Origin of the sequence: Sulfitobacter sp. R86518 (genome assembly GCF_042466275.1) — a bacterium.
Classification (GTDB): domain Bacteria; phylum Pseudomonadota; class Alphaproteobacteria; order Rhodobacterales; family Rhodobacteraceae; genus Sulfitobacter; species Sulfitobacter pontiacus.
Genome location: NZ_JAXHCA010000006.1, coordinates 115,344 through 171,010, shown reverse-complemented (window position 1 = coordinate 171,010; position 55,667 = coordinate 115,344). Strand labels below are relative to the sequence as shown.

Annotated in this window: 54 protein-coding genes and 1 pseudogene (2 of these 55 cut by a window edge); 22 read left to right on the top strand and 33 right to left on the bottom strand. The window is 60.7% G+C overall.

Annotated elements, in window-relative coordinates; genetic code table 11:
- Positions 1-324 carry the 5' end (the start) of a surface lipoprotein assembly modifier gene (locus tag SJY36_RS16865; RefSeq protein WP_386176658.1) on the bottom strand. 951 nt of this gene lie to the left of the window's left edge, so the window shows 324 of its 1,275 coding nt (coding positions 1-324); the start codon lies at positions 322-324; the stop codon falls past the left edge of the window.
- Positions 325-407: 83 nt separating this feature from the next.
- Positions 408-1,112 carry a hypothetical protein gene (locus tag SJY36_RS16860; RefSeq protein WP_386176657.1) on the bottom strand — a complete coding sequence of 235 codons (705 nt, stop codon included), beginning with the start codon at positions 1,110-1,112 and terminating at the stop codon, positions 408-410.
- A gap of 171 nt (positions 1,113-1,283) precedes the next feature.
- Between SJY36_RS16860 and SJY36_RS16855 the strand changes: the two genes are divergently transcribed.
- The gene (locus SJY36_RS16855; RefSeq protein ID WP_386176656.1) at positions 1,284-3,452 is read left to right on the top strand and encodes a sensor histidine kinase; all 2,169 of its coding nucleotides are present in this window, start codon (positions 1,284-1,286) and stop codon (positions 3,450-3,452) included.
- Positions 3,449-4,090: a LuxR C-terminal-related transcriptional regulator gene (locus SJY36_RS16850; protein WP_386176655.1), complete on the top strand. Its 642-nt coding sequence runs from the start codon at positions 3,449-3,451 to the stop codon at positions 4,088-4,090. Before SJY36_RS16855 ends, SJY36_RS16850 begins: the two co-directional genes overlap by 4 nt.
- 101 nt (positions 4,091-4,191) lie before the next feature.
- Here SJY36_RS16850 and SJY36_RS16845 read toward each other — a convergent pair whose 3' ends face one another.
- From SJY36_RS16845 to SJY36_RS16810, 8 genes are all read right to left on the bottom strand, one after another.
- On the bottom strand, positions 4,192-5,286 hold the full coding sequence (locus SJY36_RS16845) for a C45 family autoproteolytic acyltransferase/hydolase (protein ID WP_386176654.1): 1,095 nt from the start codon (positions 5,284-5,286) through the stop codon (positions 4,192-4,194).
- 1 nt (position 5,287) lies between these two features.
- Positions 5,288-6,361, bottom strand: coding sequence for an alpha/beta hydrolase family esterase (locus tag SJY36_RS16840; RefSeq protein ID WP_386176653.1), 1,074 nt, complete (start codon positions 6,359-6,361; stop codon positions 5,288-5,290).
- Positions 6,362-6,391: 30 nt separating this feature from the next.
- Positions 6,392-6,808 (bottom strand): CopG family transcriptional regulator, encoded by a 417-nt coding sequence (locus SJY36_RS16835; protein ID WP_237280113.1) that lies wholly within the window; start codon positions 6,806-6,808, stop codon positions 6,392-6,394.
- A gap of 78 nt (positions 6,809-6,886) precedes the next feature.
- Positions 6,887-8,308: a UdgX family uracil-DNA binding protein gene (locus tag SJY36_RS16830; protein WP_386176652.1), complete on the bottom strand. Its 1,422-nt coding sequence runs from the start codon at positions 8,306-8,308 to the stop codon at positions 6,887-6,889.
- Positions 8,308-9,543 (bottom strand): putative DNA modification/repair radical SAM protein, encoded by a 1,236-nt coding sequence (locus SJY36_RS16825; RefSeq protein WP_386176651.1) that lies wholly within the window; start codon positions 9,541-9,543, stop codon positions 8,308-8,310. The genes SJY36_RS16830 and SJY36_RS16825 overlap by 1 nt, the downstream gene beginning before the upstream one ends.
- Before the next feature lie 110 nt (positions 9,544-9,653).
- Complete coding sequence (locus SJY36_RS16820; RefSeq protein WP_037966957.1) at positions 9,654-10,028, bottom strand: response regulator; 375 nt, start codon at positions 10,026-10,028, stop codon at positions 9,654-9,656.
- Positions 10,025-11,125 carry an HWE histidine kinase domain-containing protein gene (locus SJY36_RS16815; RefSeq protein ID WP_386176650.1) on the bottom strand — a complete coding sequence of 367 codons (1,101 nt, stop codon included), beginning with the start codon at positions 11,123-11,125 and terminating at the stop codon, positions 10,025-10,027. The genes SJY36_RS16820 and SJY36_RS16815 overlap by 4 nt, the downstream gene beginning before the upstream one ends.
- Before the next feature lie 77 nt (positions 11,126-11,202).
- On the bottom strand, positions 11,203-11,817 hold the full coding sequence (locus tag SJY36_RS16810) for a hypothetical protein (RefSeq protein ID WP_386176649.1): 615 nt from the start codon (positions 11,815-11,817) through the stop codon (positions 11,203-11,205).
- 50 nt (positions 11,818-11,867) lie between these two features.
- Between SJY36_RS16810 and SJY36_RS16805 the strand changes: the two genes are divergently transcribed.
- The gene (locus tag SJY36_RS16805) at positions 11,868-12,800 is read left to right on the top strand and encodes an IS5 family transposase (protein WP_386172423.1); all 933 of its coding nucleotides are present in this window, start codon (positions 11,868-11,870) and stop codon (positions 12,798-12,800) included.
- Here the strand turns inward: SJY36_RS16805 and SJY36_RS16800 are convergent.
- From SJY36_RS16800 to SJY36_RS16780, 5 genes are all read right to left on the bottom strand, one after another.
- On the bottom strand, positions 12,781-13,254 hold the full coding sequence (locus SJY36_RS16800) for a Stealth CR1 domain-containing protein (RefSeq protein ID WP_386176648.1): 474 nt from the start codon (positions 13,252-13,254) through the stop codon (positions 12,781-12,783). The two genes, SJY36_RS16805 and SJY36_RS16800, sit on opposite strands and share 20 nt — an antisense overlap.
- Positions 13,255-13,434: 180 nt before the next feature.
- Positions 13,435-14,223: a heme ABC transporter ATP-binding protein gene (locus SJY36_RS16795; protein ID WP_386176647.1), complete on the bottom strand. Its 789-nt coding sequence runs from the start codon at positions 14,221-14,223 to the stop codon at positions 13,435-13,437.
- Positions 14,223-15,287: a FecCD family ABC transporter permease gene (locus SJY36_RS16790; protein ID WP_386176646.1), complete on the bottom strand. Its 1,065-nt coding sequence runs from the start codon at positions 15,285-15,287 to the stop codon at positions 14,223-14,225. The genes SJY36_RS16795 and SJY36_RS16790 overlap by 1 nt, the downstream gene beginning before the upstream one ends.
- Positions 15,288-15,291: 4 nt before the next feature.
- Entirely contained in the window at positions 15,292-16,152 is an 861-nt protein-coding gene (locus SJY36_RS16785; protein ID WP_386176645.1) for a hemin ABC transporter substrate-binding protein, read from the bottom strand.
- Entirely contained in the window at positions 16,149-17,204 is a 1,056-nt protein-coding gene (locus tag SJY36_RS16780; RefSeq protein WP_386176644.1) for a hemin-degrading factor, read from the bottom strand. Before SJY36_RS16780 ends, SJY36_RS16785 begins: the two co-directional genes overlap by 4 nt.
- Positions 17,205-17,421: 217 nt before the next feature.
- On the opposite strand from SJY36_RS16780, the gene SJY36_RS16775 reads away from it, so the two are divergent.
- On the top strand, positions 17,422-19,449 hold the full coding sequence (locus tag SJY36_RS16775) for a TonB-dependent receptor domain-containing protein (RefSeq protein WP_386176643.1): 2,028 nt from the start codon (positions 17,422-17,424) through the stop codon (positions 19,447-19,449).
- Positions 19,450-19,500: 51 nt separating this feature from the next.
- Here the strand turns inward: SJY36_RS16775 and SJY36_RS16770 are convergent, their stop codons facing one another.
- The 7 genes from SJY36_RS16770 to SJY36_RS16740 form a co-directional block, all read right to left on the bottom strand.
- On the bottom strand, positions 19,501-19,941 hold the full coding sequence (locus tag SJY36_RS16770; protein WP_386176642.1) for a c-type cytochrome: 441 nt from the start codon (positions 19,939-19,941) through the stop codon (positions 19,501-19,503).
- Between the two features lie 54 nt (positions 19,942-19,995).
- The gene (locus SJY36_RS16765) at positions 19,996-20,736 is read right to left on the bottom strand and encodes a copper-binding protein (RefSeq protein WP_386176641.1); all 741 of its coding nucleotides are present in this window, start codon (positions 20,734-20,736) and stop codon (positions 19,996-19,998) included.
- A gap of 48 nt (positions 20,737-20,784) precedes the next feature.
- Positions 20,785-22,143 carry a multicopper oxidase family protein gene (locus SJY36_RS16760; protein ID WP_386176640.1) on the bottom strand — a complete coding sequence of 453 codons (1,359 nt, stop codon included), beginning with the start codon at positions 22,141-22,143 and terminating at the stop codon, positions 20,785-20,787.
- Between the two features lie 11 nt (positions 22,144-22,154).
- Positions 22,155-23,618: a TolC family protein gene (locus SJY36_RS16755; protein ID WP_386176639.1), complete on the bottom strand. Its 1,464-nt coding sequence runs from the start codon at positions 23,616-23,618 to the stop codon at positions 22,155-22,157.
- Positions 23,618-23,860 (bottom strand): hypothetical protein, encoded by a 243-nt coding sequence (locus SJY36_RS16750; RefSeq protein WP_386176638.1) that lies wholly within the window; start codon positions 23,858-23,860, stop codon positions 23,618-23,620. The genes SJY36_RS16755 and SJY36_RS16750 overlap by 1 nt, the downstream gene beginning before the upstream one ends.
- 83 nt (positions 23,861-23,943) lie before the next feature.
- On the bottom strand, positions 23,944-24,351 hold the full coding sequence (locus SJY36_RS16745) for a hypothetical protein (protein WP_386176637.1): 408 nt from the start codon (positions 24,349-24,351) through the stop codon (positions 23,944-23,946).
- Between the two features lie 91 nt (positions 24,352-24,442).
- Positions 24,443-24,901: a winged helix-turn-helix transcriptional regulator gene (locus SJY36_RS16740; protein ID WP_386176636.1), complete on the bottom strand. Its 459-nt coding sequence runs from the start codon at positions 24,899-24,901 to the stop codon at positions 24,443-24,445.
- 161 nt (positions 24,902-25,062) lie between these two features.
- Between SJY36_RS16740 and SJY36_RS16735 the strand changes: the two genes are divergently transcribed.
- Positions 25,063-26,475, top strand: a complete 1,413-nt coding sequence (locus SJY36_RS16735) for an MATE family efflux transporter (RefSeq protein WP_386176635.1) — start codon at positions 25,063-25,065, stop codon at positions 26,473-26,475.
- On the opposite strand, the gene SJY36_RS16730 is transcribed toward SJY36_RS16735, so the two are convergent.
- Entirely contained in the window at positions 26,472-27,356 is an 885-nt protein-coding gene (locus tag SJY36_RS16730) for a LysR family transcriptional regulator (protein ID WP_005848677.1), read from the bottom strand. The two genes, SJY36_RS16735 and SJY36_RS16730, sit on opposite strands and share 4 nt — an antisense overlap.
- Before the next feature lie 133 nt (positions 27,357-27,489).
- On the opposite strand from SJY36_RS16730, the gene SJY36_RS16725 reads away from it, so the two are divergent.
- The 9 genes from SJY36_RS16725 (at position 27,490) to SJY36_RS16685 (ending at position 36,793) form a co-directional block, all read left to right on the top strand.
- Positions 27,490-28,437: a Bug family tripartite tricarboxylate transporter substrate binding protein gene (locus SJY36_RS16725; protein WP_386176634.1), complete on the top strand. Its 948-nt coding sequence runs from the start codon at positions 27,490-27,492 to the stop codon at positions 28,435-28,437.
- 14 nt (positions 28,438-28,451) lie between these two features.
- Positions 28,452-28,943 (top strand): tripartite tricarboxylate transporter TctB family protein, encoded by a 492-nt coding sequence (locus SJY36_RS16720; protein ID WP_386176633.1) that lies wholly within the window; start codon positions 28,452-28,454, stop codon positions 28,941-28,943.
- Positions 28,944-30,461 (top strand): tripartite tricarboxylate transporter permease, encoded by a 1,518-nt coding sequence (locus SJY36_RS16715; RefSeq protein ID WP_386176632.1) that lies wholly within the window; start codon positions 28,944-28,946, stop codon positions 30,459-30,461.
- Complete coding sequence (locus SJY36_RS16710; RefSeq protein WP_386176631.1) at positions 30,445-32,034, top strand: gamma-glutamyltransferase family protein; 1,590 nt, start codon at positions 30,445-30,447, stop codon at positions 32,032-32,034. The genes SJY36_RS16715 and SJY36_RS16710 overlap by 17 nt, the downstream gene beginning before the upstream one ends.
- Positions 32,035-32,132: 98 nt before the next feature.
- Positions 32,133-33,110: a bile acid:sodium symporter family protein gene (locus tag SJY36_RS16705; protein ID WP_386176630.1), complete on the top strand. Its 978-nt coding sequence runs from the start codon at positions 32,133-32,135 to the stop codon at positions 33,108-33,110.
- Positions 33,111-33,317: 207 nt separating this feature from the next.
- Entirely contained in the window at positions 33,318-34,586 is a 1,269-nt protein-coding gene (locus SJY36_RS16700) for a hypothetical protein (RefSeq protein WP_386176629.1), read from the top strand.
- Positions 34,587-34,673: 87 nt separating this feature from the next.
- On the top strand, positions 34,674-34,910 hold the full coding sequence (locus SJY36_RS16695) for a type II toxin-antitoxin system Phd/YefM family antitoxin (RefSeq protein ID WP_005848692.1): 237 nt from the start codon (positions 34,674-34,676) through the stop codon (positions 34,908-34,910).
- On the top strand, positions 34,907-35,305 hold the full coding sequence (locus SJY36_RS16690) for a type II toxin-antitoxin system death-on-curing family toxin (RefSeq protein WP_386176628.1): 399 nt from the start codon (positions 34,907-34,909) through the stop codon (positions 35,303-35,305). The genes SJY36_RS16695 and SJY36_RS16690 overlap by 4 nt, the downstream gene beginning before the upstream one ends.
- A gap of 102 nt (positions 35,306-35,407) precedes the next feature.
- The gene (locus SJY36_RS16685) at positions 35,408-36,793 is read left to right on the top strand and encodes a cytochrome P450 (protein ID WP_386176627.1); all 1,386 of its coding nucleotides are present in this window, start codon (positions 35,408-35,410) and stop codon (positions 36,791-36,793) included.
- Here SJY36_RS16685 and SJY36_RS16680 read toward each other — a convergent pair.
- The gene (locus SJY36_RS16680; protein ID WP_386176626.1) at positions 36,775-38,166 is read right to left on the bottom strand and encodes a sensor histidine kinase; all 1,392 of its coding nucleotides are present in this window, start codon (positions 38,164-38,166) and stop codon (positions 36,775-36,777) included. The two genes, SJY36_RS16685 and SJY36_RS16680, sit on opposite strands and share 19 nt — an antisense overlap.
- A gap of 175 nt (positions 38,167-38,341) precedes the next feature.
- Between SJY36_RS16680 and SJY36_RS16675 the strand changes: the two genes are divergently transcribed.
- Positions 38,342-39,070: an acyl-homoserine-lactone synthase gene (locus SJY36_RS16675; protein ID WP_386176625.1), complete on the top strand. Its 729-nt coding sequence runs from the start codon at positions 38,342-38,344 to the stop codon at positions 39,068-39,070.
- Here SJY36_RS16675 and SJY36_RS16670 read toward each other — a convergent pair.
- The gene (locus SJY36_RS16670; protein WP_386176624.1) at positions 39,037-39,654 is read right to left on the bottom strand and encodes a TetR/AcrR family transcriptional regulator; all 618 of its coding nucleotides are present in this window, start codon (positions 39,652-39,654) and stop codon (positions 39,037-39,039) included. The two genes, SJY36_RS16675 and SJY36_RS16670, sit on opposite strands and share 34 nt — an antisense overlap.
- Positions 39,655-39,767: 113 nt before the next feature.
- On the opposite strand from SJY36_RS16670, the gene SJY36_RS16665 reads away from it, so the two are divergent.
- A complete protein-coding gene (locus SJY36_RS16665; RefSeq protein WP_386176623.1) occupies positions 39,768-40,844 on the top strand; it encodes an efflux RND transporter periplasmic adaptor subunit in 1,077 nt (358 codons plus the stop codon).
- A gap of 3 nt (positions 40,845-40,847) precedes the next feature.
- Entirely contained in the window at positions 40,848-43,907 is a 3,060-nt protein-coding gene (locus tag SJY36_RS16660; RefSeq protein ID WP_386176622.1) for an efflux RND transporter permease subunit, read from the top strand.
- Between the two features lie 9 nt (positions 43,908-43,916).
- On the opposite strand, the gene SJY36_RS16655 is transcribed toward SJY36_RS16660, so the two are convergent.
- Positions 43,917-44,573 carry a TetR/AcrR family transcriptional regulator gene (locus SJY36_RS16655; protein WP_386176621.1) on the bottom strand — a complete coding sequence of 219 codons (657 nt, stop codon included), beginning with the start codon at positions 44,571-44,573 and terminating at the stop codon, positions 43,917-43,919.
- Positions 44,574-44,907: 334 nt separating this feature from the next.
- Here SJY36_RS16655 and SJY36_RS16650 point away from each other — a divergent pair, with 334 nt between their 5' ends.
- The 3 genes from SJY36_RS16650 (at position 44,908) to SJY36_RS16640 (ending at position 47,997) form a co-directional block, all read left to right on the top strand.
- Positions 44,908-46,059, top strand: a complete 1,152-nt coding sequence (locus SJY36_RS16650) for a C4-dicarboxylate TRAP transporter substrate-binding protein (RefSeq protein ID WP_037966997.1) — start codon at positions 44,908-44,910, stop codon at positions 46,057-46,059.
- Positions 46,060-46,141: 82 nt separating this feature from the next.
- Positions 46,142-46,690, top strand: coding sequence for a TRAP transporter small permease (locus tag SJY36_RS16645; protein ID WP_009824216.1), 549 nt, complete (start codon positions 46,142-46,144; stop codon positions 46,688-46,690).
- On the top strand, positions 46,687-47,997 hold the full coding sequence (locus tag SJY36_RS16640) for a TRAP transporter large permease (RefSeq protein WP_386176620.1): 1,311 nt from the start codon (positions 46,687-46,689) through the stop codon (positions 47,995-47,997). Before SJY36_RS16645 ends, SJY36_RS16640 begins: the two co-directional genes overlap by 4 nt.
- Positions 47,998-48,037: 40 nt before the next feature.
- Here SJY36_RS16640 and SJY36_RS16635 read toward each other — a convergent pair whose 3' ends face one another.
- From SJY36_RS16635 to nthA, 3 genes are read right to left on the bottom strand one after another with little or no spacing between them, the layout of a single operon-like run.
- Entirely contained in the window at positions 48,038-48,364 is a 327-nt protein-coding gene (locus SJY36_RS16635) for a nitrile hydratase accessory protein (RefSeq protein ID WP_037966998.1), read from the bottom strand.
- Positions 48,361-49,023, bottom strand: coding sequence for a nitrile hydratase subunit beta (gene nthB, locus SJY36_RS16630; protein WP_386176619.1), 663 nt, complete (start codon positions 49,021-49,023; stop codon positions 48,361-48,363). The genes SJY36_RS16635 and nthB overlap by 4 nt, the downstream gene beginning before the upstream one ends.
- On the bottom strand, positions 49,020-49,646 hold the full coding sequence (nthA, locus tag SJY36_RS16625; protein ID WP_037967000.1) for a nitrile hydratase subunit alpha: 627 nt from the start codon (positions 49,644-49,646) through the stop codon (positions 49,020-49,022). Before nthA ends, nthB begins: the two co-directional genes overlap by 4 nt.
- 197 nt (positions 49,647-49,843) lie before the next feature.
- On the opposite strand from nthA, the gene SJY36_RS16620 reads away from it, so the two are divergent.
- The gene (locus SJY36_RS16620) at positions 49,844-50,905 is read left to right on the top strand and encodes a histidine kinase dimerization/phospho-acceptor domain-containing protein (RefSeq protein ID WP_386176618.1); all 1,062 of its coding nucleotides are present in this window, start codon (positions 49,844-49,846) and stop codon (positions 50,903-50,905) included.
- Between the two features lie 9 nt (positions 50,906-50,914).
- On the opposite strand, the gene SJY36_RS16615 is transcribed toward SJY36_RS16620, so the two are convergent.
- Entirely contained in the window at positions 50,915-51,790 is an 876-nt protein-coding gene (locus tag SJY36_RS16615) for a LysR substrate-binding domain-containing protein (RefSeq protein ID WP_386176617.1), read from the bottom strand.
- Entirely contained in the window at positions 51,790-52,818 is a 1,029-nt protein-coding gene (locus SJY36_RS16610; protein ID WP_051577626.1) for a YeiH family protein, read from the bottom strand. The genes SJY36_RS16615 and SJY36_RS16610 overlap by 1 nt, the downstream gene beginning before the upstream one ends.
- A gap of 213 nt (positions 52,819-53,031) precedes the next feature.
- Here SJY36_RS16610 and SJY36_RS16605 point away from each other — a divergent pair, with 213 nt between their 5' ends.
- The gene (locus SJY36_RS16605; protein WP_037967003.1) at positions 53,032-53,667 is read left to right on the top strand and encodes a TetR/AcrR family transcriptional regulator; all 636 of its coding nucleotides are present in this window, start codon (positions 53,032-53,034) and stop codon (positions 53,665-53,667) included.
- Between the two features lie 10 nt (positions 53,668-53,677).
- Here the strand turns inward: SJY36_RS16605 and SJY36_RS16600 are convergent.
- A pseudogene (locus tag SJY36_RS16600) lies at positions 53,678-55,316 on the bottom strand (FAD-binding dehydrogenase).
- A gap of 29 nt (positions 55,317-55,345) precedes the next feature.
- A protein-coding gene (locus SJY36_RS16595) for a bile acid:sodium symporter family protein (RefSeq protein WP_386176616.1) crosses the window boundary here: on the bottom strand, positions 55,346-55,667 show its 3' end. Its footprint extends 545 nt past the window's final position; 322 of the gene's 867 nt are visible here — the last part of the coding sequence; its start codon lies off the right edge, out of view; its stop codon occupies positions 55,346-55,348.

The following is a 55,667-nucleotide window of genomic DNA, read 5'->3' as shown; positions in this document are numbered from 1 at the left end:
ATATCGCGCCCGTTCGATCTGGTCGCTTTTCACCAATGCGTTCGCCAGTTCAAGCCGGAACGTGGGATCGTCTGGCCGCAAGATCACAAGCCGCGCCAGCGGGGCAACGGCTTGGTGTGAGTTTCCGGAACGGTTGTAGGCGACCCCTAGGATCCACAACCGGCGCAGGGTCTCTGTTTCGGTCTTGGGTGAATAGTCTTCGACAAATGGAATAACCTCTGCGGCTTTTCCCTTGAGGATGCTGTGTTCCGCATCATCAAGGGAAAAGGCCGCTAATGGCGAGGCCAGTAAGATTAAAAATAGATTGTATAAAATTCGCCGCATCAAAGACCTCGGCTACCGCGGGGAAAGCGGGTTTTTGCGGCCGGCAATTGACCGCATCCAAGAAACCCGCTTATCCGTCGCTTCTATTTCTTGTTGGCGTAGAATGTGCCACCGATGCCCGCGTCGAAAATCTGCGGCGAGGGATTGTCCACATCATTGATGCCCCCAGATACCGGGCCAAGCATCAATTCTGCACCCGGTCCCATGAAGTTTCCGCCGAACTGCAAGGTGGCGTCCCCTTCATTCTCGCCATTGCTCAGCCGACCGGACATATGGAACAGCATCGCGCCGGTGTTTTGCTCGGGGACATTGACGCCCGCGACGACCTGCGCCGGAATGGTGGTGCGGCTGAGCGAGGCTGGCAAGCCTTGATCGACCGTCAGCTCCCCTTCCAGTTTGACGGAGTTCGAGGTGCCCGCCTCTGTCGCGACGATGTTGGAGGCCGTTCCGGTGAACGGATTGCTGGTCTGTCCGTCGGTCCAATCCACATCGACTGCCAGATCGCCAATGATTTCAGCGCTATTCGCATCGATATCGGTCCCGAAAATCTGGGCCGATCCGCTGTTCACGCCGACCTTCATCTGACCCTCATAGCTGGCTTTCAGCGACGTGGGCATATCCGAAGTAGGTGCCTTTTGACTGACAGCGTTAAAGGCTGTTTCAAAATCCTGCCCGCCGCCAGCGACCCCGCCAGCAAGCCCGCCGGTGGAGCTGCTTCCATTGCACCCAGACAAGACCGTTGCCACCCCAAGGCTTGCAATAACCATACTAAGACGTGCGTGTTTCATGAAATTCCCCTTGCTTGATTTAAAAAATTCTTCTTCACTTTTTAGATACCTACTTCATGAAATCGTCTCCCCCCCGTTCAGGGGGTGTCCTTGGACAAGAGTATTTTGAGAAGATGTGCCGTATAGAATGATTAAATTTGCAATTATAAATTCCGCTGTGTGGTCCATATTATGACACGTCCACATGTCGCCCCAGGAGCCGTTTTCGCGCTTTGCGTCGTGCTCTATCTGGCCGCCGCCGCTGCCCTGACATGGGTGGCGACGGCCCAGCCGTGGCTCGGGCTCAGGCTTGGCGTGGCGGGGCAAAGCGTTGTCGTCACTGACATCGCGCAGGGCAGCGCCGTAAGCCGCGATATGATCGGCAAGCGGCTTCTGAGCGTTTCAGCGGAAAATCAGCCTGCTATCCCGGTGACGCCACGGGACCTGATAGAAGAGCCCGACGGGATCGGTGACAATGACAATCTGCGTCGCTTCTTTGACCGTCAGGATCGCTTGCATGACGCGTTGCGAAGCGGCGCCGTCACCCTGACTTTCGATCAAGCCGACGGCCCTGAAAGCGTGACGGTCACGGCACAGGAAAGCCGTCCGGTTTCGGATCTGCCGATGAAATTCTGGACGCAAATCTTTGTTGCGTTCGTGGGCATGTTTATTGGGACTTGGGTCGTCTGCCTACGGCCTCATGAACAGGCCGGGTGGTGGTTTCTGCTGTCCGGGATCGGGTTGGCCTTGGCATCGTCAAGCGCCGCGATCTACAGCGCGCGCGAGCTTGCGCTTAGTCTGACGGCCTATGCGGTGGCCTGCCGGGTAAACCCCGCTGGGTCGCTGCTGTTCGGGATCGGCATGGTGACATTGTTCCTCTCGTACCCGCGGCGCATCGTTCCGAAACCCGTGCTCTGGCTGCCGACACTTCTGATCGGCGCCTGTATCCTCTTGGTGCTTGGCCCCGGCTGGCCGGACAAGCTGAACAATGCCCCGGATTTGATCGCGATCATCATGGTCGCCCTGTTGCTGGTCATTGCCGCCCAAGCCGCCGCCAATCGCCGCGACCCGGCCGCGCGGGCGATGCTGGGCTGGCTTGGCGTATCGGTCGCAGTTGGTGCGGGTGGCTTTGTGCTGACGTCCATCCTGCCGACGCTTATGGGGTTGGCCCCGGTGATCGAACAAAGCACGGCGTTTTTGTTTTTCCTGATTATCTACGCCGGGATTGCCTTGGCGGTGGCGCGCTACCGGCTGTTTGACCTGGCGAATTGGTCCTACGGTATCTTGTTCTACGGCCTTGGGGTGGCTTTGCTTCTGGGGCTTGATGCCGCGCTCATCTACGGGCTTTCGCTGGGGCGCGCCCCTGCCTTTGGCATCGCGCTCGCGGCGATCTGCATGGTGTACCTGCCCTTGCGCGACAAGGTCTGGGTGCTGCTCAAGCGCAACCGCGAGATCCCGGCGGAAGAGCTCTATCGCAGGGTGACCCAGATCGCCCATGCAAGAGGCCCCGAAGACAAACAACGGTTGCTGCTTAAATTCTGGGCCGATATCTTCAATCCGTTGCGCATCAAGGATCAACCGGCGTCTACCACGATCACCGCACTGCAAGACGATGGCCGTATCCTGACCCTCGCGTCTATCGGCAATCTGCCAGCACTGTCGCTTGAGCTGGCCGGGCAAGGATCGCGCCTTTTCTCGTCGCGCGATCTGGCGCGTGCCGATGCGATCCTGTCGTTGCTTGATGCGAGCCTGTCCCAGCACGAGACCTATCTTCAGGCCGTCAGCGCAGAGCGGCTGCGCATCAATCGCGACATGCATGACAACATAGGGGTGCTGCTGCTCAGCGCCCTGCACACCGGCCCTCGGGAACGCAAAGACCTTCTTATCCGCCAGACCCTCGCCGATCTACGAGAGTTGATTTCAAACCCGGATCAGACTGATTGGGAACTCCGCGATCTGCTCGCCGATCTGCGTGCCGAAATCATCACCCATTTCGAGGCCGCCCATATCACCGTCACGTGGCAGGCCGACGAGATCACCAAAGGCCGTATATCCCATCGGTTGGCGCATGCGCTGCGCGCCTTCCTGCGAGAGGGGACCAGCAATATTCTACGCCACTCTGGCGCGACAGAGGCGAAGGTCCGGATTGATCTGCAAAGCGATGGGTTGCAGCTTACGCTGCGCGATAACGGCTCGGGCTTTGACAGCAGCGTCGCGTCGCTTGGCAATGGTTTCAGAAACCTGAGAAACCGCTTCACCCAGTTGCAAGGTGCCTTCAGCTACAGCACCGGTGCCAAGGGCACCACCTTGACCGCGTTTCTACCTCTTTTCAGCACTCAGAAAGAGGCCGCAGCAGAATGAAGCGTATCCTGATTGTCGAAGATATCGTCGAAACCCTGCGTTGGCTGGTCGAGATCGTACGATCAGCATATCCGGCGGCCACAATATGCACGGCCAACTCGGTACGGACGGCGCTGTCAAAACTGGATGGCCAGATAGATCTCGCCCTGATTGATCTGGGTCTGCCTGATGGGTCGGGTCTCGAAGTCCTGCGCGGCCTGAACAAGGCCAGCCCCTCTGCAATCAAGGTCGTAACCACGGTAATGGGCGACGACGCGAGCATTGTTTCCTCGCTCTCCGCCGGGGCGGACGGGTATTTGCTGAAAGAGACAGAGGCGGCAGTGCTCTCTCGCCAGCTGACACAGCTTTCTATGGGGTTACCGGCGATATCACCCTCTGTCGCCCGCCGCATCATGGAACACTTCCGCCTCACCGGGCCAGTCGCCAGCCTGGACGGACGCCTGACGGAGAGGGAGACCGAAGTGCTCACGCTCATCTCCAAAGGTCTGCGCAACGCCGAGGTCGCCTCCGCATTGAACATCGCGGAAACGACGGTCGCTGGATATATCAAGATCGTCTATCGCAAGCTTGGCATCTCCTCACGGGCGGAAGCCGCCTGGCACGCGAACCGCTTGGGGCTTGGTTTGAAACCGGAATAGCGCCTGTGCTTGGCAATCCGGTTTCAACGAAGACGTGTCTGCCGCTGGCGCGTTGTAGGGTCTGTTCCGCGTAATATAGCAAGGCGTTTCGCTTCGACGCCCTACGCCACATCAACACCCGCTGGCACAAACCTGCGCCAGTCGACCCCGCGGCCCGCTGCGTAGTCCAGACCGATTTGCACCCAATCAATGTCACCCCCTGCGGCCGCCGACGACGGGGCGCTGCCATAGACAACCTCTCGGGTGCCCTCCTCGAATGCATCGATCGACTGCGACCAGACCGCATCGTCCCAATGCAGCGTCATCGTCCGGCGTTTGGGTTCGTATTCGGCGGTGAAAAGCGTACCAAACCCCTCGGCGTAGCGGTCTTGCTTGAGCGGCGCTTGGGTGAACTGGCCTGCCAGCGCTGACGGCGTGACCCCTTCGGATAAGACACTCAAAAGGTGGTTTGACCGTTCAAATGTGCGGGTAAAACTGCCTCTGTCGGGCGTGCTGCCGTCGGTCTGGTGGTTTGTGGCAACCAGCCGCGGCTGCACCTTTGCCCCGCCACCGGCGTACATCTCGACGCTCGCACCCGCACCCGAGGCATCGGCGACCACCACATTATACGGCATATGCGACGGCACGCGTTGCAGCACGCGCAGCGCTTGGGGCACGGTTTCGCAGGTTTCCAGAACGTAGCGCAAGATTGTGGTTATGCCGAACCCGCGCCCTGTTTCCTGCCGCCCACCATAGGCCAGCGCGATGCTGAGCCCTGCGTCGTTGATGCCATCGGACAGACCCCAAAGGAATTCGACCATGCCCATCACGCGCCGACCGGTCCAACCGCTGTGCAGCAGTAGGCCTTCGTTTAGGTCAGGCGACAGATCATAATTTCGTACCAGCCGGATGTCGTCGTCCGACGTGGCCACGGCGAGGGAGCAACCGCCGAGATAGCTTGGCGGGCACCACGTGGAGAGGAAACGTGCCGCACGGCCCGACCCGCCCGCGAGCGCTGTGAGCTTGGCGTGAACAGGCACTAATTCGGGCATATATTGCTTTAGGGCCGCCTCGCAGGCTGCGCGGTCAGGGCCGTTATCGCCGCCACGTGCGGCAAACCATGCCTCGTAGGCAGGCCACGATCGGGCCCATCGGGCTGCCCATTTCGGGCCCGGGGTGGCTTCGCTGATGGCGTCAAAGGTAAGGGAGTGTGTCATATTATGCGCCTTTCGTAGGCAAATTGAGGAAAAACCGCAGCATTTCGCGGCTTGCATCTGGTCCTGTAGGGTCCGTGTACGAGCCCGCGCTGTTGCCGCCCGACCAAGCGTGACCGAGGCCCGAGACGGTCCATTGTTCCATCACGACATGGCCTTTCGGTGCCATCACGCTACGGCGGGAAAAACTGCGCCCGCCCGCTTTGCCGTCGTCCAACACCTCGGGTCCGCCTGGGGCGTGTTTGGCGATCGCGTCCGCATTTGCGGCACTCACAGTGGTATCCGCATCGCCCTGGAAAATGATCGTCGGGATAAACTCCCCTGTGTCAGAGCCTGTTGCCCCCTGCCCCATGGCCGCAAAAGCCGATGGCACATCATGGGCCGCACGGTAGGGCAAACCGGAATGGGCACCCACCGCGTCAAAGACATCCGTATAGGTTTGCCCCAGCACCACAGACATCGCCGCGCCAGCCGACAGCCCTGCAACAAAGCTGCGCCCTTTGGGAATGGCATGGTCGCGCTGCAGCTGTTGCATCAGCCCTGCAAGGATCGCCGGTTCACCCGCGCCGCGCATCTGGTCGGCGGGATCAAACCATTTCCAGCAATTCTGCATATTCGCCATACGGGATTGCGCCGGATATACCACGATCAACCCGTGCTCCTCTGCCAGTTGGTTCATGCCCGTGCCGTTGGCAAAATCCACAGGGGATTGTTTGCACCCGTGTAGCATCATCACCAAACCTGTCGGCGCAGCGCCTTTGAGATTGGGGATATAGAGCCGATAGTCACGGCTGCCTGCGCTGCAGGAAAAGCTGCCGCTGTCGAATGTGGCAACCTCGGGCAGGTCCGGCTCGATGCTGTCACCACCGTTCAGGGTTGATTGCGCCAGCCCGGAAAGCGTCTCACGCAGGCCGCGACCAATCTTGGTTTTTCCAAAGGGGCTTTTGCCACCTTTCGCCATGCTTCCCAACCCTCCGGCGCCAAGCGCATTCTGGATGGCTTCGGTCGCCGCTTTGGGGTTACCCGCGCGCACAAGTTTTCCGGCACGGCGCAGGGCCGCGTTAAATTCATCTGTCATGTCGCATTCCTTTTTAGGATGATGCCGGAGTTAACTGATCCGGTCGCCGAGTGCTTTTTTGACGTCGGTGCTGGCTTGAAGCGCCCCCAGCACGTTGATGGAGCCGATGGTCGCAAGCGCAAGCTCTGGCGTCACATCCCGCGCGATACGAGCCAGACCGACGACCTTGATGTGCAGCACTTCATTTGCCGCTTGCACCGCCTCGAGGTCCGCGACGGAGTAATCGCGCAGACCCATTTCCATTGTGTGACGGTCGATAGACCGTGTCACCGTCTCCGATTGATGATCCAACTGCTTACGGATCGCCGTGCGGATGAAATCGCTGCGGTTAGAATAAAACCCTTCCTGCACCAGCAGGTCGATCCGTCCTAGATCGACAAAGCCGAGGTTGATCGTGATCTTTTCATTCTCGGGTTGCTTTTCCCGTAGCTGCCTGACGTTGCTCATCTCTATTCTCCATCCATTTGGATGGTATATGGCATCCTATAGCCATATTGCAACTGTCGCCTACGAGATTTTGCCGTTCTAGGCCAACATTCGTACGGCGGCGGCCAAATCGTCTTGAAATTGGGCAGTTGCCTCGGCTTTGGCCTGAGGATCGGGGAGGCGCAAAAGATACGAGGGATGTAGCGTCAGCAAGACCGGCGTGCCCGAGGGCGATTGTTCGATCGTGCCGCGGCGGGCGGTGATGGCATCGCGCCGTCCGGTCAGGCCTTCCGCAGCAGTAGCCCCCATGCCCAAAATCAGCGTGGGTTTGACCTGTGCGATCTCGGCATCCAGCCACCAGCGGCAATGCTGGATTTCGGACGCATTGGGCCGTTGGTGCAGACGGCGTTTACCGCGCGGGGTGAATTTGAAGTGTTTCACCGCATTGGTCACAAACGCCTTGTCCCGCTGCAGCCCCGCCTGCCCTGCGATCTGATCAAAGAGCTGCCCCGCGGGCCCGACAAAGGGCCGCCCGCTCAAATCCTCCTGATCGCCCGGCTGTTCGCCCACGATCATCAGATCGGCATCGATGGGGCCCTCGCCCGGTACGGCCTGTGTCGCATTGCAATGCAAGGGGCAGCGGGTGCAGGCGGCGATGTCCTTGGCCAGCGAGTCTTTCGGCCCCTCCCACGCGGATTGATGCGCGGCAAGCTGCGCCTGCACCTGCGCCAATCGTGGCGGTGGGAAAGAGGGCGCGGCCTCGGCCATGGCGCGGGCACGGGCGGGGGCATCGGCGATCATCTGGGGGATATGCGCCGCCTCGGGCATGTTCTTCCAGTATTTCTTGGGCATCTCGGACTGCATGGCTTTGACCATCAGCCGCGCGGGGTTAAAGATGTTCTGGAAATAGGTGATCCACAGCTGTTCGCTCGCGTCTTCGGGCAGCGCGGGCTTTTCCTGTCCCTCGCGGAAGGTCAGTTTGCCCCCCTCGAAAATCGCGCAGACATCCGGCGTAAGAATCCGCCAATCCATGTCACTGAAGCGGCGGACAAAGAAATCCGCTGTAGGCTCTATCGTATGATACGTAGGCTCGAACCACGCGGCAAAGGACCGGCGGGGGGCATCGGGCGCGCCAATCTCGCGAAAGCGCACGAACGCCTTCATCTTGTGCTGGCAACGATGCACATTCTTCTCCATCCGGCGCAGGCGCGACAGGTCGGCATCACCGCGATCCGTCATCAACTGCGGCGCGTCCTTCAACCGCCATAGAAACGCATAAAGCCGCGCAAACCGTTCGGGATCTCTGTGCCAGACGACACTGCTCGCCATGTTGATAAAGCTGCGTGGGACGGTCACCTGCCCGCCCGTCTGCAGCGGGGCGGTGCCGCCAAAAAGATCGGACACCGTGCTGGTATCGCCCCACAGGATCGCCTCGGGCGGGATGCCGGCGGCCAGAAACTGCCGCGCCGCGTCACGCCACGCCTGCGCCGTGCCGATCTTGGGCATGACCGCGCGATGCATCAGAATAGCGTCAGCTGTTCAGGCGGCGGCGCAAACCGCGCGCGCAGGTCAATGCTGTCGGTCAGCCCGCCGGGGGACCAGCCACCCGCGGTGACAAAGCTGCGGGCCTTTTTCATGGATGCGCCCATGCGGATCAGATCCTCGTAACGCAGGGTGCGGTGGCGTCGGGTGGAGAGGATGCGGTTCACCGTCTTCACCCCGAACCCCGGAACCCGCAGTAGCAACTCGCGGCTGGCGCGGTTCACATCCAGCGGAAACACCTCGCGGTGCACCAGCGCCCATGCGAGTTTCGGGTCGACCTCAAGATCAAGGTTCCCGTCCGCGGTGACGGATGTAATCTCGTCCAGCTGGAAGTCGTAGAACCGCAGCAGCCAATCCGCTTGATAGAGCCTGTGTTCGCGTTGCAACGGCGGCCGGATCAGCGGCAGTTTGGCCGAGCTGTCAGGGATCGGTGAGAAGGCAGAATAATACACGCGCTTGAGCTTGTAGCTGGAATAGAGCCGCGTGGACTGGCCCAGAATAGCCGCATCATTCGACCCGTCGGCCCCGATGATCATCTGCGTCGACTGCCCCGCAGGCGCAAAGCGTGGCGGGCGCTTGCCGGTGTGGGATGTGTCTTTCGACACCTCTTTACGCAGCCGGAAATCGGCCATCGCCTTGCGGATCTGGTCGGGCTTCTTTTCGGGCGCATATTGCTGAACGGCGGCGTCGGTTGGCAGTTCGACGTTGATCGATAGACGGTCTGCCAGTAGCCCCGCTTCCGCAATCAACTCTGGCGCGGCGTCGGGGATGGTTTTCAGGTGGATATAGCCGCGAAAATTCTCTTCGTGCCGCAGCTTCCGCGCGATCTGCACCATGTCCGACATCGTCGCATCTGGCGATTTAATCACGCCAGAGGACAGGAACAGCCCTTCGATATAATTGCGTCGATAGAATTCGATGGTCAGCTTCACCACTTCATCGACACTAAACCGCGCCCTAGTGACGTTGGACGACGCGCGGTTGATGCAATAACTGCAATCGTAGATGCAGAAATTCGTCATCAGGATTTTCAACAGCGAGATACAGCGCCCGTCCGGCGCGTAGGCATGACAGATGCCCGACCCCTCGTTCGACCCCACACCCTTGCCATCGCGCGAGTCGCGCTTTGTGGACCCCGACGAGGCGCAAGACGCGTCGTATTTCGCCGCGTCACTCAGGATTGCCAGTTTTTGTTCTACAGATTGCTTAGCCATGTGTTCACTATATGTTCACACCTGGCCGTTGTCACGGGCACAAAACAGCCCCACCCTGCGCCGCAGTGTCGCGGCGCGCGGGTTTCTGCCTGCGGGCTTACTCCGAGAGCTTACTCAGTCTCTAGGCTTGGGTATACGCGGCGCAGCGTTTCGATAAGCTTTTGACTGCTCACGGGCTTTTTCACAACGCGGTCATCCGGCCCAAGAAAGCTGATCTGGTCAGCGTCATATGCAGTGATGAATACGAAAGGGATACCACGGTCCCGTAAAATATCGGCCACGGGTTTCGATGTTTTATCTCGCCCAAGGTTCACATCAAGAAAGGCGATATCGATATCTCCGTCTCGCGCCTTCGCCTTCGCGTCTTCCAGATGGATACTGGGGCCAACCACGTTAAAGCCGATGTCTTCCAAAAGATCGGTCATTTCAAATGCGACAACGACCTCATCTTCGACGATGAAAATATTCTGAGGTTGATTTGTCATTCTGCTGCCTGTTCTTCCGTCTGTTGCGGCATCTTCAAATGCCATTCATATCCATCCGGCCCGAAAACCGTATCGATTTTCCCGCCCGTTTCCGCCTCGAGGGCACGCCCTGTGATAAAGCTGCCAAATCCGGTTTCGCTGGGTTTTTCAGCGGCAGGGCCGCCCTGTTCCACCCAGTGAAGTTCAAGGGGGGAACCCTCGGCGGTGCTGTCTTGTTCCCAGGTTAAATTCACAACACCGTCAGGAACCGACAAAGCGCCGTATTTCATCGCGTTTGTCGCCAGTTCGTAAAATGCCATCGACAAGGACAGCGCCTGGCGCGATGGCACCTCTACCTCCGGACCTTTCAACGTGATCCGACCGCCGCCAATAGGGTCGAGCACATCGGCAGCCACGGCACCAATCGCAGCACGGTCCCATGTGGTGCCCACCAGTTTCGAGTGGGCCGTCGCATAGGCGTTAAGCCGTTGGTCAATCGTTTCGCGGATACCGCGATGAATGCTCATCTTGCGCAAGGACTGGCTGACGATGGATTTCACCACGCTAAATGCGTTCTTCACGCGGTGGTTCAACTCGGCAATCAGGATGTTCTGCGCCTCGCGCAAGCGGCGTTCCTCGTCGATGTCAATCAGGGCGACGGTCGCGCCGATCCGCTCCCCCTCGCCGTCGAGCACCGGCTCGCCAATGATCCGCATCCAAAAACGGGTGCCGTCGCCACGCTGGTATTCCACGTCGATCTCGACATGGTCCTCGCGGTTCTGGATCACCCGCGCCAGAGGGTACTCGTGGCTCTGCACACGGGCCCCATCGGCGTGGTACGATACCCATTCGCCATAGGCGTTCACGTCATCCGAATGTAACACAGGATGTCGTACCATCTTTTCGACGTGACTATTGCCATAGATAATCTGTCCCTCGGCATCCGTCATCAAGACGCCAACCGGCACAGTTTCCATCATCGCTTCGAGAAAGTTCAACCGATGCGAGGCCCGCTGCGACCGCTTCTTAGGCGCATCCGCCTCAACATTCTTCGCCGCCAGTTCTTCTTGCACATGCAAAAGCTCTGTCGCCATCTTATCGGTGGGCTGTGTCGGCATGGTCTGTCCTGGGTGATTGGCGAGGTGTGTCGGTTGACATAGAGCACAAATGTTTGATGTCTAGGTCAAGCCGGTCTTCATGCATCGTTGAGAGTGACAGCGGCTGGTATGAACCCGTCAAACTTTGTGCTTAGTGTACGCTTGATATGAGCTATCGCAGCATCAGAAAACTCGTCTAAACTCTGAATGCACGCAAATTTTTTCTCAGCTTGCGCAAGCTCAACGAGGTGGGCTTCGCAGTAATTGGTAGGCTTAATATAAAGCACCTCTCGGGTGTCGCGCAACACAGCCCTGTTCGCCTGAAGCTCCAGGTGGTTGCAGAGGCCTACGGGAAGAAATTGTGAGACGTCGCGAAACTTCGGACGGATTTGCCGCCGTAAGACGGCATCATTCTGCGAGAAATAATGCGCCATGGTTTCGGTATTTAGAACATGGGGATGGTGTTCAAGTTGAACATATCTATCTCTGCCCGCCAACATAGCTGAAGTAGCTTGGGCGGTTTTATAGTGCGCAGGTAAATTGCCTTTGCGAAGCATTTTATAGCGTAAACGCCGCAAGCTCAATTTTATGAGAAGTGGGTTAACCGACCTCTCCCGCCCGCAAACCTTCAAATTGCCATCAGCGTCAAAGAAATCATCTTGCGTGACCGGAGCATTAAAGAAGAAATCGTCATTGAAGTGGCTTTGTTGCACAAATGGGGTGAGGGATTCCCTGTGTGAATCCAGCGTGGTAGCTGGCGAGCATGAGCAGTTGGTCCCCTACCAAGTACAAGACCAGGAACTGGCCTTCGTACAACACGGCGCTGAAGCAGCGCGGTTCGCTATCAATCTGGTTTGATCCTGAGATGTCGTGGCATGCGCCGCCGACAGGCAAGCGGGGGCGTCAGCCCGAGTTCAGCGACGCCGCGATCCAGGTTTGTCTCACAATGAAGGTGCTGTTTGGCATGCCCCTTCGGCAAACCACCGGGTTCGTCGAAAGCCTCCTTCGTCTGGCCGGGCTGGACTGGAAAGTCCCGGACTTCAGCACCCTGTGCCGCCGTCAGAAGACGCTGAGCGTCGCCATCCCTTACCGTGGCGGATCGGGACCTCTCCACCTGCTGATCGATGCCACCGGGATCAAGGCCGAGGGTGAAGGAGAGTGGAACGCACGCAAACATGGCGGTCCAAGGAAGCGCCTGTGGCGCAAGCTTCACCTCGGAATGGATGAGGAAACACTGGAGATCCGCGCGGTCGGGGTCACCACAAGCAATGTCGGCGATGCCCCGATGCTGCCCGACCTGCTGGAACAAATCCCACCGGATCAAGAGATCGCCACGATCACTGCCGATGGGGCCTATGACACGCGCAGATGCCACAATGCGATTGCCGCTCGCGGAGCTGCCGCCGTCATCCCGCCGCGCAAGAATGCGCAGCTTTGGCAGCCAACGACAGCGGGCGCTATCGCGCGAAACGAAGCCGTGAGGGCCTGCAAATATCTCGGTCGCGCCTTATGGAGAAAATTGACCGGCTATCACCGCCGAAGCCGCGCAGAGACGAAGATGAACTGCGTCAAACTCCTCGGCCAAGGTCTCATGGCGCGAGACTTCGATCGGCAGGTTGCGGAGCTCCAAGTCCGGATCGCGGTGCTCAATCGCTACACGGCCCTTGGCATACCCATCACAGAGCCCGTAGGATAAGTCCGTCTGGGGAAAGGGGCAGTCCGCTCAAACCCCTATTTGTGCAACAGAGCCCATTGAAGTACAAAAAGTTCTTAGACAAATTCTTAATACGCCACAGCATCGTTTCGATGGACAGCGAATTGAACGTTGGGAGGTACTCTTCATACCCCTCGAAAATTTCCGAATGGCTGACCACGCGGATTTTTTCCGGTGGACAAAGGCCCTCGTCGATAAAGGCTTGCAAATGGGCCGGTGTCTGGTCGGCAGTTACGATATAGATGCGATCAATAAATGGCGCGTATTTCAAAATAGATGCGATGCAAAAGTAAATTTCTCCCTTGTCATCAAACCGTGTGTCATAAGTCGCATTCGAAGGCTCGGCCTGTGAAAGTCCCGCTGCTTCCATCGCCGCAAATCGGTTTTTTTTGTGTGTAGGGTCGTTTCCATCGACCCAAGAGATTACAGCGTCCATCTAACAAAGAATTCCTCAAACTATCTTACATAGCCCCTTACAATCGTGTGCTTGAAAGCGTTTAGGGGTTGCGCAGGAGTATTCTCGTTAAAGTTTGAACGCAAGCTGACCAAATCGTATTCCGATTACTGATTCAATCTTGAGATGTTTTTTAACTGCCAATAGCATCCGATAGCAGGCCTACCCCAAACGCTCCTCTGCGAGATGCGGCAGAATATAGCTTTGACCGGCTGCGGCGGGCGTATTGACGGTCAGGGTGCAGCCATAGGCTTGGGACAGCACCGCGTTTTGCATCACGTCGGCCGGCGTGCCGTGTTTCAGGATCTGGCCGTCTTTGATCATCGCCATGTGATCGGCGAACATGGCCGATAGGTTCAGATCGTGCATGACCGCGACCACGCCGCCGCCGCGATTGGCGAAGTTTTTGAGAAGTCGCATCACCATAAGCTGATGGCCGATATCCAGACTGGCAACGGGTTCATCCAGCAGCAACCAACGGGGCAAGCCGTTCTGCACCGGATGCCAGACCTGACAAAGCACGCGCGCCAGCTGCGTGCGTTGCTGCTCTCCGCCTGAAAGCGCTTGGTAAAGCTTGTCTGCGTAGCCCTCCAGCCCGACGGCATGCAGGGCGCGAGCGGGGATATCGTCGCGGTGTCCCGATATGCCGCGGCGTAGCCCCATGCGCACGACCTCGGCCGCGGTAAAGGGGAACGCTAGAGTTCCTGCCTGCGGCAGCACGGCGCGCATCGCGGCAATCTCCCACGGGTGCAGGTCGGCGACGTTTTCGCCGTTCAGCAGAACGAGGCCGGTGAAATCGACCTCGGCCGTGATCGCCTTGAGCAGCGTCGATTTGCCCGAGCCGTTAGGGCCGACAATCGCTGTGAGCGCGCCCGCATTGGCGGTGAAATCGACCCCGTGCAGAATCTCTTTCTTGCCAATACGGGCAACAATATCGCAGGCGTGCAGCATCACAAGTCCACCAGCCCACGGCGCCGCAGCAGGATCCAGAAAAACACCGGTGCGCCCAGAATGGCGGTGATCAAACCGATGGGCAGTTCCGCGGGCGCGATGACGACGCGGCTGATGATGTCGGCGGTCAGCAAAAGCGTGGCCCCCAGCAGCGCAGCGTTCACCAGCAGGGGTTCGTGATCCGGCCCCGTGGCAAGACGTAACAGATGGGGCACGACGATCCCGACAAAACCGATCCCGCCGGACATGGCGACCGCGGCACCAGTCGCGGCGGCGACCGTGAGGATGGCGGTATGCTTTACCCGCTGCACCGGCACCCCCATATGCGCGGCCGTCGCCTCCCCGAAAGCGAGCGCGTTCAGCCCGCCGCCCATGCGCAATGCCACACCCGTCGCCAGAAGGATCAGCGGCCCAGCGATGGCGACCTTGGTCCATGTGGCACCGGCAAGCGAGCCGAGTCCCCAGAACGTCAGATCACGCAGCTGGGTGTCATCGGCGAAATAGATCAGCAGCCCGCCCAAGGCCCCTGTCAGCGCGCCCAAGGCAATCCCCGCCAGCAGCATCGTCGCGACAGAGGTGCGCCCGCGCCGAGTCGACACGCGATATAGCAGCAAGGTTGCCGCCCATCCGCCCAGAAAGGCCGCCAGCGGGATCAGCCAAAAGCCTGCCATGGTGAGCACAGCCACCGGCAACAGCCCGCCCAGAACGATTGCCACGATCGCGCCCAATCCGGCACCCGCACTTACCCCAAGCAGGCCCGGATCCGCGAGCGGGTTGCGAAACAGCCCCTGCATCACCGCGCCTGACACAGCCAGCGCGGCCCCGACACAGATGCCCATGATCAGCCGCGGCAAACGGATATCCCAAAGCACCACCTGTTCAAGCTGCGTCAACGGCGCACCGGTCACGATCTTGACCAGGGCGTGCCACAGCGATGTGCCCGACGCCCCGATCGCGAGGCTGCCAATCGCGGCGACCGCCAGAACGGCCGCCAGCCACACATGCGCCTTGCGCGCGGCACGACGGCGGTCGCGGGGCGGGGCGAAATCTGAAAGCGCTGTCATCGGATCAGTCGGCGTAAAGCGCGGCGTGCAGATCGGTGACCGCATCTGCCGTGCGCGGTCCGAACCCCAGCAGATAAAGCCCGTCCATCCGCACCAGAGACCGGCTGGCCGCTGCAGGGGTGACGGATATGGCAGGCATCGCGAACAACTCTGCCTCGGTGCTGTTGTGATCGCCTTCACGCGCCATCATCACCAGCACATCGGGCGCTGCGGCCAGCACGGCTTCGTCCGTGATTGGTTTGTAGCCCGCAAACCCAGTGACCGCATTCACCGCGCCAGCCAGCTCTATCATCGAAGCCGCTGCCGTATCCGTGCCCGACGCCATGATCCGCCCGCCTTGGGTGCTGAGGATAAACATCACACGTTTACGCTCTGCCTCCGGTCGGTCTTGCGTCGCACGGGATACGGCTGCCAGCTTTTGCTGCACTTCCGCAGCCAGCGCTTCGGCCTGCGGCCCTTTCCCAAGCGCCTGCCCGACGGCGCGTATCTTGGCGCTGACCCCTTCGACGGTATAGTCATCAGGGACGGTGACAAAGGGGATATCCGCCTGCGTTAGCACCTCGATTGTTTCGGGCGGTCCGGCACCTTCCTCGGCGATGATCAGCTTGGGGCCTGTAGCCAGCACCCCCTCGGGCGAGAGCGCGCGCATATAGCCCACGTCCGGCAAGGCAGCGGCTTCAGGCGGATAGCTGGAGGTCGTATCCCGCGCAACCAGCTGATCCTGCGCGCCGAGGGCAAAGACGATCTCTGTCACTGCGCCGCCGATGGATACGACGCCCCCTGTGGGTTCCTGTGCCGTGGCGGACAGTGCTGTGATCAGGCCAAGCGCCGCGACGCTGATACCTGTCGTGAAAGCGCGGATCATGCGGGCACCTCGACATTCAGGCTCTCCAGCCCCGCGACAAGCTTGCCCCATGCGGGACGACAATCGCGCCCTTCCTTGCCGACGCCAAAGACCTGAAGGATAAGCCCCCCGTCCTTGTTGAAGGCCTCGACCGAAACAGCGGGGCCGCGTTGCGTGGGCTTGTCGACTGCCCAGACCTCGGCGATGTGATCAAGCCGCAGATGCAAGTTAAAGCGTGGGTCCAGCACGTTTTGCCACGGGCCCATGGATTTCAGCGTGGTGATCGGGCCCGAATGAATTTGGATACACCCGCGATTGCCGGTAAAGACCATGATCTCAAGCTCTTGCGCGACCACCTGATGCAGCATGGCATCGACAGCAGAAGGCTGCAAAGCGCGTGCAAAGGGTTCGCCTGCGATGCGGTAGGCCCCTAACCGGTTCATCTTGAGCTTGGAGGTCAGGCGCAAGAACTGATGCGTGTCGGTCAGTCGCGCCCATTCCTTTTGCAGGATGTCCAGTTTCGACAGGTCGGATTTCGGCACCTCGTCAGGTTCGCGCGGCACCACGTCAACGGAGGGGGATTGATCTTCCAGCATCAGCCCGGCTTTGGCGCGGTCAAAGGCCGCCACATTTGACCCGTCGCGCAGAAAGATCTTATGTACCGCATCCCCCGCCGCATCGAACACCTGCAGGCTGCGGCGCGTACCGGCGTCTGTTTCCTTCTCTACCGCAAAGGCATGATGCCACCGGCTGGGAAAGAGGCGCAGGTCGATGTCGTCGGTGAGGATCATCGATGCATGGGGACCGGGATGATAGTTATCGTAGGTGCCGACCTTTTCGTGCACGCAGGACGGGTTGCGGGTCAGCGCCATAACCTCGCCCAGAGTCTGGGCGGCGCGCATGATCTCGTCGGGGTGCGCATTGATACGCCGCACGCCATCGCCGGTATACGCCGCCAGCAACTGCGCCTCGCTGATCTTGAGCTTGTCGGCCACATCACGTTCGCGCAACTGCGCGTGGTCGGCGCGAAAGGCGCGAATATCCTCGGGGGTCGGGGGAACGGAATGGGTCATGCAGCACCTTCGCCATATAGATTAAAAGAGAGGGGGCTGGCGACGCGCGTCGGGCATCCGCTGGCAAAGGCGCAGATCAGAACCTGCCCTTTAATGTTGACACTTTTAGTCGGTCTTTTTAGAACCCGCAAGAGCGTCAAACATTTAGCGCCACTTTTTTCACCGCCAGCCCCTCGCAAGCAAACCGTCAAACCTACTGCTTGCAAGGATGTCTTCGATGACCAAAGCCGCTGGAACCCGTGCCCTCTTGAGGGGCACGACAAGCCTGATACTTTTATCCCTCACCCCGCTCCCCCTCGCCGCGCAGGACGGATTTCTGGGCACCCTCGTTCTGGGCGAAAGCAAACGCGAGGTGCAGACCGATACGGCAGTATCCATCACCACCGTCGACCAAGAAGAGATCGACGACCGTCAGGCAGGCACCGTGGCAGAGCTGATCGATTCAGTTCCCGGCGTAAGCCTTGTGAACGGGTCCACCCCGCAAGGGTCCGGCATCAACATCCGCGGCTTCGGCGCGAACGATATCTACGGTGCGGATTCCAAAGTCGCCGTGCAGATCGACGGGGCCACCACCGGGGCAGAGCGGCTTTACCGGATCGGCACCCAGCTGTTCACCGACCCGTTCCTTTACAAATCAGTCGATGTGATCCGGGGGTCCGTCGGCAGCTTTGAATACGGGTCCGGCATCGTGGGCGGTGTCGTCCGGCTTGAGACGAAAGACGCGTCGGATCTGACGGGCGGTGAGCTTGGCTATGTGCTGGGCCAAACGCTGGAGTTCAGCACGAACGGCGACGGCATCACGTCTTCCAGCGTGCTGGCGTGGCAACCGACCGAAGAAATGGAGTTTCTGCTGAACTACACGTGGCGCGACCAGAACGACCAAGTGGATGGGGACGGGGCGACTATCGGAAACAGCGCCTTCACTCTACCATCGGGTCTGATCAAGGCGAAATACAGCTTTGGCCAGAACCGCGATCAATCGCTGACCTTCAGCCTGTCGCGCACCACAGCAAGCGATCGCGACGTGCCTTTTGACAGTTTTACCACCACTGCGGATTCCTTTGGCACCGTTGACCGCGATACAGAGTCTACCACCGCGGTGCTCAAGTACAACTTTAACCCAACTGACAATGATCTGGTGAACCTAGATGTCGTGCTGTCCTACGCCGACCAACAGATCGACCAAAGCTATGTCTCGGGCAGCTCACCCCTTGAGGGCACCCCGCAAGGGGCCGGTGTTCTTGCCTTGGCAAATGCGGATCATCGGTATCAAACAACGAAACTGGCGTTCAAAAACCAAAGCCTGTTCGCTTCGGGCGCTGTCTCGCATGATCTGCGCACGGGGCTAGAGCTGATCCACAAAGAACGCCTTGATGCCAGCAACGCCCCCGGCGGCAAAGACCGTCGCATCGCGGTCTACGCGGTGGATGATATGCGCATCGGCGGTGCATGGACCGTGACACCTGCGCTGCGCTACGAGACGTCGAAGATCACCGGATCAGCGGCGCCGAATGATGGCACCTATGATAACAACGCGCTGATGGGCGGACTGTCGGTGCGCTATGCCTTGGGGAATGGTTTGGCCCTGTTCACCAGCGCTGCCTACACCGAAGGGCTGCCGATGATCGACCATCTGGGCACCGATGCCGCGATCACTGAATCCGAGAAAGCCGAGACATACGAGATCGGCGCCTCGTTTGACCGTCATGATCTGTTCCGCAGCGGTGACCAATTCGCGATCAAGGGTGTCTACTACGAGACGACCTTGACCGATGTCAGCAGCTATTCGGTTTCGGGGGTACGCCCGCCTGCACCGGCACTGGACCGGATCGAGACCTCTGGGCTGGAGCTTGAAGCCTCTTACGCGTTGGACACCGGTCTTTACTTCGACGTGAACGCCAATGTGGTGCGCGGGACAGAGTATGAACCGGGCGGCGTTTCTGGCGACTGGCGGTTGCTGCCTGCGGACAGTCTGCGGGTCACCGTAGGCAAGAAATTCGGCAACGAACTCGACCTGAGCTGGGAGGTCGTGGGCAGCAAATCCGTAACAAACGATGGCGAGACCTCGGCAGGCTTTGGCGTCCATAATCTGCGCGCCACCTATGTCCCGCAAAGCGGTATCCTTAAAGATACGCAGTTCCGCGTCGGGCTAGAGAACGCGTTCGACAAAACCTATACGCCACATCTGTCGACCCGCACGGCACCGGGTCGAAACGTGAAATTCTCGATCTCGCGGATGTTCTGAAACGGCGCGGGCCGCCGGGGTGTAACGTACCCCGGGGGCTGGCCCTACGGCTTAGCCGATCCCGTTCTCGCGCTGAAGGCGGCGGATATAGGCCACAATGTCCATCACATCGGCCTGCGTGATCCCTTCAACGGGAGGCATGTCTCCGAACGGCCAGTGATGCCCCCGTACCCCGTTTTGCGCGGCCAGAAGGAACGCCCGGTCGCCGTGGTGGCTGGGCTCGTAGATCACATGCACCAAGGGCGGTGCGACGCCGTCCTGCCCCTGACCATTGCTCCCGTGACACGCCGCGCAAACCGCATCATAGGCGCGCTTTCCCAGCTGCTCCTGATCGGTGAAACTGGCCGGCATCTTCACGGGTGCCAAGGCACCCTCCGCAAGCTCAGTCGGGCTGGTCTCGGGTTGATCATGATGCGACAAATACCACCCGCCCGCCGCTGCGGTCAGCAGCGCAAAGGGCACAACCCACAGCAATACACGCGATGTTTTCATGTCTTCGCCTCTTATGGGGCGGGCACCGATGCATGACCGGAGCCCGCGCTTGGGTTACTTCAACTCGACGACGGTCAGCTTGCCTTTGACGGGCTCTGCGACGAATTCGATGCTCTGACCTGCAGAGAGCTTGCCGATCATGGTTTCATCGGCGCGAAACACCATGGTCATCGCGGGCATATCAAGGTTAACCAACGGCCCGTGATCGATGGTGACCTTCCCGCCTTTGGTGTCAACTTTCTTGACGGTGCCCTTGGTATAGACGACCTCTGCCGCTTCGGCTTCTGCTTCGGCTTTGGCGCTGACTTCGATGGGGCCGTACATGCCGGATTCATAGTGACCGGGGATCAGGCAAGCGAATTCAAACGAGCCAGCATTGGCAAAGGTCCAGATCACCTCGCCCGACTGGCCGCCCTCAAGACGGACCGAATTGGGGTCATCGTGTTCCATATCCATCTTCGCCATCATTTCCTTGTGCTTGGCGTTGCCTTCGGCGTTATCGATAACGAACTCATGCTCAAGCTCGCCCTTGTTGGTGACTTCAAAGCGGATGGTTTCCCCCTGCTCGAACGCAAAGTTGTCGGGTTCAAAGATCATATCGCCGTCTTCGGTCTCGCGCATGGTGACGGCAATGGTGCGGGTGACGTCAGCCGCTGTACCGGGTTTGCCCACTGCCATCATTTCTGCATGCTTGTCGGCGTGGTCATCATCATGCCCGCCAGAGTGGGAACCCGCCGCAAAGGCAGGGCCGGTCAAAGCAATGGCGAAGGCGGTGGTCATCAGAAGGTTTTCCATTGTGTTTTCCTTTATGGTTTTCAAAGTGTTATGTGGATGCAAAAGGTGTTATCCCTTTTGCGTTGGTTTCGGGGTCAGGATGGTTTTGGGGCTGTTGTTCGTAGCGAATTCCGGTAGTTCTCCGGTCCACTCATAGGCTTCCTCGCCGGGGGGGTTGTCGTACCATCCGGGGTCGGAATAGTCGTCCGGCGCGATGCCGTCGCGTACCTTCACGACAGAGAACATGCCGCCCATTTCGATTGGCCCGTGTTTACCCCAGCCGTTCATCATGGGGATCGTGTTTTCGGGCAGTTCCATCGACATCTTGCCCATGTCCCCCATACCCGCCGTGCCCATCGGCATGTAGCCCGGCTTGAAGCTGCGTATCTTGGGGGTAAGCTGGGATTTATCGACACCGATAAAGGTCGGCACGTCGTGGCCCATGGCATTCATCGTGTGGTGCGACTTGTGGCAGTGGATCGCCCAATCGCCCAGGTGGTCCGCCGTGAACTCATAGGCGCGCATCGCGCCGACAGGAATGTCGATGCTGACCTCGGGCCATTGCGCGCTTTCCGGCACCCAGCCCCCGTCGGTGCAGGTGACCTTGAAGTCATAGCCGTGCATGTGGATCGGGTGGTTTGTCATCGTCAGGTTGCCGACGCGCACCCGTACCCTGTCGCCCTTGTTCACGACCAGCGGGTCAATATCGGGGAAAATCCGGCTGTTCCATGTCCATAGGTTAAAGTCGTTCATCGTCATGACACGCGGCACATAGGTACCGGGGTCAATGTCGAACGCGTTGAGCATGATCAGGAAGTCACGGTCCACCGGCATGAACGTCGGGTCTTTGGGGTGGACGACAAACATGCCCATCATCCCCATCGCCATCTGGACCATCTCATCCGCATGGGGGTGGTACATGAAGGTGCCGGATTTGGTCAGGTCGAACTCGTAGACAAAGGTCTTGCCCGGTTTGATCCCCGGATGGCTCAGCCCGACCACGCCATCCATGCCCGAGGGCAGGATCAGCCCGTGCCAGTGGACGGATGTGTTTTCTGGCAGTTTGTTGGTGACATAAATCCGCACACGGTCGCCTTCGACCGCTTCGATCGTGGGGCCGGTGGACTGGCCGTTATACCCCCACAGATGCGCGATCATGCCATCGGCCAGTTCGCGCTCTACGGGCTCCGCGACAAGGTGGAATTCCTTGACGCCGTTGTTCATGCGGTAGGGCAGCGTCCAGCCGTTCAGCGTGACCACGGGCGTGTAATCCACCCCCGTCGAGGGGCGCGCCGTAACCGCAGTCGCGGCGCTGTCCATATGCGCCGCTTCCGGCAGCCCCATGTTCAGAGTTTTGCCCCACGCCTGAGAGGACACAAGTGTCGCCCCCGCCGCACCGGCACCGAGTAGTTGACGTCTGTTCATCATATCGTTTCCTTTCAGTGTCCTGCGCCGCCACCAGCGGCCAACGTGGCGCCTTCGGAGCCCCCTCCGGCGCTGCCTGCACCGCCGCCGTAGATGGCCGCGGTCAGATCCGCCTGCGCCAGAAAGAACGCCCGCTTCGCATCCGCGGCTTCCAGCTCGGCACCGAGCTTTTCACGCACATCGGTCAGCAGTTCGAAGGTGTTAGTGATCATGCCGTTGTAAGACAGCAGGGCTTCGTTCTCGACGGTCTTGCGCAGCGGAACAAGAACATCGCGGTAGTGGCGCGCGATCTTGTAAGAGGCATGGTAGGCCCGTTCGGCCCCCCGCGCTTCGGAGCGTACATTGACCGCTCGTTCCGCCAGCACATTCGCCGCCTGCAGATACGACAGCTCTGCCTTGCGCATCCGCGCCTTGCCGCTGTCATAGATCGGGATCGCGAACTCCAGCTCTACCTGAGGCGTGATCTCTTTCTCGATATCGCCTCCCTCGGCTTCACGCTCAAGCTCGGCCCCTGCGACGATCTCAAGATCGCTGACGATGCGCGTCTGGTCCGTCAGGCCGAAGGCTTTTGCCTGCGCTTCAAGGCCCAGCTTTGCGACGCGCAGGTCGACACGGTTGCGCAGCGCCTTGGCTTCGACATTGGCAACGCCGCCCACGGACCGCGGCAGCCCCGGCAAGGCATCAGGCACGTAATAGTTCACGTCAGCCCCCCAAAGCCCCATGAGGCGCGTCAGCTCTTCCTTCGCAGTGGTCGCATCCAGCCGTGCCTTGGCAAGCTGTCCGGCCAGCTCCGCGTTGAACGCCTGCTCGCGGGCTTGGGCGGCTTTATTGAGCGCGCCGGTTTCCCCCAGCTTGCGGGCCAGCTCCGATCCGGCGTCCGAGGTCGCCTTGGCGCGTTTCAAATACCCCACCACCTCAAAGGCGGACACGGCATTGACCCAGGCCTGACGAGTTTGGTTGGCCAATGTCAGCGTATCGTTCACCGCCGTCAGCTGCGCTTGACGAAAGCTCGCGTCAGCGATTGCGCGGCGTTGTTTACGCGTGGTGGCATCCAGAAGATTGGCGCGGATCAACCCTTCGATCGCACGGTAGGCCCCCAATTCGGGTGCCCCGATCCCCAGCACGCCGATGGACACGATCGGGTTTTCCGGCGTCGATTGCTGCCAAGCTTCGGCAGCGGACAAGCCGACATTCGCATAGGACGCCTGGAGCCCCTTGTTGTTGAGCAAGGCAACCTGAACCGCCGTATCGGCCGAGATTGTCTTGCCCTGCACCATCGCGCGCACTTCGCGTTTCACCGCTTCGTTTTCGGCTTGGGTCTCGGCAAAGACGGTGCGTTTACCAAGCGCGGGCGTGATCTGGCTGGCGACATTGGCAAAGCCGGCTTTGGGGTCGGTATAAGCGCTCGGGATCGCCGTGGCGCAGGCCGCAAGCACAAGGGGAAAGCCGATGATCAGCGGCAGTTTACGGACGTGCATCAGTTCCCCTCCGATTGTTCTTGGTTCACGGTGCGCCAGTCACGCGGACCGGTGGGCCCACGATAGGTATAGCCGGCCAGCGGGTTCGGGTGGCTGATGGGGGAGACGACGGTCGTGCTGAGCGTGGCTTCTTGCGTGGCTACGACAGGCAGCGGTGTCGGCGTATAGGGCAAGGGTCTGACATCCTGCGTGCAGGCGCCAAGGGTCAGGGTGCAAGCCCCCAAAACGAAATGGATTTTCATGTGATGTACCTGATTGATCTTCTAGGGATCGCGCGCAGGAATGCTGGCGCGGCGCAAAGACCCCAAAGCGGGTCTAAATCAGATCAGGATTGAGGAGGACGCAGAAAGCCTTTCGCCTCAAGCGAACGCGCCTGCGCATGACCGATCTTGTAGGTGCCCGCAACAACGGCATCGTCTTGCGGATGCGCGTGGTCCATCAACACGATGGACAGGCACATCCCGTAGCAGCAATTACCTGCACTGTCGTCAGGCGCGCTTGAAGGGGCTTTTTCACTGTGATTGTCGACAGCGGCACGATCCACAGTGCTATGATCATGCAGGGCGTCTTGCACGTTTACATCAGCCGCTTCATCCATGACCGCGGCATAATGCCCGTCATGCATCCCCGACGCCGCGTGGGACGCGGACGGCGGAAACAGCACCAGCGCCGCAGCAAAGGCAAGACATGCCACTGCGTTCAGCCAGAAAGATATGGTGCGCTCAAAAACCATGAGAGACAGTTGATGCACCTGCCCCTTCCTGTCAATCGGTCCTGCGCTGGAAGGTTTCGAAGTTTTTTACCCGGTGGGCGGCGGAAAGCCGCTATGCTTTTTTGGCACTGGCGTTCGAGATAGCGCTGACACTGCGGTGGGTAATCTCCTCTCCGGTGACACGGTCCACCAGCATGGGCGCGATCGGCGTGCCCGCACTGCGCGAGACCAACGTGACAGACGGGCTGCCTTCAATGGGGACATGGGCGTTGGCCCAGTCGATCAGCGACACCAGCATCGGATACAGCGCCTTGCCCCGTTCGGTCAGCCGGTATTCGTGGCGCACGGGACGCTCCTGATAGGCCTCGCGGCGCAGTACGCCGGCCCCCTCCAGCTTGCGCAACCGGTCCGCCAGCACATGCCGCGTGATCCCCAGACGGTCCTGCATCTTCTCGAACCGGCGAATGCCCAGAAAACAATCGCGCAGGACCAGCATGGTCCAGCGGTCGCCCACCACGGACAGCCCCCGCGCCACGGGGCAGGATTCATTCTGTAGCTCGTTCCATTTCATGCCTTGATCCTAGCAGGCATTGACAGGTTCCGAAAGAGAACTTACCCGTAATGCATTCCAAAAAGGAACCGAGAGGCGAAAACTCGCCAATCCAAGCATTCGAACGGGGGGGAAACCATGCCACATCAGGTCGCCACATCGCAGCTCGGCAAGGCCAGCTGATGGCCCGCGTCACCCCGAACGCTGCCCCCGCCCTTTCGGCCGCCGCAACGCAGGCCCGCGCCACCCGGACCCGTGCCCTGCTTGAGGCACCAATCGCGCCGACGCTGGCCAAGCTTGCCGCACCCAATGTCTTGGCGATGTTCGTGCAAACCGTGCAAAGCATATCCGAGGCGTATTTCGCGAGCCTCCTTGGGGTGACAGCGCTGGCCGGTCTGGCGCTGGTGTTCCCGCTGGTCATGTTGACGCAAATGCTGTCGGCGGGGGCTATCGGCGGCGCGATCTCGGCCGCGGTGGCGCGCGCTCTTGGCGCGCAAGACAGCGCGCGAGCGGCCACATTGGCGCTGGTCGCGTGGATGATCGCGGGAGCCTTTGCCGTGATCATGGCCGTTCTGGTCGGGCTGTTTGGCGTGGCGTTTTTCACCCTGCTGGGGGGCGGTGCCGATGCGGTTTCTGCCGCCGCGACCTATGCGCTGGTCTTCTTTCCCGGCTGCATGGCGATCTGGCTGTGCAATGCGTCGCTTAGCATTATCCGTGGCACGGGCGACATGCAGACCCCTGCCGTGCTCTTGCTGCTGGTGTCCGTCATCTCGATCCCCTTGTCGGGCGGCTTCGCCCTGGGGTGGGGCCCCCTGCCCGCACTTGGCATGGCGGGACTGCCCATCGGCGTCGTGCTCGCCTTTGCGATCGGGGCTGTGCTGGCGATGGCGCATATCCTGACCGGGCGCACGGGGCTGAGCTTTGGCGGTGCCTTGGGCCGGATCGACATCGGCATGTTCCGCGATATCCTCAGCGTCGGGGCGCTGGCGGCGGTGAATACCCTGCTGACCACGATCACCATCATCATGATGACAGGGCTGGTCGGCCGGTTCGGCGAAGCGGCGCTGGCCGGTTACGGGCTTGGCGCACGGCTCGAATTTCTGATGATCCCCGTGATCTTTGGCATTGGTGCCGCGATGACGGCGATGGTCGGGGCGAATATGGGTGCCGGTCAGGTGGACCGCGCCCTGCGCGTGGCCTGGACCGGATCTTGCGCGGCGGCGGCGATCGTCGGCGGTATCGGGCTGCTGCTGGCAGTGTTTCCCGACCTTTGGCTTGGCATGTTCCTTGACCCATCCAACACCGGCGCGCTGGACGCAGGGCGCAGCTATTTCCGCCTCGTGGCACCGTTCTACGCCTTCTTCGCCCTCGGGCTCGCGCTATATTTCGCGTCGCAGGGGGCGGGGCATATGGTCTGGCCGGTGGTCAGCAGCCTCAGCCGGATGGCAGTGGCGCTGATCGGCGCGTTGATCCTGATGCAGACCGGCGGCTTGGGCCTGCGCGGCATCTTCATCGCCATCGGCGGCGCGATGGTGGTCTACGGCACGGTGATCGGCCTTGCGATCTGGCGTAAGGGCTGGCGCGCGCGGGCCTAGTCATAGACCTCTGCCGTGAGCCCCTGCTGGATCAGCGCGGTGACCAAAGCCGCCAGCACCTCGGCGCGGCGCGAGGTGACCCGCTGCACCAGCCCCAGACGGCGATGGATCGGCGGTGCCCCGAAAGGGAACCAGTCGAGCGAGGCGGTTTCAGCATCGTGCAGCGCGATCTGCGGGATAATGGCAAAGCCCAGACCCGCCCGCACACAGCCCACCACGGCAGGCATCGTATTCACCGACACGATCTGGCGCGGCGCGGCGCCAAGGCGGGCGATTTCGGTATCGATTTGGCGCGCCAGCGGCACCTGCGTGCGATAGCGGATATAGGGCACGTCGCGGATCAGGTCATCCAGCGTGATCGTCCCGGTGCCAGGCGGTGTGAGGACGATCAGCGGTTCGGTCAGCACAGGGGTCCAGCGCAGACTGCTGGGCACTGCCACGTGATCCGCCACAACCGCCGCATCCAGCTGGCCCGAGACGACCTCGCTCATCAGTTCCTCAGACACGCCGACGCGCAGCCGAAAGTTCAGATACGGAAAGCTGGCGCGCAGCGTCGCAAGCGCCTGCGGCATCAGTGAATTCGCCCCGGTCCGCAACGACCCGAGCGCCACGGTGCCGCGCATTTGCTCCCCCGCGACGGAGGCTTTTGTGTCCGACACGATCTGCAGGATCGACTGGGCGGAGCGGACCATCTCTGCGCCCTTGGTGGTCAGGGCGGGCGGGCGGCGGGTGCGGTCGAACAACTGCGTGCCGATCTCTGCCTCAAGCGCCGCGATCTGCTGGCTGACGGCAGAGGCGGTCAGGTTCACGGCCTGCGCCGCCGCGGCGAAGCCGCCGTGCTGGCTAATGGCCAATAAAGTCTCTAGCTGACGTGTATCCATGCCTCAAGATAAGATATGCTAAATGTAATGGCAAGAAATACGCGCTTTGATATGGTTATTCTTGTGTTAATCACGAAAGTGACACCAAACCTGCGGCGGATAAACCGCTGCTTCTCTCACAGGGAGTCCTCCTATGACGTTTCGTTCGGGCCTTGCCGCCCTTTTCACCGCTGCCAGCCTGATTGCAGCCCCCGCCACAGCCGACACCTACCCCGAGCGCGCGGTAGAGTTCATCGTGCCCTGGTCGCCCGGTGGCGGCTCTGACACGCTGATGCGTCTTGTGGCCAATAATGTTCAGCCCTTCCTCGGCGCTGAGATGCCCGTGATCAACATGCCCGGCGTCGGCGGCACTGTGGGCCTGCGCGAGGCATCGCGCCGCGCCGCGGATGGCTATACCATCAGCCAGGTCCACGAAGGTCTGCTGGTTGCCACCGAAACCGGCATCACCGATCTTGCATGGGATGACTTTGACCCGATCGCGCTGATGACCGCATCGCCCCAGTATCTGGTGGCGGGCAAATCCGACAACTACAGCAACTTCGAGGAATTCGTGACCTACGCCAAGGCACATCCCGGCGAGATTTCCATGGGCGTCACATTGGCCGGCGTCCCGCACCTGCACGCCGCGATGATCGAACAGGCCTTCGGGCTTGAATTCAAATACGTCGGCTATGAGGGCACGGGCGAACGCGTGCGCGCGCTGGTTGGCGGCAACCTTGATGTGGCGATTGGCGACATAAGCTCCTCCAAGCAATTCGTCGATAACGGCGATCTGACCTTCCTTGCCGTCGGCGCGACCGACCGGGTGGACGCCGCCCCCGATGTGCCGACCTTCAAAGAGCTGGGTCAGGATCTTGAGCTGAACGTGACCCGCGGCATCGTCATGCCCAAAGGTGCCCCACAAGAGGTCCGCGACACACTGGAAGCCGCGCTGAAAGAAATGGCACAAGACCCAACCTATATCGAGCAGACCAACAACGCGGGTGCCGATGTCGGGTTCCGCGGTCAGGAAGACTACCGCGCCTATCTGGGCAAACTGGACGAGACAGTAAAATCGCTGTCGTCGGTTCTGGCCCCATGAACGGGCACGACCCCATGAAGGCACAGGAGGCGGGCTTGGTTGCCCGCCTCCTGAGCTATGTCTTCCTCCTGCTGGCCTCGATCGCTTTGTTCGTCTCGGCCAGCGGCATTGCCACCTCGCGCTTTGAAAAGCTCGGCGCGGGGGCTTTCCCCAAGATCATCTTTGGCGCAATGGCGATCGTATCGGCCATCGCGATCATCGACGCGCTGCGCCAAATCCCACGTCGCGCTTACGGTGATTTCGCCGCGCAGGCCGTGGCATGGGCCAAACGCTGCTATCTGGTGTTTGTCTGCCTTGGCGCGCTCACAGCCTATCTGCTGGTCATTCCGGTGCTGGGGTTTTCCATCGCCAGCCTGATCTTCCTTTTCGTGCTTCAGGTGATCCTGATGCCACGCACGCCCAAGTCAATCGCCCTCGCTGCTGTGGTGGCTGTGGTGTTTTCCTTCGGGCTGAACTGGCTTTTTGCCGAAGTGTTCACCGTCTTCCTGCCGCGTGGAGTGCTTTGAATGACTGATTTCATGACAGGGGCCGCGCAGATTTTCACGCTGGCGACGCTGGCCTATATGCTGGCGGGGTCCGTCGCGGGCATCGTTGCGGCGGCGATCCCCGGTTTCACCGTCACGATGGCGATTGTGCTGACCCTGCCGCTGACCTTCACGATGGAGCCACTGCAAGGCATCGCCGTGATGCTCTCGGTCTATGTGGGGGGCTATACCGGCGGGCTGATCTCGGCGGCATTGCTGGGCATCCCCGGCACACCCTCGTCGGTCGCCACCACCTTTGACGCCTTCCCCATGGCGCGCAACGGCGAACCGGGGCGCGCGCTGTCCATCGGGGTCTGGGCGTCCTTCTTTGGCACCGTCATCTCGACCATCGTGCTGATCTTCGCCGCGCCTCCGCTTGCGCTTTTCGCCGTGCGCCTTGGCCCGTGGGAGTATTTCTCGCTCATCGTCTTTGCCCTCACGATCGTCGCCAGCCTTGTCGGCACCTCTGCCATGCGCGGCATTCTGGCGGGGCTGATCGGGCTTGCAATCTCTACCGTGGGGACAGACCCGATCATGGGCCGCCCGCGCTTTGATTTCGGTATAGAGATGCTGCAGGCCGGCCTGCCGTTTCTGGTCGTGCTGATCGGGATCTTCGCCATCTCGCAGCTTGTGTCAGAGGTAGAGAATGCCGACAGCGTGCGGTCGGGCAATGCGCTGGTCACAGGGGCCATCGACTTCCAGACATGGACCGTGATGAAAGAAGTGTTGATGCGTCCGGTCAACCTGCTGCGGTCGTCCATCGTGGGGGTGCTGATCGGCGCCCTGCCCGGTGCGGGCGGGTCCATCGCCAACCTCGTCGCCTACGACCAGGCCAAGCGCGGGTCCAAGAACAGTGACAAATTCGGCACCGGTGAACCCGACGGCATCGTCGCCTCCGAGGCAGGCAACTCCGCCACCGCGGGCGGCGGGCTGATCCCGCTTATCGGTCTGGGCATCCCCGGATCGGCTGTTGATGCGATCCTCATGGCGTCGCTGATGGTGCATGGTATCTCGGTCGGGCCACGGCTGATCATGGATCACGGTGACCTTGTCTATGGCATGTTCATCGCGATGGTTGTGGCGTCCTTCATGATGCTGATCGTGTCGATCTTTTCCATGCGCCTGTTCCTGCGGGTGACCGAAGTGCCTAAATGGCTGATCGTGCCGGTTGTGATGACCTGCTGCGTCGTGGGCACCTTTGCCCTGAACAACCGCGTGACCGACCTTTACCTGCTGATCTTTATCGGCATCACCGGTTATACGCTGCGCGCCCTTGGCTATGCGCTGGCACCTTTGGTGCTGGGGGTCATTCTGGGCCCGATCGCCGAAACCAACCTGCGGCGCGCGCTGATGACGGACGAAGACCCGACGCTGTTCTTCACCCGCCCCATCAGCCTGATTTTCCTGATTGCGGCTTTCGTGTCCATTGTCTGGGCTATCCGCAGTCACCTCAAAAACCGTACATCTACAGAAAGGCCATCCCATGCGCCTACGTCATGATCCCGTCTACCCTTCGCGCCGCTCGCCCATCCTGGCCGAGAATGTCGTCGCGACCTCGCAACCGCTGGCGACCCAAGCCGGTCTGTCCATCCTGCAACAAGGCGGCAACGCTGTGGATGCGGCCATCGCCACGGCCGCTGTGCTGACCATCGTTGAACCCACGGGCTGCGGCCTTGGCTCTGACGCTTTCTGCATCCTGTGGGACGGCAAGCAACTGCACGGGCTCAACGCCTCTGGCCGCGCGCCGGCCGCTTGGACGCCCGAGTATTTCAAGGACGGCATCCCCGAACATGGCTGGGACGCCGTGACCGTCCCCGGTGCCGTCAGCGCCTGGGTCGAACTGTCTGAAAAATTCGGCAGCCTCGGCCTGTCGACCGTGCTGGCCCCCGCGATCCGCTATGCCGAAGACGGCTTTATCGTGTCGCCTGTCGTGGGCACGGCGTGGGCCAAAGGGGCCGCGGTGCTCAAGGACCAGCCCGGCTTTGCCGAAACCTTCATGCCCGAGGGGCGCGCGCCCAAACCCGGCGAACGCTTCCGCAATCCCGGTGCCGCGCGCACCCTGCGCGCCATCGCTGAAACCAAGGGCCGCGCCTTTTACGAAGGCGAGATCGCGCAAGAGATCGCCGCTTTTGCAAAGGCCAATGGCGGCGCGATGACAGCCGACGATCTGGCCGCGCATCACAACGACTGGTGCGGCACCATCAGCCAAAGCTTTGACGACGTGGAATTGCACGAGATCCCACCAAACGGTCAGGGCATCGCCGCGCTGATGGCACTTGGCATGTTGCAGCACACCGACATCCGCGACCACGGCCCCGACGATCTGGCCGCCGTGCATTTGCAGATCGAAGCGATCAAGCTCGCCTATGCCGACCTGCACGCCTATGTCGCCGACCGCGATCACATGACCGACGTGGACGAAGCTGCCCTGCTTGACCCCGATTACCTTAAATCCCGTGCCGCATTGATTGATGCCAACAAGGCGCAGGACTTTGGCGCAGGGGCCCCGAAACAGGGCGGCACCGTGCTGCTGAACGTTGGCGATGCCTCGGGCATGATGGTCAGCTTTATCCAGTCGAACTACGCGGGCTTCGGCTCTGGCGTGGTGGTGCCGGGCACGGGTGTGTCGATGCAGAACCGCGGCTTTGGCTTCACGACGCAGGACGGCCACCCCAATCAGGTCGCGCCGGGCAAACGCCCCTTCCACACGATCATTCCGGGCTTCGCCATGAAGAACGGGGCGCCGCTGATGGCCTTTGGCATGATGGGCGGGCCGATTCAGGCACAGGGCCACATGCAGCTCTTGCTGCGCACACAGCTGTGGGACCAAGACCCCCAGACCGCCGCCGATGCCCCTCGCTGGCGCGCGATCGAAGGGTTGGCCGTCGCCTGTGAACCGACCATGCCTGCCGATCTGCTCGACGGACTCAAGACGCTTGGCCATGCGATCCAGATCGAGGCACCGGACAACGCCTTTGGCTTCGGCGGCGCGCAACTGGTGCAACGCAACGAGGCAGGCGGTTACGCGGCGGGATCTGATCCGCGCAAAGACGGGCAAGCCGCAGGCTTCTGATCCCGCGCCACATGGGCGAGCGGAGGGTCACGCCCCCGCTCGCCCTTTACGGGCCGGCAGCGCCCCTATATCGATCTTGCGAAAATGCAGGCATTCCCATGAACTATATCAAACGCATCGGCATCGACGCCTACATGATCTTGCTGCTGGCCACCGTGATCGCGGGCATTGTGCTGCCTGCCTCAGGTATCGCCGCCGAAGGCCTGCGCGGCGTGACCTTCTGGGCCGTCTCGCTGCTGTTCTTTCTGTATGGGGCCAAGCTGGACCCGAGCGCGGTCAAGGCTGGCATCACAAATTGGCGCCTGCAGGGAATGACCTTTGGCGCGACATATGTGCTGTTTCCGCTGATTGGCGTGGTGCTGGCGACGCTGTGTAGCCCGATCCTTGGGGCTACGGTGACCATGGGGCTGCTGTTTTTGTCGGTACTGCCCTCGACCGTGCAATCATCGATTGCTTTCACCTCGATTGCGGGGGGCAATGTGCCTGCAGCAATCTGTGCAGCCTCTGTCTCTAACCTCATCGGGGTCATTTTGACGCCGGTGCTGGTGACCTTGCTGCTGCATCAGGGCGACGGCGGCGTCAGTCTGGATGCCATCGGCAAAATCGGGGTGCAGATCCTGCTGCCCTTCATCGTCGGGCAGGTGATGCGTCCGCTGGTGGGCGGGTTTGTGCAACGCCACAAGCTGCTGACCATGATCGTGGACCGCGGGTCGATCATGCTGATCATCTACTCCGCCTTCAGCGCGGGGACAGTCTCAGGGCTGTGGTCCGCGATCCCCGTCACCACGCTGATGCTGCTGTTCGCCGTGGTCTGGCTGTTTCTGGCCGTGGGCATGTGGTCGATGATCGCCCTTGGCAAGGCTGCGGGGATGCCCGACGCGGATCGCGCGGTGCTGTTCTACTGCGGGTCAACCAAAAGCCTTGCCAGCGGGTTGCCCATTGCCACGGCGCTGTTTGCGCCCGACCTGGTCGGTGCCATCGTTTTGCCGCTGATGATCTACCATATCTCGCAGCTTCTGGTCTGCGCCTTCGTCTCGCAGCGCGCGTCGCGTCGGGTGGGTGCAGCGCCTGCCTGAAGTTACCCATGGGTATCCTTTTTGCCGATCACCCCCGCGCACGCGCGCGGGACTTTGCCGGTCGGGGCACGGCGGCCTAAGCCACAGCAAAAACACGCAATTTTCCGCCGAGATTTGCCGGGGTCGCGGCGTGCATCGATAGGGGATACGCGTTACGAAAACGCGAAAAGGCAGCAGGCTGCCGACCCGACAAGAAGGACCCTTTCGATGGCAGATAAAACAAAACGAAGCTGGTTTGGCCGTACCGTGCTGGCCGCGGTGATGCCCATGGCCGCACAGGCCCAGACCGTGCAGGACGGCATGGCCGCCTTCGAGCAAGGCGATTACACCCACGCGCTGGAACTGCTGCTGCCGCTGGCCGAACAGGGCGACGCCGAGGCGCAATGTCAGGTCGGCCGCCTGTACTACCATGGCGGCGATGGTGTGCCACAAAGCTTTGATGATTCAGTCGCATGGGCCAAGAAGTCTGCCGAACAGAACAACCCCTGTGGGTTGAATTCTCTGGGCGTGTCCTACCGCTTTGGACAGGGTGTCGCCCCCGATGCGAAAACCGCGTTCGACTATTTCACCCGCGCTGCGGCGCAAGGGTTCGACAAGGCGCAGTTCAGTCTGGGCAACATGCATGAACTGGGCGAAGGCACAGCGCAAAGCGATACAGAGGCCCGCGCTTGGTATCGCAAAGCTGCAGAGCAAGGCTATGCCATGGGCCAGTACCGCTTGGGCATCCTGTTGCTGGAAGGTCGCGGCGGCGATGCGGTCCCCGAAGAAGCGCAGCAGCTTTTGCGTGCCTCGGCGGAGCAGGGTCTGGCCGACGCGCAATATTCGCTGGGGTGGATGGCCAACCACGGGGTCGGGGTAAAGCAGGACCACGGCCAAGCGCTTGAATGGTATCGGCTCGCGGCAGAACAGGGCTATGCCCCCGCGCAGATCAATCTGGGCAACCTCTATGCCGAGGGGCTTGGCACCTCGCAGGATGACGAGAAAGCCGTCGGATGGTACTATGAGGCAGCGCGCAATGGCGTCCCCGCTGCGCAGGTCAGTATGGGTAAGCACTATGCGCTTGGACGCGGTGTGCAGCAGGACTTTGACGAGGCGATGGTCTGGTATCAGCAAGCTGCGGAATACGGTGAACCCGTTGCCTATCTGAACGTAGGGTTGCTGTATGAAAACGGTCAGGGCCGCCCCGCCGATCCGGCAGAGGCCGCGCGCTGGTACCGTGCCGCCGCCGAACGAGGAGAGCCCCGATCCCTTGCCAAGCTCGCGCATTTCTATGCCGAAGGGATCAGCGTCACACCGGACCCCGTGACCGCATGGGCGTTACAGGATACCGCGATGGCCTATGACAGCGACGGCGAACTGGACGCGCCCGAAGAACGGTTGATGCAGATGGGCCAGCAGTTGGCACCCCAGCAAAAGGGCGAGGCAAAGGCGCTGGCGCAAAGCTGGCAGAACGGGGAAGAACTGGTTTTGCCTTAACGGCCCAGCCGACGCTGTTGTCGCGGCCCATATGGACAAAATGTCCATTTTGCCTATATTGTGCGGTGACGCTACAGGAGAGCCCCCATGACACGTGTCACCGCCACCGAATTCAAAAACAACATCGGCGCCTTCAGCGATGCGGCGATGAGCGAGCCTGTCATCATCACCAGCCATCAACGCGACCGTCTGGTGCTGTTGTCAGCGGATGAATACCGTCGCCTGACAGCCCTGACCGAAGGGGTGACCGCGCAGGATAAAGACCGCGTGGCGCGCGGGCTTGAACGGCATCGCAGCACGATACTGGAACTTGCCAAACGATGACGGAGCCCCGCTGGGTTACCCGAGAACTCGTTGAATACATGCATGATTGCGTTCAGGAACTGGCGGGCGGCGCGCGCGGGTTGCGCGATGGTGACCTACTGGAATCCGCACTGGCCCGCCCGATGAACCTATATGCCTTTGGCGAAACATCGCTTTTTGAACTGGCCGCCTGCTATGCCGAAGCCATCGCGCGCAACCACGCTTTTGTCGATGGCAACAAGCGCACGGCCTTCTTTGTCGCCAGCGATTTTCTTGACCAGAATGGATACGAGCTGCAGGGCGCTGTGGATCAGGAACACGCCGATATGATGGTGGAACTGGCCCAAGGCAAGATGACCCGCGCCGATGCTGCCGCACATTTACGCAAACACTCCGTCGTGACGCCTGCGACCTGACGTTTCGCGCTGGTGCGTAACTTTAGATAGAATTAATCATTGTTTCCCTGCTAGAAACACCGGTGTGATAAACGCCACCCGTGGGCCGGCAAGGAGACGACAATGAATACACAGAATATGCCTGCGCCCGATGGGGCGGCATCGGCGCACCCGATCCCTGTCGAGGCGGATCTGGCCAAGGCCGATGTCGGGCTGATCGACTTTGCCAAAAAAGCGGGGAAGAACATTTTTTCGGTGATCCCCGATGCAACGCGCACGCAAAGCTATCTGAAAGGGCCCGCCAAGATCCACTATGTCTGTGACCCCGATATGGTGACCGAACTGCTGGCCGGTGTCGGGCGCCGCTTTCCCAAGGCGGAGTTTACACATAACGTCATCGGCCCCGTGGTCGGCAACGGCATGATCCTGTCAGAGGGCGAAAAGTGGCGCGCGCAACGGCACCGCTATGCCCCGCTTTTTGCCGCGCGCAACCTGCCCGTGCTGACCCGACACTTTGCCCAGACCGGCGACGAGCTGGCGGATTTCTTTGCGCGCACGGACGGCGAGGTAGACGTGTCGGATGCGGCGCAAGAGGCGACGCTTACCAATATCTCGCGGGTGATGTTCTCGGGGAACGAGGCCGTGTCCAAGCAGGATGTGCGTCAGGGGATGCGACGGTTCACCGACTATATCAGCTATATGTCGCTGTTCGATCTGATGGGGCTGCCGAAGTGGGTGCCTCGTCTGAAATGGCTGCGCAGCAAGAAAGCGATCCGTGATCTGCGGCAGTTGACTCATGACGTGATCGCCAACCGCCGCGCGCAGCGCCATGCAGAGGCGGTCGATTTCCTCGACCTGCTGATCGAGGCGCTTGAGACGGATAAGGAAGATGTCGAAACGACTGTCGATAACCTGCTGACCTTTGTCGCGGCGGGCTATGAAACCTCGGCCAATACAATCGCTTGGGGGCTGTATCTGCTAGCGATGCACCCCGAGGTACAGACCGATCTGCGCGCCGAGGTGATGGACGCCTGCGGGGACGGGCCCATCGGCTTTCACGATCTCCCCAAGATGCCCAAACTGCACGCCCATGTGCGCGAGACTTTGCGGATGTACCCCGCAGGTGCCTTGTTCGCCCGTGATGCGACGGATGAGGTGACGATCAAGGATGTGACGTTCAAAAAAGGCGACGTGATCATGTTCCCGGTCTATGCGCTGCACCGGAACGAGCTGCTGTGGGACAATGCGGCGCTGTACCAGCATGACCGGTTTCTGGACCGGAAATACCCGCGCGGACAGTATATTCCCTTTGGGGACGGGCCGCGCATCTGCATCGGGGCGCAATATGCCGAGACAGAGATTATGGTGCTGCTGGCCTCGGCGCTGCGGCGGGCGTCTTTTGAACTGGCGGACCACCCTGTCGCGCCACCGAACCTGACCTTTACCATGCGGCCCGATGGCCCGCTGATGTTGCGGGCCGTGCCGGTAGATCAGGCGGCGGTGGAGTAGCTTTCGGGTTTAGGTGCCTTGGCCGCATCCGCCGCCTCAAGCACAACACAGAAGGTGGTGCCCACGCCAAGCTTGCTTTTATAGGCGATGCTGCCGCCGTGGGCATCCACGATACGTTTCGAGATCGACAAGCCAAGGCCCGTGCCCTGGAACTTGCGCTGATCGCTTGAATCGATCTGGCCGAATTCCTCGAAGATGACGCTTTCGCTGCCTTCCGGAATACCGATGCCCTGATCCGCGACCGAAATCACGAGGTTCTCGTCCTCCCGCGTGAGGCCCACACGAATGGTGCCCCCCGCTTCCGAGAATTTGGCGGCATTGGACAGCAGGTTCACGATCACCTGATCGAGCCGTTTCTTGTCCCCGCGCACGATGGGGGCTTCCGCCGTCACGTCAATTTTGACGGCCACGCCAAAGCGGCTGGCATAGGGCTGGAACGAATGGGCGGCCGTGTTCACGACCTCGGCCAGATCCACATTACCCAGATCAAGCGAGAATTTCCCCACATCCGCGGATTGCAAAAGCAGCAGATCCCCGACCAGATCCCCCAGACGGTTCGAGTTGCGCGTCGCGATATCAAGCAGCCGTGTCATCTTGTCCGACACCTCCCCCGCTGACCCGGCGTTGATCAGATCGAGCGCACCGCGGATTGACGTGAGCGGTGTGCGCAATTCGTGGCTGACGGTGGACAGGAAGCGGGTCTTGGCCTCGCTTGCCGCGAGGGCATTCTTGTTTTCGATCTGCAAAGCGATCCGGTTTTTCATCAAGGCAGAGTAGCCCTTGATAAAAGTCCGGGCGAGTTCGAAGACAAAACCCAGCACAAAAAGCACGGTAAAGAGGTTCAGCCAGATTTCAGAGTTGAGCGAGGGGCGTGCAACCACCACATCGCGGATCGGGATATAGAGGATCGCCGCGATGTAGATCGCCAGCCGAAACCCCAGCACATACAAAAATTGGTGGTTGTTCATCGCCGCGAAAATAGAGGCGGAAATCAACAGGAAAAGCGGCAGAAAGTGACTATTCCCCACACCCTGCTGGATCGCGATCGCAATGCAGAACATCGCAATCGTCGTCGCACTTAGCGCCGTGGTCATGTAGATGTGAAACAGCGACTTGCGGATCTTGAGGGTCTTGGACCGGGTGTTGCGCAGGATAGAGCGCAGCACGACGATGTCATAAATTTCGCACAAGGCGATGGCGAAAAAGAAAAACAGCGCGACGTTAAGTTCGTAGTAATAGCCCGCCAGACCGATAGCTGCGGTATAGATGATCGCCCGCTGGCCAAACGCACGGCTGCCCACAAGCGCATAATCCCGCAGCCGGCTTAGAACCGGGCGGGCCTGAGGCAAATTAACATTGTCAATTGCTTCCATGTGGCGCTTCCTCTGTCAGCTTGGCGCGGAATTGTGCGCCAAGCGAATCTACTGATATTTCACTACGATACACCGCAACTATTGGTGGAAAATTTGTTGCGATCATGGCAGAACCGTGGCTGTATGCATTTTGTTAACTTTTTCGTTATTTGAGCGGAGCTTTAGGCAGAGAACAATGGGTATCCAGAACGCACAGTCGCACCATCGCGCAGAGACGATCCAGTTGGAGCCTTCGTTTCAGGCCGCTCTTCAGACGCGACCCGTTGAAAGTGATGTCCCTTCATACGCGACACGGCTGGAAGAAACAGTGGTGCATATCGGCAACCAGTATCGGTATGGCCAACTGTATTCTGACTTTTTAAAGGCGCGAAAGTCGGTTTTTATCGACCAAAAGGAATGGGATCTGCCTCATACCGAAGGGATGGAGTTCGATCAGTACGACACCCCCCAAAGCCGGTCTGTTGTGATCCATGAATACGGCCGGGTGCTGGCGGGGGTGCGGTTGTTGCCGACCACAGCACAATGCGGATGCTACACCTATATGCTAAAGGACGCGCAGCGCGGGATGTTGCCCGATATCCCTGAATATGTGCTGTACGAAGAAGCGCCCGTAATGCCCCATGTTTGGGAAGCGACGCGTCTGTTCCTGTCCAAGAACGAGCCCGCGCACCGGCGGCTGGCGATCCAGACCAAGCTGATCCGTGGCATGGCGCGTGCCGCGACTGAACAAGGGGCGACCCATGTGATCGGGATCGTGCCTGCCGTTTTCCAACGCTGGATGAACCGCCTAGGGATGAGCGCGCTGCCCATGGGCCCCAAGCTTGCCATCAGCGGCGACAATACGCAGGCCGCGATCATGCATGTGGCAAATTACGCCGACCCGACCCCGCCTGACGCGCGATAAGCGACCAGGATGGTATCCACCGCACGGGTGACATGCTGGTCGATATCCTTGTAGGGACGCGTGGTCAGACCCAGTTGCGCGCGGACCATGCCAAAGCCCTTGAGCAATGAAATAAGGTCTTCAGCCACATCACGCGGGTCGAAACCGTCGCGCAGGTCGCCGTCTTCCTGCCCTTGCACCAGCAGGCCGCAGACGGCGGCGCATACTGCCTCTAAGGCGGCGGTATAGAAGGTGCGACCGATTTGCGGGTAGTCGCGGGCGACCTCGTGGATCAGACAGGTAAATTCGACTAAATCCTGCTCCCCTAGAAAGCTTAAGAATTTTCGCCCGAACGAGATCAGCGCGGTGCGCAAATCGGGATGGCCGGAGATATCTCCGAGCACCTCGGCGCGAAAAACCTCTGCCTCGGCCTCGAGCACATTTTGCAGGATGTCCGACATATTGTCGAAATGGCGGTAGATCGTCGCCTTGGACACAGAAGCCTCGCGCGCCAAAAGGTCCGTCGTGACTTTTTCAAAGCCATTGACGAAGAACAGGGTGCGCGCTGTCGACAGTATTCGCGATTTTGATGCGTTTTCATTCATAATGCAGAACTAGGGCGTGTATGGGTGAAATAAAAGTACTGAACCGTACCAAGGGGGGTTGAACTGTACGTCACTGGGCGTAAGTACCGCTCAGTACTCGAAAGGCCTTTGATATGAAGCAGCTGATTTCCGTTCTTTTATGCGCCACCCTCGCGACGCCTCTTGTTGCGCAGGACGCGGATGACCTGACCCCTTCGGGCACGCCTGCGCCGATCAGGTCGGTCAAATTGATAGAGGCCGGCGGTGCCGCGTCACAGGTGCAGCGGGTCTTCTTCGGCAAGATCGCAGCGCTGGAAACAGTGGACCTGTCGTTTGAAGTCGGCGGCCGCATGGTGATGTTCGACGCACAAGAAGGGCAGTTCCTGCAGGAAGGCGTGCAGATTGCGGCGCTGGACCCGGTGCCGTTTGAACGCGCGGTGCAGCGTGCCGAGGTGCAGCTGACCCAAGCCGAACGGGATTTCGAACGCTCGCAAACCCTAGCCAAAAGCAATGCCGTGTCCACAGCACAGGCGCAGGATACTGAAACCGCCCGCGATCTGGCGCGGATCGCCTTGAGCGAGGCCCGCGAGGCGCTGGACCACGCCACGTTAATCGCCCCCTTTCGCGCCTTGGTCGCGTCGCGTCTGACGCCGAATTATGCTAATGTCGCCCCCGGACAGGCCATCGTGCGCCTGCATGATATGTCGGAAGTGCGCGTCGAGATCGACGTCCCCGAGCAGATGTTCCAGATGTACTCTAACGCCGCAGGCATTGAATTTACCGGCACCTCGCCGCTGTTTGCCGGTGGCGTCCCGCTAGAAATGCGCGAATTCAACGCCGAGACCCAAAGCATCGGGCAAAGCTACCGTGTGACCCTGGCGCTCCCCTCTGATCGGGTCACACCGAAACTGATCCCCGGCGCATCGATGAGCGTCACCGCGCGGATCGCGGCCGGTGACGACACTGCAACGACCCTGCCCCCCTCTGCCGTGATTATGGCGGACGATCAGGCGCGGGTCATGGTCTATACCCCCGACGAGACCGGCGAACAGGGTCAGGTCAGCTGGGTCAACGTCGATGTGTCCTCGAATACCGGCACAGATATCATCGCCACGGGGCTTGAGCCGGGCACCCTGGTTGTCGGCGCTGGCACACAGCTGCTGCGCGAGGGCGACACCGTGCGCCCCTTCAACGGGTTGAGCATCGAGTAAACTATGAAAATTGCACGTTTCTCCATTGAAAATCCGCTGTATACGTGGATTTTCATCCTCTTTGCCCTGTTTGGTGGTGTGTTTGGCTACCTGTCGGTCGGCAAGCTGGAAGACCCGACCTTCACCCTGAAATCCGCCATCGTCGCCACCGCCTATCCGGGTGCCAGCGCAGCAGAGGTGGCAACCGAAATCTCTGAAGTGCTAGAGGCCGAAATCCAGCAGATGGACGAGGTCAAGACAGTCACCTCGCGCAACACCCACGGTCTGTCGGTCATCGAAGTCGAGATGCAGGACGAATACGACGGGACCGAGCTGCCACAGGTCTGGGACGATCTGCGCGACCGTGTGTCTGACGCCGCCGGCTCACTGCCCTCGGGGGCCTATCCGTCGCAGGTGAACGACGATTTTGGGGATGTTTTCGGTATCCTATATGCCGTCTCCGCCCCCGGCTTTTCGGATTCTGAGATCTGGGAGATCGCGACTTTCATCCGACGTGACCTGCTGACGGTCGACGGCGTTGCCAATGTCGATATCGACGGGCTGCCGGAAGAGGCGATTTTTGTCGAACCGTCGTCGCAAAAGATGTCACAGCTTGGCATCGATCCCAGCGTGATCATCGGCGCGATCAGTGAATCCACAGCGATCAACCCCACCGGCTTTGTCGAGACCGGCGATACCAACCTGCGGATCGACGGCCCCTCGGGCGATGATAGTGTCAATGAAATCAGCGCCTTGACCTTCGGCTTTCAGGGCGAGGTGTTGAACCTGCTGGACGTGGCCTCCGTGTCGCGGGGCCGTGTGGACGCGCCCGACCACCTTTTGCGCCAAGACGGGCAAGAGGTGTTCACCCTTGGCGTTTCGGGTCTACTGTCGGAAAATATCGTCGAGGTCGGCAAACGCGTCGAAGCGCAGCTTGAGACCTTGCAAACCTTCCTTCCCGTCGGGGTAGAGATCACCCCGATCTACGAACAACACCGCGTCGTGGACGAAGCCAACAACAGCTTCCTTTTGTCGCTTGCCATGTCCGTGGGCGTGGTGATCGGGGTGCTTGCGCTGTTCATGGGGGTCCGCGCCTCGGTTGTTGTCGGCGTATCGCTTTTGCTGACCGTGCTGGCCACGTTCTTTTTCATGTATCTGTTCGGGGTTAAGGTCGAACGGATCAGCCTTGGTGCCTTGATCATCGCCATGGGGATGCTGGTGGATAACGCCATCGTCATCGCCGAAGGCATGCAGCAGGAAATGCGCAAGGGGCGGCCCTCGGTCGCCGCGGCGGATACGGCGGCGCAGAATACGCAGATCCCCCTGCTGGGCGCCACGGTTATCGGGATCATGGCCTTTGCCGGGATCGGCCTGTCGCCTGACGCCACGGGCGAATTCATGTTCTCGCTTTTTGCGGTGATCGCGATCTCTTTGTTGATGTCGTGGATCGTGGCGGTCACTGTGACGCCTTTGCTGGGGCACTATATGCTGAAGATCGGCGGGCTGGCGGATGACGACAGCGGCTATAACGGCCCGATTTTCCGCGCCTATGGCAACCTTGTCCTGCTGGTGTTGCGGTTCCGCTGGCTGGTGTTTGCCGGACTGATCGGCACCACGGTAGCCTGTGTGATGATCTTTGGTCAGGTCAAACAGCAGTTCTTCCCTGCGTCCAACACGCCGCTCTTCTACTTTGAATACAAGGCGGAGCAAGGCAGCTCTATCCAGTCGACCTCTCGTGATCTTGCGGTAATCGAGGATTGGCTGCTCGCGCGCGATGACGTGGACACTGTGACCACCACCATCGGTGCCGGCCTGACACGCTATGTCCTGACCTACACGCCCGGGGATAGCGACCCTTCGATCGGGCAGCTGGTGGTGCGCGCCACCTCGGCCGATGCGATCCCCGCCCTGCGTGAAGACCTTGACCAGTTCGCGATCAACGCGCTGCCTTGGGCAGAGGTGCAGACCAAGCGGATCATTTTCGGCCCCGGTGGCGGGTCGGATATCGAGGCGCGTTTTTCAGGGCCTGACCCGGAAGTACTGCGCGATCTGGCCGATCAGGCAGAGGATATCCTGCGTGACGCGACCCCGCTGCTGCATACCGAACATGTCGATTGGCGCGAGAAAGTGCTTGTGACCCGCCCTGTCTATGCCGAGGACCGTGCGCAGGCCGTGGGCATCGGGCGCAGCGATGTGGCGGATGCGATTGCCCTGTCGACCAACGGGATCACCGCGGGCACCTACCGCGAACGGGACCGGCTGATCGACATCATCGTGCGGGTGCCGCGTGCGGAATCCGCGAGCAATGGGCAGCTGCCCGACCAGATCGTCTATTCCGCCGCGCTTGGGGACTACCTGCCGCTGAGCCAGGTGATCGACGGGTTCAAGGTCACCGCCGAAAACGCGGTGATCGAGCGGCGCAACCGCCTGCAGACGATCACGGTACAGGCCAATGTCATCGAAGGCGTCACCCCGCCCACCGTCTTCCCGCGGATCCGCCCGCTGATCGAGGAGATCGAGCTGCCGGTCGGCTATACCCTTGAATGGGGTGGCGAGTTCGAGAGCGCAGGCGACGCGCAGGCTTCGCTAGGCAAACAGATGCCGCTGAGCTTCGGGACCATGTTGCTGATCACCATCCTGCTGTTCGGCAAACTGCGCCAGACAGCGGTGATCTGGACCATCGTGCCCATGGCGATCAACGGGGCGGCACTGGGGCTGTTGTTCTCGGGGTTGGCGTTCAGCTTTACCGCGCTGCTGGGGCTGCTGTCGCTGTCGGGGATGTTGATCAAGAACGCCATTGTTCTGGTCGAAGAGATCGACGTGCAGAAAGAAAACGGCCTGAACCAGCATGACGCCATTGTCACCGCCAGTGTCAGCCGTTTGCGCCCTGTGGTTCTGGCGGCGGTCACGACGATCCTGGGGATGGTGCCGCTGCTGGCCGATTCGTTCTTTGCTGCGATGGCAGTGACGATTATGGGCGGCTTGGGCTTTGCGTCGGTTCTGACGCTGATCGGTGTGCCCGCGCTGTACCACACCTATCTCGCAAAAGAGCGGCGCGCGGATGCGGCGGCCAAACCGGCCTAAGAAAACGGATTATGCCGTGGTGCCATGCACCACGGCAAGCGCCAAAGCACGGGCCAGCGCGTCGCGCTCCCCCTCGGATTGATCGGGACGGATACGGTACCAATCAACCAGCCCGTTCAATGCACCCATCAACGCACGGCTGGCGATTTCGATGTTCGGCACGTCCAACTCCCCCTGCGCCACACCCGCGCGCAGCACGTCGCGGTAGAGGTTTTCATAGTCGTTGCGCAGGGTAATCAGCTCGCGCAGAACGCCGCGCTCTGCCTCTGTGGTGGAGCCGCGCAAATAGACCTCTACGCCCAAGCGGATACTGCGCTGATAGGGCAGCGTATCCATCATCACACGCGCATGGGCATGGGCCATCAATTCAAGCTTGCTGATGTTGGAAGTATCCAATGATATCAGCGGGGTAATCGCGTCAAAACAATATTGCATCGCCTGTCGGTACACCGCGAAGTAGATCGCGTTCTTGGACCGGAAATGATGGTACACCCGCCCCTTGGTCGCGCCCAGAACATCGGCGATATCGTCCATCGTCGCCTTATCGAGCCCCTTGAGCATAAAGCACTGTGCCGCCGCCTCGATGATCTCGCGGCGGCTGTCGTGCTTGGGCGCGGCCCGCTCGGTGGCATCCGTCAGCGTGTCGTCGTCGATCTGTTCATCCATTCGGTTCAGCCTTTGACAGCGGTGGCGCGGTAAAGAACGGGGGTTTTTGCCCGTGTGGCGTGAATACTGAGCCGAAAAAAACGGTTGTGACAAGCCGTTGCGTCACCGGACCCCCCGTAATTATCCGTTAGCGCACTTACATCACCAACAGCTATTGACACCTGCGCGCCCTGTTACGAGAGTAACATACTACTCGGAATGTTGGGCCGGGAAATCACAGGCTCAACACATCAGACCGTGGGAATGGACGCTGTACCGAGTACCGAAAATCAAGGGAGCAACCACGCGTTTTGCGCGGTGGCGTGACCCGAAATATATGTTTGGGAGGACATACATGACTTATAAATCATCCGTCGCAGTCACCGCATTGGTCGCTGCTGTTGCCATCGCCGGTCAGGCCAGCGCGAAAGAGCGTCTGAACTTTGCCTACGGCTATCCGAATAACTCTGCGATCGGTCTGGCGGTTGACGCCTATGCCGAAGCCGTGGCCGAACGCTCTGACGGTGAAGTCGACGTCACCGGTTTCGCGATGTCGCTGCTGAGCCTGCCTGAAACCTCGCCCGGTGTGCGCGACGGTCTGGCGGATGTCGGCTTTGTGCTGCCGCCCTACTACCCGGCGGAATATTCCACCAACCTCTTCCTGCACGAGATGAACCTGCTGGTGAACCTTGTTGAAGAACCCACAGGTAAAGAGCCGCTGGCCTTCACCGGCGCGATGGTCGAGTACACCTTCACCAAATGCCCCGAGTGTCTGGAAGAATATAGCGCGCAAAATCAGGTCTATACCGGCGGCGGTGTGACCCCGCTGTACAACCTGCTGTGCAAGGACGTCAAAGTCACCTCCGTCGAGGATCTGAACGGTCTGCGTCTGCGTGCCGGTGGTGCGGGTTTCGTGCGTTTCGCCGAAGCTTTCGGGGCTCAAGGCGTGCGTCTGCCCGTTTCCGAAGCCTATGAAGCGTTGGATCAAGGGATCATCGACTGCGCCATGCTGTCCGCGCCCGAGCTCACAAACTACAACCTGCACGAGGTCGTCACCGACATCACGCTGGCGGTACCCGGCGGTGTCTTTGCGGGCGTTTCCTCGGCGAACGTGAATGCGGACCGCTGGAAGGGCATGGACGACGCATCGCGTGAAGCCCTGCTCTGGGGTGGCAGCCAGATGACGGCACACACTACGTGGAACTTCTACACTGACGACAACGCGGCGATCGAACATGCGCGCGGTGCGGGCATCAACATCCACGAGGCCGATCCTGAACTGCTGGAAGCGGTGAAAGAATTCGGGCGTCAGGATCTCAAGACCGTTTCCGCCCTGTTCAAAGACACTTATGACGTTGCGCGGGCCGATGAAATCGCCGCCGATTTCGAGCCCCTGTTGGCCAAGTGGAACGATCTGGTGGTCGACGTGGAAAGCGCTGACGCGTTGAACCAAGTGATCTGGGATCAGGTGATTTCCAAAGTGGACCCAGCGACTTACGCGCAGTAAGCCGCCCATCCGCTGATCACAACGGGGTGCCGCGCCGATGCGCGTGGCCCCCCGACGGCCCCTTTTGCAAACGGATACTCCGATGAAACTTATCGCGTCAGTGATCTCTGCGGTGATCACGTTGACCGCTTCGCTGGCTGGTATCATTGTTCTGATGCTGGTTGCCCATGTCACCATCGACGTGGTCATGCGCTTTGCGTTCGATACGCCGCTGAACTCTACTATTCTTTACGTCTCGGCCTTTTATATGGTCGCGATCGCCTTTCTGCCTCTCGCCGCTGTTGAGCAAAACGACAGCCACATCGCGGTTGAACTGCTGGTCGAAAGGTTTCCCACAAAAGTACAAAGCTTTCTCGCGGGGCTGGCCTTGCTGCTGACCTGCATCGTGACCGCCACCGTCGCGATCCGCACCGGAGACGAGGCTTTGGCGAAATTTATCGGCGGCTCCTATTCGATCGAGGCAGGCGGCAAGGTGACCACATGGCCCACCTATCTGGCGCTCCCCTTGGGCTTTGGCCTGATGTCGATCGTCGCCGCGTGGAAATTCATCTGTCACCTTACCGGCCGCCCCCACGGGTTGAACGCCTTGCAGGTTGAAGACCCCTATCTAGCCGGCGGAGACGCACAATGACCGAGTTACAAATCGCAGGCATCTTTATCGCGATCCTGCTGGCGATGATCCTGATGCGTATCCCGATTGGCATCTCGCTGATCGCCGTGTCCTTTGGCGGGCTTTGGTCCATGTTCAACTGGAACATCGCCTGGGGTAGCCTCGGGATCGTGCCCTATAGCTTTGCCAATTCGTGGGTGCTGAGCTCTATCCCCGCCTTCTTGTTCATGGGGTTCATCTGTTATCACACAAGGCTGACGCAGGGGCTGTTCAACGCTGCGCAGATCTGGCTGTCGAGCCTGCCGGGCGGCCTTGCGATTGCGTCGGTCTTTGGCTGCGCGGGTTTTGCCGCTGTGACCGGATCATCGGTCGCCTGCTCTGCGGCGATGGGTAAGATCGCGGTGCCTGAAATGGTGCGTCACCGGTACAGCCCCGAACTGGCGACGGGCACCGTTGCCGCGGCGGGGACCATTGGTGCCCTGATCCCGCCATCGATCCTGATGATCCTCTACGGCATCATCTCGCGCCAGTCGGTCAGCGCGCTGTTCTTGGGTGGTCTGGTGGTCGGGGTGATCACGTTGGTCGCCTATATCGTGCTGATCCTCGTGCGGGTGAAGATAAATCCTGATCTCGCGCCTCCGGTCCAGATCAGCGCGACGCGCGCGGAAAAGATCAAGGCATTGGGTCAGACATGGCCGGTGCTGCTGATCGTGATCGGTGTGTTCGCGGGCCTGTTTGGCGGGGCGTTCACCCCGACCGAAGCGGGTGCCATCGGGGCCATGCTGTCGACCATTGTCGCCCTGCTGTACCGCACGCTGACGTTCAAGGCGCTGCGCATGGCGATCACCGAAACGCTGACCACCACCGCCGCTTTGCTGATCATCGCCGTGGGTGCCAGTCTACTGACACGCTTTCTGGCGCTGTCGGGGATCGGGGACGCGCTGTCCGATGCGATCCTGGGCTTTGGTGCCGCGCCACTGTTGATCATGATCGGCATCGTTTGCGTCTATCTAGCGCTTGGCATGATGCTGGAGCCCGTCGGTGCGATGCTGCTGACCTTGCCTATCGTTCTGCCCATCGTCGAAGAGACGGGCTATAGCCTGCTGTGGTTCGGTGTGGTGCTGGTCAAGCTGCTCGAGATCGGGATGATCACGCCGCCCATGGGGATGAATGTCTTTGTGATCAAAGGTGTGGTCGGCAATACCGCGTCGCTGTCCACGATCTTCAAGGGCGTGTTCTGGTTCGTCATCGTTGATCTGCTGATCGTCGCGGCGTTGATCGCCGTGCCCGATATCGTGATGTTCCTGCCCGATTGGGTCGGTCGCTAAGACATAGTCTCCGGCGCGGAGTTTCCTGCGCCGGAGCCCTTCACAACGTGATAGCTTGCCCGTGAGGCGTCCGCGCCGCCGCTTCGTGCCACGCCTCTTTCGTAGCCGCCAGCTCGCCCGCCGTTGTCAGCTGCTTCTGCGCCACAATCTTTTCCAACGCGGTCAGCCAGTGCTGGTAGTAGTCACGCTCTGTCCCTGAATGCACCTCTGCGGTCAGCGCTTGCGCCCATTCGGCCCATGTGAAGGCCCCCGATTGATGCAGGGACACCGCCATCGCAAAGGCCTGCGCCTGCCACGGTGCGTCAAACACCGGTTCATCATCCGACAACGCAATATCGGGCAAAAGCGAAAGATCGGGCAGGGTCATGATACGGTCCTCAGATAGGGTTCCCACAGATCAAGGGTCACGCTGTCATCCGCGCGCGCCTGATCGCCCCAAAGCGTGCGCGCCGAAAAGGCCACTTGATACAGCCATTGCGGATCCTCGCCCTGCCCTTGCGCATTGCTATCGGGAAAGACCTGAAACCCGTGCACCTTGGTGATCGTACCGATCTTGTCGCGGGCATAGCGTGCCATGCGGGTGTGGGTTGTGGGGTGGTTGTTGATCGTTCTGATCTGATCTCCGACGGCAAACGCCGGGGTCCCTGTCGCGGGTCGGTCCGCCGGACCACCCGCCGCCAACATGGCGTCGACATCTTCGGCAGCAAGCTTGCGTTTGATCGGCGCGGCGGGGGTCAGCGGCATTGATTGCGCGATCTCTGCCTCGGTGAGCATCCCCTTTTCCACCATCAACCGCTTGGCCGCTTTCAGCCAGATCGCGTAATAGGGCGTGCGGGTATAATCGCCCGGATGCATATCTTCGCGCGCGTATCGCGCAGCGTCGATATTCCACTGCCCGCAGGCCCCAAGCGCCACCACGATACCAAGCGCGCGGGCCTCCCAGGGGGCGTGAAACAGCGGTTCGTCCTCTTCTTGCACCACAGGGCCAAAGCCCATCATCCCGCCAAGGTCCGCGCCGCCGTTCATGATGCCACCTGCGGCGCGCGCGCCAGCCCTGTCCCGATCATCGCATTGCGGGTCACCAGATCGGCCAACTGTTCCATCCCATAGCCTTCGGTTCCCGCAGGGCGCTGCGGGATCACGAGATAGCGGATCTCGGCGGTTGAATCATGCACCTCGACCCGCGTTGCCGGATCAAGGTTCACGCCAAACTCCGCCAGCACCCCACGCGGATCAATCACCGCCCGCGACCGGAAGGGAGGTGATTTATACCATGTCGGCGGCAGCCCCAGCACCGACCACGGGTAGCAAGAGCACAGCGTGCAGACGACCAGATGATGCACCTCGTCCGAGTTGAACACCGCTTCGATATGCTCGCCCTGACGGGAATGATAACCAAGCGAATGGATCGCCGCAGAGGAATCGCGCCGCAGCCAAGCCTCGAATTCGGGCTCGACCCATGATTTCGCCACCACATGCGCGCCGTTACGCGGGCCGATCTTTGTCTCGTAGGTCTGGATGATCCGGTCCACCGCCGCGCTGTCGATGTAGCCCTTGGCGCTCAGCAGGCTTTCCAGCGCCCTCACCCGCGCCTCGGTCTCAGTCAGATGTGAATGATCACCATCGTGATCATGCCCGTGGGATGTCATCGGTCCGCCCCCTTCGCCCTGCGTATTGATGCAACGATAGGAGGGAACGCCGCGATTGGAAACCACCATATGTGTGGACGGCCCACCGTGACTTCCGTGACGTCAACATACCTTACTTATCCCCCCGTCCTGACACGAAGCGACCGCAGGAATGCCCAATTTGTTAACCAAGTTGACCCAAAGCCAAGGAGCCCCGCATGAGAACCTATCCGATCCCCTTTAACGAAGAAGCCCGCCTGCGCGCCGTTTTTGACATTCCGGGACTGACCGCGCAAAACGAAGCGCTGTTTGACACGATATGCGAGGCGGCGCGCACCCTGCTCGACTGCCCGATTGCGCATATCAGCGTGGTCGAAGAGGACAGCCAATGGTATAAATCCGTTGTGGGCATGCATCTGGACCCGATGCCCAAGGACACCGGTTTTTGCGCGCACACCATTATGTCGGACGCGCCGATGATCGTGCCCGACCTCAGCAAGGACGCCCGCTTTGAACGGCACCCGATGGTCGCCAAGGGCGGGCCGGAGGCGCGCTATTACGCGGGTGTGCCGCTTATCCTGTCCTCCGGTCACCGCTTTGGCAGCTTGTGCGCACTAGACCTGAAGCCCCATGAATACCCTTCGGAAAAGCAGATTGCCCTGCTCACCGATCTGGGTCGTATCGTCGTTGCCGCACTAGAGCGGAGCCAACCCGAAGCCCCCGAAGTGCAGCAGGATAAAACCGCGCAATCGACCTTCCTGACCTTGGTCGGGCACGAGCTGCGCACGCCGCTGACCGTGCTTTTCGGCAGTCTCAAGCTGTTGGAGGCGACAGCAAGCACCGGCACCAACCCCACGCTGATCCATTCGGCCCGTCGGTCGGTGGATCACCTGACGAAACTGATTGAAACGATCCTGTCTTATAGTAACGCCAGCACCGGCGAGCTGCGGTTGAACGAACAAAACTGCGATCTTGGCGCGATCCTGAGCGCGGTTGCAGGGTTGCAGTTCCCCACCACGGATGCGGCGGCCAAAACGGTCACGCTTCGTGATACTGTGATGCTGGATACGCTGCATGTGGACGCCGAACAGATCGAGCTTGCCGTCACAGCCTTGGTGTTGAATGCCGTGATGCACGGCGGCGATTTCGAAGTTCACGCAGAGGTGGATCACAGCCGCGCCGTCATCCGTTTGCCCGCGTGGCGATGTAAGACCGCGATGATCCAGGCCGCCAAAATGGCACCTGCCACTGTCCCCGATGCGCGGCAGAAGCTTATCTAGGAGGCGCGCTTAAGCGCTTGTCTCGGCGTGGTGGATGAACCGGGCCTCAAGCGCGCTTGACTGGCGTTCGGCATGGGTCAGGATGTGAAACCGTCGTTGCGGGGTGTCGATGGGCACGTCGACCATCCGCCCCGCCTCGATCGACCGGCGGACCACCAGATCGGACAGCAGTGCGGCACCGATGCCCGCTTCGACCGCGCTACACACCGCCTCGTTTGACGGAAGCTCTAGCGTGCTTTCCAGATCCTCCAGCCCCAAACCCTGCCGCCCGAGCCACTGCAGAAAACTGTCGCGTGTGCCCGACCCTGCTTCACGCAGGATCCAAGGGGTCTGGCGCAAACGTTCTGGCGAAAGATCGCCCCCCTCGGCACCGCTTGGGAACACCAACCGCAGCGTGTCCCCCGCCACCGCCTTAGCGCGGAGTGTGGTGAGGTGGCAGTCCCCCTCGATAATGGCGATGTCAGCCTGCAATGCCTCGACCGCGCGGGCAGCGTCGTCGCTGTTGCCGATCCGCACCGTCAGCGCGATCTCGGGGTGCGCCCCGCGGAACAGCGCGATCACCGCAGGCAGCCAGTAGTTCGCGACCGTCTGGCTTGCCGCCAGCCGCAGCCTGCCGCGTTTCACCCCCGCCAGATCATCCAGCCGCTGTGTGGCGATGGCGGCGCGGGCCAGAACGGCGCGGGCTTCGCCCAGAAAATCGCGCCCCGCATCGGTCAGCACGATCCGCCGCCCGATACGATCGAAAAGGCGCAGGTTATGACGCTCTTCCAGCGCGGCGATGGCAGCGCTGGTCGCACTTTGGGTCTGGTTCAATGCTTCGGCGGCGCGGGTCATATGTTCACGCTCTGCCACGGCAACGAAAATGCGCAACTGGTCCAGTGTCATCAGGCAGCCCCCGTCAGGATGATCAGCGCAAGGCTGACCCCCATGATAAAAACCCATGCCGCCGCCCCCAGCAAGGCCGGATGCCCCCCCGCCGCGGCAAGTTTGCGCAGATCGGTCTCCAGCCCCATCGCCGCAAGCGCCATCGCCAGCAAGAATTGCGTCACGTCAGTCGCGGGGTCCAGCACCGCCTGCGGCACCCAGCCGGTCGAGGCCACGCCGACCATCGCAATGAAGCCGAAAACAAACCACGGGATCGGGGCCTTGCCGCCACCGCCTTGCCCCTGACGCCGCTGCGCGGCAAACGCCCCCAGACACAGGATCATCGGGGCAAGCATCATCACCCGCGTGAGCTTGGCAATCGTGCCGAACTGGCCGGCCTCCTCTCCGCGCTGAAAGGCGGCGGCGACGACCTGGGCGACCTCGTGGATCGACGCACCGGTCCACAGGCCAAAGCCACGCGGGCCAAGGGTCAGCCAGCTTTCGGCCAAGGGCAGCAGGATCATGGAGAGCGAGCCGAAAATCGTCACGCAGGCCACCGCATAGGCGACGTCTTCGTCGCGGCCACGGGTGACGGTATTGGTTGCGATCACGGCAGAGGCCCCGCAGATCGACGTGCCCGCCGCGATCAACTGCGTCAGCTTGGCATCCACCCCCAGCACGCGGCCCAGCCATGTGGTGAACCCGAAGGTCAGTACCAGCGACAGCGCGATCACCGCGACCCCCACCCAGCCGACAGCCGCAACCTGCCCCAGTGTCAGCTGCAACCCCATCAGGATAATCCCCGCCCGCAACACCGGTCGCATGCTGATCGCAAGCCCTGCCTTCGCCACCTCGGGTGTGCCAAGGGTGTTGCGCAGCGCCATCCCCAGAAGGATCGCGAGGATCAACGGGCTCAGCATCCCCACCCCCGGCAGATACCGCAGCGCAAAGGCCAGCGCGGCGATCATGGCGGCAAGCGCCAGACCCGGCCAGATCGATGGCGTGGTTTTATCGGCGTGAACAAGGTCAGAGAGGGTCGTATCAGTCATAGCGTGCCTAAGTGTCGTCGTTACCTGTGCACTATCGGCCATTCCGATACATCAATCCAACGGATTATAATTATCCAACTGATCGCAAAATGTGATTGATTGGTCAGTCCGTGGCAGTCGCTTGATGCAGCGTCTCTCTTTACGCTTGGGGTTCTGCGCCCCTATCGTTAAGGGACTGCCGAAACCCGCATCGCTGCGCAGAAAGGGAAACCCATGGTCCCGATCATCTTTGGCCCCCTGCGGACCCGTGAAACGCCGCGCCAGTCGCGTGCGGTGACCCGCGTGCATGTCATCCTGAACGCCACGGCCGCGCTATTGGCCGAGAACCGGTTGCAAGACCTGACCACCACCGCCATCGCGACCCGTGCCGAGGTGCCTGTCAGCTCTATCTATCGGTATTTTCCCACGCTGGATGACGTGCTGCTTGAGCTCTATTCGCAGACCGCCAACGAATTACGCGCCAAGCTTTTCGCCAGCCTTGACGATGTTCACGCCCATACGACATGGCGGGACCGGTTGCGTGCCGTGCTGGAAGTGCAGCGCAGCTATCTGGCGCGGCATCCCTACTACCGCCCGCTCCTGCTGCATTTCGCGACGAAACGCGGGCCGCTCGCGATCGAGGATGACGACCACGACGATCTGGTCCGCTTTCTATGCAACAGATGGGAGCGCGGCGCCGACGGGTTTCAGGGCGGCGATCCGGTGGTGGTGGCCAAGACCACGATCCAGATCTCCCTCGCGATGGAAGATCTGGTCGCGGCGCAGGCGGATCGGCGCAGCTCTCGCCCCTATTCGCAAGAGCTGACCAAAGTGCTTGAACATTATCTGGCGCAATACCTGTCGGATTAGCGCCCGCGGGTCAGGCGATGGTATCCGCCCGCCCCGCTTGCCGCCCCGAAAAGATGCAGCCGCCCAGAAACGTCCCCTCAAGCGCGTTATACCCGTGATACCCACCGCCGCCAAACCCTGCGACCTCGCCCGCCGCGAAGAGCCCCGGGATCGGCGTGCCAGAAGGCATCCAGCATCTGACTGTCCAGATTTGTATGTAGCCCACCCAGAGTTTTGCGGGTGATGATGTTCAGCTTGACCCCGATCAACGGCCCGTTTTCAGGGTCGAGGATCTTGTGCAGTTTCGCCGTGCGTTGCAGCTTGTCGCCGCGATAATTCCGCGCCGCATGGATCGCCATGATCTGCGCGTCTTTGGTAAAGTTGTTGTCGACCTGCCTGTCGCGAGCCCTGATCTCGGCCTCGATCTTATCAAGCGACAACAGATCATTCCCCTCCATCCCGTTCATCTTGGCGATGAGCTCGGGCAGCGTTTGGGCGACGACAAAATTCTCGCCATGCTCCTTAAAGGCTTCGACGGCGGGGGTCGCGGCCTTGTTCAGGATACGCTGCTGCAAGACTTTGACCCAGCTTTTGTCGGCGAAATCGGGGTTCTGCTCTGACCCTGACAGGGCAAATTCCTTTTTCACGATCTTCTGCGTCGTGATGAACCACGAGTAATCAAAACCCGTATCAAGGATCATCTTCAAAGACCCCAGACTGTCGAACCCCGGCAGCGACGGCGCGGGAAAGCGGTTGCCCTTTGCGTCAAACCACATCGACGACGGTCCGGGCAGGATACGGATACCGTGGTTGGGCCAGATCGGGTCCCAGTTCTTCACGCCCTCGGTATAGTGCCACATGCGGTCATTGTTGATCAGCTGGCCGCCCGCCGCCTCGCTAATGGCGATCATGCGGCCGTCGACGTGGGCGGGTACGCCGGCGATCATCTCTTTCGGGGCGGGGCCAAGGCGCGCCGTCGGCCATGACTTGCGCACCAGCTCGAAATCTCCGCCGATCCCGCCAGAGGTGACAACGACAGAGGGCGCGCGCAGTTCGAAATCGCCCGCGATATCACGGTTGGTCTTTTGGCCGCGCGATGCCCCGTCCGCCGCCAGCACCTCGCCCGAGACACCGACCGCGGCACCGTTTTCCATGATGATATGCGAACAGCGATGGCGGAATTTCAGCGTGATGCGACCGGCCTGTTCGTGTTCCCGCACGCGGCGTTCGAATGGTTCCATCGTTCCGGGCCCAACACCCCAGGTCAGGTGGAAGCGCGGCACCGAATTGCCGTGACCCGACCCAAAGCTGCCGCCGCGTTCGGCCCATCCCACGACGGGAAACCACCGCATCCCCATATCGTATAGCCAGCTGCGCATCGGGCCTGCGGCGAAATCGACATAGGCCTCGGCCCATTTGCGCGGCCACGCGTCGTCGGGCCGGTCGAACTGCGCCGATCCCATCCAGTCTTGCAGCGCAAGTTCGCGGCTGTCCTTGATGCCCATCCGGCGCTGTTCGGGGCTGTCGATCAGCATCAGCCCGCCAAGCGACCAGAAGGCCTGCCCGCCCAGAAAGGCTTCGGGTTCCTGATCGATGATGGTGACCTGTTTACCACGATCAGCCAGTTCGGCTGCGGCGACCAGTCCGGCCAGACCGCCGCCCACGATAATTACGTCAGAAGGTGTTCATGCAAAGCTCCTTACGCTGTGCCGATGCGGCGGTATTTCAAAACGACGGGCAGGATGATCAGATACATCAGGATACCGTAAACAGCCGACGGCAGCGCATAGGCGGTGAACCCACCCTCGCCGCCGACAATGATCGCAGCGACGGCGATCCCCAGGGTACTGTTCTGCACCCCCGTCTCGACCGAGATGGTCTTGGCCTCGGTCACCGACTGGCCAAGCAGCCGCGGCACGGCAAAGCCGATGGTGGTCAGCGCGGCCAGCAAGACCAGCAGCGCGGGCCCGATCACCACGATATTTTCCACAAACAGCGCCCAATTCGCCGCCAGCGCCGCC

Excerpts from the sequence above, each read along its gene's own strand:
- SJY36_RS16830 (WP_386176652.1), bottom strand. The coding sequence starts at position 8,308 with ATGCATCGCGCGGTCATGCCCAAGATCGGCACGGCGCAGGCGTGGCGT.
- SJY36_RS16765 (WP_386176641.1), bottom strand. The coding sequence starts at position 20,736 with ATGGAAAACCTTCTGATGACCACCGCCTTCGCCATTGCTTTGACCGGC.
- SJY36_RS16665 (WP_386176623.1), top strand. The coding sequence starts at position 39,768 with ATGAAGCAGCTGATTTCCGTTCTTTTATGCGCCACCCTCGCGACGCCT.
- SJY36_RS16860 (WP_386176657.1), bottom strand. The coding sequence starts at position 1,112 with ATGAAACACGCACGTCTTAGTATGGTTATTGCAAGCCTTGGGGTGGCA.
- SJY36_RS16690 (WP_386176628.1), top strand. The coding sequence starts at position 34,907 with ATGACGGAGCCCCGCTGGGTTACCCGAGAACTCGTTGAATACATGCAT.
- SJY36_RS16675 (WP_386176625.1), top strand. The coding sequence starts at position 38,342 with ATGGGTATCCAGAACGCACAGTCGCACCATCGCGCAGAGACGATCCAG.
- SJY36_RS16730 (WP_005848677.1), bottom strand. The coding sequence starts at position 27,356 with ATGGATACACGTCAGCTAGAGACTTTATTGGCCATTAGCCAGCACGGC.
- SJY36_RS16685 (WP_386176627.1), top strand. The coding sequence starts at position 35,408 with ATGAATACACAGAATATGCCTGCGCCCGATGGGGCGGCATCGGCGCAC.
- SJY36_RS16760 (WP_386176640.1), bottom strand. The coding sequence starts at position 22,143 with ATGATGAACAGACGTCAACTACTCGGTGCCGGTGCGGCGGGGGCGACA.
- SJY36_RS16805 (WP_386172423.1), top strand. The coding sequence starts at position 11,868 with ATGAGCAGTTGGTCCCCTACCAAGTACAAGACCAGGAACTGGCCTTCG.
- SJY36_RS16855 (WP_386176656.1), top strand. The coding sequence starts at position 1,284 with ATGACACGTCCACATGTCGCCCCAGGAGCCGTTTTCGCGCTTTGCGTC.
- nthA (WP_037967000.1), bottom strand. The coding sequence starts at position 49,646 with ATGACATCCCACGGGCATGATCACGATGGTGATCATTCACATCTGACT.
- SJY36_RS16620 (WP_386176618.1), top strand. The coding sequence starts at position 49,844 with ATGAGAACCTATCCGATCCCCTTTAACGAAGAAGCCCGCCTGCGCGCC.
- SJY36_RS16720 (WP_386176633.1), top strand. The coding sequence starts at position 28,452 with ATGAAGGCACAGGAGGCGGGCTTGGTTGCCCGCCTCCTGAGCTATGTC.
- SJY36_RS16780 (WP_386176644.1), bottom strand. The coding sequence starts at position 17,204 with ATGACCCATTCCGTTCCCCCGACCCCCGAGGATATTCGCGCCTTTCGC.
- SJY36_RS16775 (WP_386176643.1), top strand. The coding sequence starts at position 17,422 with ATGACCAAAGCCGCTGGAACCCGTGCCCTCTTGAGGGGCACGACAAGC.
- SJY36_RS16800 (WP_386176648.1), bottom strand. The coding sequence starts at position 13,254 with ATGGACGCTGTAATCTCTTGGGTCGATGGAAACGACCCTACACACAAA.
- SJY36_RS16795 (WP_386176647.1), bottom strand. The coding sequence starts at position 14,223 with ATGCTGCACGCCTGCGATATTGTTGCCCGTATTGGCAAGAAAGAGATT.
- SJY36_RS16695 (WP_005848692.1), top strand. The coding sequence starts at position 34,674 with ATGACACGTGTCACCGCCACCGAATTCAAAAACAACATCGGCGCCTTC.
- SJY36_RS16740 (WP_386176636.1), bottom strand. The coding sequence starts at position 24,901 with ATGAAATGGAACGAGCTACAGAATGAATCCTGCCCCGTGGCGCGGGGG.
- SJY36_RS16755 (WP_386176639.1), bottom strand. The coding sequence starts at position 23,618 with ATGCACGTCCGTAAACTGCCGCTGATCATCGGCTTTCCCCTTGTGCTT.
- SJY36_RS16825 (WP_386176651.1), bottom strand. The coding sequence starts at position 9,543 with ATGGCTAAGCAATCTGTAGAACAAAAACTGGCAATCCTGAGTGACGCG.
- SJY36_RS16745 (WP_386176637.1), bottom strand. The coding sequence starts at position 24,351 with ATGGTTTTTGAGCGCACCATATCTTTCTGGCTGAACGCAGTGGCATGT.
- SJY36_RS16640 (WP_386176620.1), top strand. The coding sequence starts at position 46,687 with ATGACCGAGTTACAAATCGCAGGCATCTTTATCGCGATCCTGCTGGCG.
- SJY36_RS16710 (WP_386176631.1), top strand. The coding sequence starts at position 30,445 with ATGCGCCTACGTCATGATCCCGTCTACCCTTCGCGCCGCTCGCCCATC.
- SJY36_RS16650 (WP_037966997.1), top strand. The coding sequence starts at position 44,908 with ATGACTTATAAATCATCCGTCGCAGTCACCGCATTGGTCGCTGCTGTT.
- nthB (WP_386176619.1), bottom strand. The coding sequence starts at position 49,023 with ATGAACGGCGGCGCGGACCTTGGCGGGATGATGGGCTTTGGCCCTGTG.
- SJY36_RS16635 (WP_037966998.1), bottom strand. The coding sequence starts at position 48,364 with ATGACCCTGCCCGATCTTTCGCTTTTGCCCGATATTGCGTTGTCGGAT.
- SJY36_RS16835 (WP_237280113.1), bottom strand. The coding sequence starts at position 6,808 with ATGAGCAACGTCAGGCAGCTACGGGAAAAGCAACCCGAGAATGAAAAG.
- SJY36_RS16850 (WP_386176655.1), top strand. The coding sequence starts at position 3,449 with ATGAAGCGTATCCTGATTGTCGAAGATATCGTCGAAACCCTGCGTTGG.
- SJY36_RS16770 (WP_386176642.1), bottom strand. The coding sequence starts at position 19,941 with ATGAAAACATCGCGTGTATTGCTGTGGGTTGTGCCCTTTGCGCTGCTG.
- SJY36_RS16845 (WP_386176654.1), bottom strand. The coding sequence starts at position 5,286 with ATGACACACTCCCTTACCTTTGACGCCATCAGCGAAGCCACCCCGGGC.
- SJY36_RS16605 (WP_037967003.1), top strand. The coding sequence starts at position 53,032 with ATGGTCCCGATCATCTTTGGCCCCCTGCGGACCCGTGAAACGCCGCGC.
- SJY36_RS16840 (WP_386176653.1), bottom strand. The coding sequence starts at position 6,361 with ATGACAGATGAATTTAACGCGGCCCTGCGCCGTGCCGGAAAACTTGTG.
- SJY36_RS16660 (WP_386176622.1), top strand. The coding sequence starts at position 40,848 with ATGAAAATTGCACGTTTCTCCATTGAAAATCCGCTGTATACGTGGATT.
- SJY36_RS16670 (WP_386176624.1), bottom strand. The coding sequence starts at position 39,654 with ATGAATGAAAACGCATCAAAATCGCGAATACTGTCGACAGCGCGCACC.
- SJY36_RS16610 (WP_051577626.1), bottom strand. The coding sequence starts at position 52,818 with ATGACTGATACGACCCTCTCTGACCTTGTTCACGCCGATAAAACCACG.
- SJY36_RS16705 (WP_386176630.1), top strand. The coding sequence starts at position 32,133 with ATGAACTATATCAAACGCATCGGCATCGACGCCTACATGATCTTGCTG.
- SJY36_RS16715 (WP_386176632.1), top strand. The coding sequence starts at position 28,944 with ATGACTGATTTCATGACAGGGGCCGCGCAGATTTTCACGCTGGCGACG.
- SJY36_RS16750 (WP_386176638.1), bottom strand. The coding sequence starts at position 23,860 with ATGAAAATCCATTTCGTTTTGGGGGCTTGCACCCTGACCCTTGGCGCC.
- SJY36_RS16725 (WP_386176634.1), top strand. The coding sequence starts at position 27,490 with ATGACGTTTCGTTCGGGCCTTGCCGCCCTTTTCACCGCTGCCAGCCTG.
- SJY36_RS16655 (WP_386176621.1), bottom strand. The coding sequence starts at position 44,573 with ATGGATGAACAGATCGACGACGACACGCTGACGGATGCCACCGAGCGG.
- SJY36_RS16785 (WP_386176645.1), bottom strand. The coding sequence starts at position 16,152 with ATGATCCGCGCTTTCACGACAGGTATCAGCGTCGCGGCGCTTGGCCTG.
- SJY36_RS16735 (WP_386176635.1), top strand. The coding sequence starts at position 25,063 with ATGGCCCGCGTCACCCCGAACGCTGCCCCCGCCCTTTCGGCCGCCGCA.
- SJY36_RS16680 (WP_386176626.1), bottom strand. The coding sequence starts at position 38,166 with ATGGAAGCAATTGACAATGTTAATTTGCCTCAGGCCCGCCCGGTTCTA.
- SJY36_RS16820 (WP_037966957.1), bottom strand. The coding sequence starts at position 10,028 with ATGACAAATCAACCTCAGAATATTTTCATCGTCGAAGATGAGGTCGTT.
- SJY36_RS16700 (WP_386176629.1), top strand. The coding sequence starts at position 33,318 with ATGGCAGATAAAACAAAACGAAGCTGGTTTGGCCGTACCGTGCTGGCC.
- SJY36_RS16790 (WP_386176646.1), bottom strand. The coding sequence starts at position 15,287 with ATGACAGCGCTTTCAGATTTCGCCCCGCCCCGCGACCGCCGTCGTGCC.
- SJY36_RS16615 (WP_386176617.1), bottom strand. The coding sequence starts at position 51,790 with ATGACACTGGACCAGTTGCGCATTTTCGTTGCCGTGGCAGAGCGTGAA.
- SJY36_RS16645 (WP_009824216.1), top strand. The coding sequence starts at position 46,142 with ATGAAACTTATCGCGTCAGTGATCTCTGCGGTGATCACGTTGACCGCT.
- SJY36_RS16815 (WP_386176650.1), bottom strand. The coding sequence starts at position 11,125 with ATGCCGACACAGCCCACCGATAAGATGGCGACAGAGCTTTTGCATGTG.